Below are 56,892 nucleotides of genomic sequence, written 5' to 3' on the forward strand. Positions count from 1 at the left end.
GCAGAGCGAAGTGCACGGAATCGCAGCGCTGCGGCGACATGCGGCCGAGCATCACGATCATCGGTCGCGGACAGCGCCTTCGCCAACGCACGCATCTCCAACCGCAACGCGATACGCCCAAGCTCACCATCAAGATGCGCTGTGTCGCCTTCGGAAGCGGAAAGTCCCAACATGGCCTGCACGCAGTGCCATTGTTCATGCCAGAACAGGGTCGCGAGTCCGTCGTTGTCCGCAGGCAGTGGCAGAATCAACAGCACGTTGGAGGCCCCGTCGATATCAATGCATGGATTCGCAGGCGGCTGATCCTTCCGCAGAACGACAGACTCCACATCGCCCGTGGCGACGTTTCGACGCCAACTCGTTCCGGTAACCCGGTCATGCAGCACCACAGGGGCATCCAGCGGCACTCCCCAGAGTGCCTCTGCCGCCTGCTTCGACGCGGGCGCCTGCGCGACCGTCGCCACGCGTTGCAGCGCTTCTTCCAACCCGGGCGACTGCACCGCAGCCGAAGCCGCAAACGGAGTCAACCAGGCGACGGCAATGGCTACGCCACGGAGAACAGGGATGGACATCCTTCTCATTGCAGGCGCGTCTCCTTAAGGCGCACATCCCACCCCGTCATTGTCACGGTCAAGGTGAGGCCGATATCCAGGGTCGCCGCGGCGCACCGGCGCAGCCCCGGCTGCTCTAGCCTCCGCGCAGTTTACAAAGGCCCCGGCTCTGCCAGAGGCGGTTGAGGTCAACCCGCTACGAGGCACAAGAGCGTTGCTCGGCGCAGCAGAGTCTCCACCATGGCAGTGATAATTGCCCGTCTTGCGCGTTCCGCTAGAACTGCCCCTGCAAGTACTTTCCACCAGAATCTCTGAGCTCAGCTCTATTAAAGAGCTTCGCTTTAAAATTGAAATCCCCATCAATCCGCACGATCATCAGCTTCTCGAAGCCGCCTTCTCTCTTCACGATCACGCGGCTGCTGGCCTTCTCTGGAGAGATAGTCTTAACCTCGACAAGCGCGCCGTCGATAGTGCCGTCTGAGCCGGCATGGTGGGTGCAGTGTCGGCGCAGACCAAATCGGATCTCAGCATAGATCTCGCCGAGCTCTCCCCATATCTGCAGGTACCGGCCCGTATTTTGAAAGTGGCGTTCGGCACAGTCGACAAGGTCGCTGAAGACTTCGCCCTGCTCGATGAAGCTGTGAGGAAAGCCCTCACGACTTCTGAAAGGACTTGGAGATTTCCCCGCGTACGCATCGGCTTCATCAGCGTCATCCAGCTCACTATCGACCCAGTTGCTGTCCAGGCACAGCGATTCCGAGGGGTCATAACCACAAGCGGCAGCGTCCTCGATGTCCCGGGCGCTGCAACCGCGGCCATGCATTTCGTGTAGAAAGTCCCAATCTCCCATGACGCATCCCTGCCATGACCAAGTAGTGAACCAGCGCTGGTTATACTACTTGGTCACAAGCGACGCCATCCCCGACTTACTGTTGCGGCGCAAGCCCATGGCGCCCGGCTGACCCCATCCACGCAGGCAGGTCGGCTACCGCAGTTGTGGGCAATCCGTTCTTACCCGATCAGCGCCAGCCGCGGTTGTGGTTGCGGCGGTCATGGTCCCAGCGACGCTGGTCGTGACGACGATCGTGGCGGCTGGTGCGCTCGTAACGGTGGTCGCGGTCATAACGGCGATCACGGTCGTAGCGATAGTCGCGGTTGTCACGGCGATCCTTGGTGGTGACATTGCCGATCGCGCCGCCGGCCACTGCACCGCCTGCGGTCATCATCGGGTCGCCGTTGGACAGCACGTGCCCCGCGACGCCACCCACGACGGCACCCACCAGTGTGTTCTTGTCCTTGCGCGACAGCGCGGAGGCATCGCCTGCGGCGATGACGCCAGCGGTCAGAGCCAATGCCATGGCCAGGCCACGGAAGCTGAAAGCGGTTGAGGTGAGCATCGTTGGATCCTCCAAACGTATCGGTGTGGAATCGAATCTGGTGGCCGAAGATTGCCGGAACATTGCGCACCCGCGGATGAACCGCCCCCTGTTCAGTTTGGCGAAAGTACAGCTTGGCGGGGCCATGCCCTCGCGCCAAGCCGACGCCTGCGCCTCTACAGTGGCACGCGTGTGCCTCGCCACGGACGCACTCAACGACCGCTTCAGAGCCCGAGCCGCATGCACTCACCGATCCCCGCCCTCGCCCTCGCCGCCTCTCTTTCAGGCCTCTCCGTCACGGCGTGCGCTGCCCCGTCGCAACCGTCGCGCACCGTTTTCACCGACGTCACCGCCACCCATGTTCCCACCGACGCGGCCCTCCATGCACTGGATGCGGCGTTGCTGGATGCCGATGGCGATGGCGATCTGGATGTCGCGGTGGCGGTGGAGAATGGGGCCAACCGGCTCTACCTCAATGAGGGCACCGGCAAGCTCACACAGGCGCCCGATGCGTTCGGCACGATCACCGGCGACAACGAGCATGTACGTGTGGCCGACGTCGATGGTGACGGCCATGTCGATGTGCTGTTCATCCCTGAAGAGACCGAGCAGCACAACCTGTTCCTGGGACAAGAATCCTCAGACGCGCCTGCTGATCAATCAAGGCGAGGCCCGTTTCAGGGATGACACCGCCGCACGCCTGCCCGCGCATCGTTTCTCCAGCTGGGGCGGGACGGTGGTGGATGTCAATGAGGATGGCCATCCGGACCTGGTGGTCAGCGCGATTGCGGTACCTGGCTTCGTGCCGCTGCAGGTTCGCGCCTGGCAGAACGATGGCAAGGGCCCCTTCACCGACGTCACTGCCTCGGTGATCCCCCGCACCACGGTGGGACGCAGCTGGAGCATGGCGCGCGGTGATCTGGATGGGGATGGCAAGCCTGATCTGTTCATTGGGGGGTGGCAGTCGCAGGCCCGCCTGCTGCTGACCGGCAACAGGATCGACGAGTAAACCTGCGCAAACCGATGGCTTCACGCTGGCATTTGCTATCGTGCCCTCCGTCCGTCCCTCCTTCCCAGGAATCCCATGCCCCGTAAGCCCTCCACCGCCCCCTCCGCATCATCGATGAAGGCCAGCCTGGCAGCTGCGGTCGCGCGATCGGGAATGGATGAAAGCGCGGTGCTACGGGCCGCCACGAAGGAGGCGTTCGAGCGCGCACTCGTACTGCTCACCACCTCCTACGCCGATTTCAGCCCGGAACAACAGCGCAGGATCCAGGCAGCCGTGGACAGCGCCGGATCGTCCAGCACCGCCACGCGCGCCAAGCCGGCCAAGATTCCCCGCGACGTACTGCCACCCCGCTTCTGGCTGCCGCACAGCGGTGCCACCTGGTCCGGCCGCGGGCGCATCCCCGGTGCGTTCCTTGCGTGGGAGGGCACCGTGGCCCACACCGAATGGAAGAAGACCCACCCCGATCAACGCTTCCCGTCCTACCCGGGCTGAGGCGGCAGCATGCAGCAGACCGTCATTCCGCAGTTGCGCATGACCGATGCCACGATCAGCGTGCCGTTCTATCAGCAGCTCGGGTTTTCGATCGACTGGGAACACCGCTTCGCCCTGGACATGCCGCTGTTCGTGCAGATCAGCCGTGAGGGCCAGCAGGTGTTTCTCAGCGAACACGCCGGCGATTGTGAGCCCGGCGGCGCTGTCTATTTTCATGTGCCTGACGTGGATGCGCTGCATGCCGCGTTCGTCGCGGCCGGCGCGCCGGTCTTCCGGCCGCCGGCGGATGTGCCCTGGGGCGGGCGCGAAATGATGCTGATCGATCCGGACCACAACCGGCTGCGGTTCGCGACGCAGGGCGATTGATCGAAGCGACTATGATGGTCGCCATTGAACGAAGCAGTGGTTGCAGATGAGTCGCGGAATCAAGATGCGCAAGGCCGTGGGAACGCACGGCACCCTGCACCGGTTGGCCGACCTGCAGAAACGCCATGACGCGCAGCAGACCCTGCCCACGTTGCTCTGCGATGGCTGCAACGTGCCGGTGCGATTCGTCCCCGCGCACGACAGGAGCGGTGCCGACGGTGCCCTTCCCGCCGCGGTTCCTGCGTACATCGCGTTGAACAAGGGGGCTGAGCACCTGCCAGGGTGCCGCTACAACGCCCGCTCACATCTGCAGGCCCTGCTCGCCAGCGGAACCGATCCCGAGTTCCTGCCTGCGCTGGGCGATGGCCGGCATGAGCTGCGTCTGTTGATCCTCCAGCAGGCCCTGAAGCGGGGCAACGCCGGGCCGACCCCTCTCCCGGCAGACGCACCATTCGACGGCCACCTGCGCACCCTCAACGACCTGCTGATCCTGCAGGCGATGTGCGAGGACGACACGCTGCTGACCGCGCAGCTGACCCTGCGCCTGGGCAAGAAGCGGGTCGATTGGGCGAATTTCCTCTACGGGCAGGACCGCTACGACGAGGCATGGGAACGGCTTGGCTCGGCATCCAGCGAGCTGCCGCTGGCGCTGCTCGGGACGGTGCGGTCACATCGCACGCCACAGCCGGGTGACCCCCATCGCGTCACCTTCCTCAACTGTGCCCCGAAGTATCAGCACACCGGCGTGACCGACCGCCGGGATTTCTACGAAGTCAGCGTCGGGCACACCGATACGGCGTGGCTGAAGTCCTTCCCGGTGGGCGCGGAGATCGTGATGTTCGGGCTGTGGCGCCAGGGAAGAAGCAGCACCGCCTCACGGCCCCACCCGACCGACCCGCGCCGGACCATCACCAGCATCACCCACAAACTGGCACTGCGGCCGAGCTTTACCGGGCAGTTGCGTGTTGTGGAGTAAACCGCACGGCCCTCATGGGTTTCTCGTGATCGACCCCGCACAGCGATAGCGGCAGCCGTCGATATCGCTGTGTATCGCTACATTTCAAATGCGAATGGTTCGTGATACGATTGTTAAGATTACTTGAAACCCCCACACGGACGTCCCCAGCCATCGCCAGCGGGCTCCCATAGCCACGGAGTACTTTCGCGATGTCGCACCCCTCCCCTTCTTCCCGTCGTTCCGGCGCCACGCTGGCCGTCGCCATCGGTCTGGTACTGGCCGCCCAGGCGCATGCCGATGCCGCTGCGGATGCAGCCGCCTCACCCCGCCAGATGGATACCGTGGTGGTCACCGCCACCGGCGCCCAGCAGTGGATCAAGGACGCCCCGGCCAGCATCAGCGTGATCACCCGCGAGGAGATCGAACGCAAGCCGGTCAGCAGCATCGGCCAACTGCTGAGCACCGTGCCCGGCGTGACCGGCGGCTACGCGCTGTCCGGCGCGCAGTCCAAGATCCGCCTGCGCGGCCTGCCCGAGCAGTACACCCTGATCCTCATCGACGGCCGCCGCCAGGGCAATTCCTCCGGCGTGAACTACCGCGATGACCTGGGCCCGCAGGATCTGAACTGGCTCTCGCCGGACATGATCGAGCGCATCGAGGTGGTCCGCGGGCCGATGTCCTCGTTGTACGGCTCGGATGCGATGGGCGGGGTGATCAACATCATCACCCGCAAGATCGCCAACGAATGGGGCGGCTCGGTCACCTACAACTACAGCAAGCCCGATTCCCCGACCCGCGGCGATACCACCCAGATGGGCGCGCTGTTCAGTGGTCCGCTGACGCAGAACCTGGGCCTGCGCGTCGGTGCCAATGTCACCAACCGCGAATCGGATACCGGCCGCCGCCAGACGCCCGGCAACAAGGCCGAGAACGCCAACGCGCTGCTGAACTGGCGCGTCAATGATGACCACACCGTCGGCTTTGAAGCCTCGCGTGGCGAGCAGCGCAACAGCGGTGCCGGTGACGTCGGTGCATGGGGCCTGTCCAAGCTGGTGCAGACCGGTTACGCGATCAAGCATGACGGCCGTTATGGCGATGCCGCCACCTCCAAGACCACCCTTGTCCAGAACGATTACGAAGACAAGGGCAGCGTGGTCGGCAACCACTCCAAGGAGACGGTGTTCGATACCGCGTTCACCCGCAGCTTCCATTGGGGCTTCGAGCAGAGCCTGAACATCGGCGGCCAGTGGAAGCGCGAAGAGCTGAAGAACGGCGACACCATCGGCACCGTGCCGGTCACCTGGACCGGTACCGGGCGGATCAGCCCGGTCAGTGAGGCCGACTCCTGGGCGCTGTTCGCCGAAGATCACATCACGCTGCACGAGCGCTTCATCCTGACCGTGGGCCTGCGCTGGGACAACACCGACAATTACGACGACAACCTGAGCCCGCGCGTCTACGGCGTCTGGCACCCGTCCGATGACTGGACTGTGCGCGGCGGTGTCTCGCAGGGCTTCCGCGCGCCCACCCTGAAGCAGGGCACCGCGGGCGCTGCGACCCAGTCCGGTGGCAACGGCTGCACCGCGTTGACCGTGGAAGGCTGGACCAACCGCTCGATCAGCGCCGATGGCACCACCGGCTGCTACATGGCCGGCAATCCGAACCTGGAGCCGGAAACCAGCACCAACTACGAGCTGGGCGTCGGCTACGACAAGAACGGCTGGTCGGCCTCGGCCACCTACTTCCTGACCGACTTCGATGACAAGATCCAGCAGGTCCCGCTGCGTGACATCCCCGGCCAGACGACCAGCTTCGTCAACGGTTTCTGGTGGACGGTCGCGCAGAACATCCAGAAGGCCCGCACCCGCGGCGTCGAAGCCAGCGTCACCGTGCCCCTGCATGAGCGACTGAACTGGATCATCAACGCCACGCGCATGCTGGAATCGAAGAACCGCACCACCGGCGCCAGCCTGCTGGTGGTGCCCAAGCTGACCGCCAATACCTCGCTGGACTGGCAGGTCACCGATGACTGGTCGCTCAACCTGAGCGCGCAGCACATCGGCGAACAGCTGGTGTCCTCCACCAGCGCCACGTTCGCCAAGGCGTATACCACCTGGGATCTGGTCACCGGCTACGACGTCAACGAGCACCTGACGGTGCGCGCGGGCGTGCTCAACCTCGGCGATGTCTCCACCATCGAGGAAGGCAACAACTACGACGGCGGCGCACGCACGTTCTTCGTGGGTGCCACGGCGCGGTTCTGACCGCGCCGGGTCGAGTGCAGACCTGAAGCAACGAAGGGCGGCGCGGACTTAACCGCGCCGCCCTTCTGCGTTGTGAAGCAGCGCGTCGTTGCGCGCCACCGTCCATGCCCGCAACCCCATCACGGCCAGGCCGACGAACACCAGATACAGCACCGCGGTCACGTGCAGTGACTTGACCATGTACATGCCGACGTAGACAACGTCGACCAGGATCCACAGCCACCATGCGGCCGTGTGACGCCGCGCCTGCCACCACTGGGCGACCAGACTCAGCGCAGCCAGCATTGCATCCAGCCACGGCAACGCTGCATTGGTGAGGAAGTGCATCGCCGCGCCGAGCGCAACCCCGAAGGCGACGCCGATGCCGAGGTCACGCCACATGGCCGCCCGCGCCAGCGGCATGATCGCGACCCGGCCATCGTCCTCCACCTGCCCACGCCAGCGCACCCAGCCGTAGACCAGGAAGCCACCGAAGACGACCTGCAGCAGCGTGTCCGAGTACAGCCGGGCCTCGGCGAAGACCAGCGCGTACAGCGCCACCGAGATCAGACCGACCGGCCAGGCAAGGGGCACCCGGCGCGTCATCAGCCACACGCCGAGCATGCTGACACCGGCCGCCGACCATTCCAGGATCGCCGGGTTCATAGCGCGAACGTGACCGACAGCCTGGCCTGACGCGGTGCGCCCGGGAACAGGTAGTAGTCGCCAGAGCTGCTGCCGGTATCGCGCCAGTAGAAGCGGTTGAACAGGTTGTCCACCGAGAGATTCCAGGTCACCGGATGCTCAGCCAGCTGATGCTTGAAGCGCAGGCCGGCGTCGAACACGCTGTAGGCCGGTGCGCTCACGCGACCATCGGCAGTGGCCACGTTGGAGGCCGCGTAACGCCATCCGCCGGTCAGCCCCAGGCCGGTCACGAACGGCAGCTGGTACTCCGCGTGCACGGTCGCGCGCGTCTTGGGCACGTTGATCAGCTGGTGGCCCTCGTAATCCGGCGTGCCGGCATCGCGTGCGCGGGCGCGCAGCACACTGGCGCTGGCGGTCAGCGACAGGCGCTCGGTGAGCTGGCCCTGCGCGGTGAGTTCCAGCCCGGTATGGGTCTGCTGCCCCTCCTGGACGAAGGTGTAGCCCGCATCGCTGCCGTCCGGCTTGGCGTACTGGAACGGCTGCGAAGTGCGGAACAAAGCGGCACCCAACGTCAGCGCATCGCTGGACACATACTTGACGCCCACTTCGGTCTGGCGCGACAGCACCGCAGGCAGGAACGTGCCGTCGTTGGACGTCCAGAACGGCGCTTCCTGGCCAAGCGAAATCCCACGCACGTAGCTCACATAGGCGTTGACCTCGTCGGTCGCCTTCCAGACCAGCGCGGTCTGCGGCAGGAAGCGCGACAGGCGGCTGTGCCGCTCGGGGTTGCCACGCTTGTCGTAGGCACGCTCGTCCAGGCGCACGAAACGCCCACCGGCCAGCCACTGCCACTCGCCGAAGCTCATCCGGTCCAAAGCGAACACCGCCGTCTGCGCGCTGTCCAGACGCCGTGCGGAGGGGCCCGGCATCAGCGGCGACGGTTCGAACTGCGGCACCTGTGCATCGTGGATGTTGGCGGTGCCCACGTACTCGTTGACGTTGCGGCGCTTGTCCACGGTGCGCTCGAAACGGTCCGCACCCACGCTCAGCGCGTGCCGGACATCGCCGGTGGCGAACCTGCCGCGCAGTTCGCCACGGAATTCCAGGTTGCGGCGGGTATCGTCCGGGCTGCGGTAATCGTAGATGTCGTAGTCGCCGTTGGGCGCGAAGTAGTTGCCCGGCACGCTGCCATCGGCACAGCCGGCGGCGTAGTAGCAGCCGTAGGCGAAGGCGACGTTGTCGTCGATCACCGAGCGGCTGTAGCTGGCCGATACCCGCGACTGCCAGTCCGGGCTGAAATCGTAGGCATGCAGCGCGGTCAGGTTGGTGCTGTCGATGCCGACCGGCCGCTGCCAGGCCTGATAGCCCAGCAGGTGTTTGCGGTCCACGCCGCGCGGCAGCTCGGTGGCCCCCAGCAGCTGATAGCCCGAGGCCGAGCGCTGCGCGCTGGTCTGGTAGTTGGCATCCACTTCCAGCTTGCCGCGTTCGCCGATCAGCCAGTCGGTGGCCAGCGAGTAGAAGTTGCGGCGGCCGTCGGCATGGTCGATGTAGGAGTCGGTGTCTTCCCACGCGGCATTGAAGCGCACGCCGAAACGCGGCGACAGCCAATGGCCGAGATCCACCGCAGCGTAGCGCGAGCCTTCCGAATCGGTGCCGAGGGTGACGTCGCGTACCTCGGCCGGGCGCTTGCCCACGTAATTGATGATGCCGCCGGGCGCCATGACGCCCGCGGCAAGGCCGGCCTCGCCTTTGAGGATCTCCACCGACTGGATGTTCTCCAGCGCCAGGCGTTGCTCGCCGGAGATGGACAGCCCGTTGAAACGGTAGCCGGTACCGGTATCCAGCGGGAAGCCGCGGATCGCGATGTTCTGGTAGTAACCGACCGGTGCATAGCTGTCGCCCAGCGAGGCATCGTTGCTGGCCAGCTCGGACAGCGTACGGACCTGGCGGCTGTCCAGCAGGTCGCGATCCAGCACGTTCACCGACGCCGGGGTGCTCTTCCAGTCACCCGCGCCGAAACTGCTGGTCTGCGTGATGGTGGCCGCCGGCTGATGCGCCTGCACACGCACGGCGGCAAGCTCTGTCGGCGAGCGCTCGGGCGCATCGGCGAGATCGTTGGCATGAAGAGGCAGCGCGGCGCAGAGGGCGGCGGACAACAGCGTGGGGCGGAAGCAACGGTTCATTCGATTCGTCATCAGCTGGGGGAGACGAAGCGAAGGCGCGCACGCGCACCGACCCATCACGGCGGTATGCCTGCTGCTCAAAGCTCCCTACGCCGGTGCAAACCGGATCAGGTTCCAAGGGACTCTCTCAGCCTGGTTTCGCCAGGCACCCCCGCTTCTGTGACTATTTCACTACAAACCGTACGGATTTGCGAGTCTGTCCTCAGGCGGCGGCGTGCAGCGCCTTCAGCAGGCCCTGCCCCGCCGCGGTGCTGAACCAGTCAGCATGCCCGAGCAGGAAGGTGTGGTAGGCCACGTCGGCATTGGCCGGGGAGTGGGTCACGGCCTCGAAGTACTCCACTTCCGAGAGTGCGAAATCCAGCTGCACGATCGGCAGCAGATCGGCCAGCAGGTGTACGCGCTCGGCAGACAGCGGCACGATCCCGCGGTAGCCGGCCAGCAGCGCCAGTGCGATATCCACGCGAACCGCCGCCTCGCCGCTTTCCAGCGCCAGCCAGGCAATGGCGTTGCGTTCGATGGCGGTGGCCAGATCGAACAAGGCACTGGTCGGTGAGGCCAACCCGAGATCGAGCACGGTATCGACCACGGTGGACCTGCCGTCCTGGCGCCATAGCAGATTGGACACGTGCCAGTCGTTGTGCGCCCACAGGCGCGGTTCGGCCTGCAGCCGCTCGGCCAGGCCGTCATGCCATGGCAGCACCGCCCGCTGCAGATCGGCCTGCCAGTCCTGGCGCGCAAGATAGGCCGCCAACCCGGGGCGATCGTCGAGCCCGGCCTGGAGGGCGGCGATGGGATCGGCGGCACGGATCAGGTCATCGCGGGCGACCAGCAGATGGGTGTTGCGCTGGGGCGCGTGGTAGCTGGCCGATGCAAGATGCAGTCTGGCCAGCATCCGCCCTGCTTCGTGCGCCTGCGCGGGATCGGTCAACAGCGTCCAGGAGGGCGCATCGCGATACAGATCCTGGCCATGGCCCACGCCATGCAGTTCGTAGGTCCACCCTTCGTGCTCCACCGCAGTGGCGCCATCGCGGTCACGCAGTACCTCGACGACGGGCACGCCGTGATCGGCCAGGTGCTGGATGAAACGATGCTCTTCGCCCAGGCCAGCCGCACTGCGGACGCTGCCATGGTGGCGCTTGACGAACACCCGGCCCGCGTCGCTCTCGACAATGGCCGCGGCGGACATCGGTCGCGGGCTGTGCCACAGCAGCCGGCACGCGCCCGCCAGCGGCGCGAAGCGTTCGCTGAGCCAGGTGATCTCGCGGTCGGTGATGGCGGGCCAGTCGGCGGCCACCTCATCGTTGTTGAGGCCTTGGACGCGGTGGGTGCTGTTGCTCATGGGATGACGGGTCGATGACGGCGAAAAGGCACGCTGTCACCAGACAGTGGGCGCGGCGAGGATACCAAGCCACGCCCGGCCGGGGGGAACAGATGCGTCCCGTCAGCGCCTGCCGCTAGCCTGCTTCGTTGCGGCGGGCGTGGCCGGCAGCAGCCGCGGCTGCTCTGCATACCAGTCGCGGGCCCCGGCAAGGTGCCACTTGCGCTGCTCGCCCTGCAGCTCGATGCCGGCCCCCAGCACGCCCCAGCGCAGGTAGAGATCGCCACGCCGCTTGCCATGACTCAGATCCAGCCGCGCCTGCAGGGACAGTCGCTCGTTCTCGGCCTGCAGATCCTCCACGATCAGCTCGCCACTGCGCCAGCGCAGTTGCCCACTGGCCTGCACCTCCCCGGAATCCAGCATGCCGAGCACCCAGCGCGGGTATTCGCTGCGCTGGGCGAACACGCCGAGCAACGGCCCGGCATCGCGCAGGCGCAGGTCGGCCAGGCCATCCACCTGGAACGGCGCGGCCGCATCGATGTGGCCACTGCGGATCGCCACCTTGCCCCACCAACGCCCGTCACTCTTTTCATCGCCGACGTGGATGTTGCGCAGGTCCACCGTGGTGCCACCGAGATCAAACTGGCGGCTGTCGAAATCCGCACGCTGCAGACGCGCCTGCAGCTGCGCATCGCCGCGCATCGCGATGCCCGCCACGCTGAGCCGGGCCCCGGTGCCACGAAGATCGGCACTGCCCTTGCCTACCCGGCCGGAGGCATCCAGCGACACATCACCGCTGAGCAGACCGGTACCGCCGAGCAGGCGCACGTTGTCGTTGCCCAGATAACGGTTGTAGGCGGTGAGGTCGGGCACCCGCGCATCGGTGAAGCGCAGCTGGGCGCGCATGCCGTCGCTCAACTGCTTCAACCGCGCATCCCCGCGCAGGGTCAGCGCCAGTTGGCGGCCATCGAACAACACCGCCTTCGGCGCGTTGCTTGGCGCAGCCTGGAAGCGCGGGATCTGCACCTTCAGCTCCGCCTGCGGCGGTTCGCCTTCCACGATCCGCCCCTGTGCGTGGGCGTCGCCGCGCATCCGCACCCCTGCAACCTCGGCCACGGCGGCCACCTGCGGGATATCCACCGTGCTGCCCGGCGCCAGTTCACCGTCGGCAATGACGACGTCTGCCTTGAGCAGTCCACCGCCGTCGAGATGGAACCAGGGTTTCTTCACGAACAGATCGCTGATCCAATTGAGCGACTGGAACTGCCAGGCGCCCTGCACGTTGCCAGACAGCCGTGGAAGCAGTTCGGCCGGGGCCTGGAACGGAATCTTCCGGCCGGTCACGCGCAGATCGGCATTGAGTTCGCTGCCCGTTTCCGGGTCACGCGGGAGCCGCGCCTGGACCCGCATGTCCTGCGCCACGTCCAGCTGCAGTGCCAGCAGGCCGCGGTCATCGGCGTGGACGCCGGCATGCAGCGGCAGCCGCCAGACCAGTCGGCTGCCGGGGCGCAGCGCGCCTTCCTCCAGTGTTACATCCGCGGTCAGGCGCGCGTTGGAAACCGCGCTGCCCACCTTGACATGCGGGCCACCCGTATCGATGCGAAGGCCCTGGCTGCGCGCGTCGATCTGCAGCTGCGCCCAGGTGATGCCGAGTTTCTGCAACCCCGGCGCGTCGTCACGATAGTGCCGCGGGAAGTGGAAGCGCGCGGCGATATGGGCATCGTCCAGCACGTTGACCCCGTCGAAACTGACCTGGGCATCATCGAAGCCGGCCGTGGAATCAAACAGCTCCGACGGCCCGCCCTTGAGCTGCTTGAGGAAACCGACGTTGCCGTGCCCTTGGCCGACGATCAGCAACTTGCCGAAGCGCCCACTGCGGATCGTCTCGCTGTGGATCGCATCGAACCGCAGCGTCCAGCCGCGGTCACCCCGCGGCGGCGGTGGGATGGCCTTTTCGACCCGCTCGACCTCGGCTTCAACCCCCGTGGCATCAATGCGCGGAATGCGCACTTCCTTGCGCAACAGCGCCGGCAGATCGATCCAGGCACTCGCCCGGTCGGCACGGAACACATACTGCGTTCGATTGGCCTGGCCACGCATCCGGATATTCCAGACCACGGCCTGCCCGGGCATCAGGGTCAGCGCCGGCCCGGTCTGCATCGTGAATTTTTCAGGTTTGCGGTTGGTCACCGCATCGAACAGCGGCGTATTGAGGAACACATTGCCCGCCAGCAGGTACAGCGCATACAGCGCCAGCAGCGACAGCAGCGCCACGCGCCACGGCCGGGGCCAGCGCTGCACGCGCTCGGGAATCAGGGGCATGTGGGTCCGCAACAGGAAGCAGGATGACGGCCCACTATCGGCAAGATGCAGCCGTCATCGCGTGAAGGCCCTGCCGCAAGACCTTTCATGACCCGACCACGGCTCAGGAACGTCGTGCTGCCTGCTGCGCCTGGAAGAACGCTACCGTCGGGGCCAGGCCCAGATGCGAAAGCTGGGTCGCAGCGCCCTCGGCCGAGCCCTGCGCAGCCTCGATGACGCGCTCGAACATGTGCGCCTCGTAGGCTGCCACGGCGCGCTGCCAGTCCGGCCCCTGACCGAGTTGCGCGGCCAGCTCCGCGGCATCCAGCATCGCCGCGTTGACACCCTCACCGCCGAAGGGGGACATCAGGTGCGCCGCATCGCCGATCAGGGTCAGCCCCGCACGTGGATTCCAGCGGTGTCCGACCGGCAGCGCGTGGATCGGGCGCGCCACGAATCTGGTGTTGCTGGCCCGGAACAGGTCGCGGATCGTTTCGGCGAATCCCTCGAATTCTTCCAGCAGTGACGTGCGCATCGCCTCGGGCGAGGTGAAATCGAACCGCGTCGCCGCCCAGTCGACGGGGACGCGGAACACCGCGTAGCCGCGCACGTGCGAATGGCCGTTGCGCTGGGCGATGATCATGCGGCCGTCGCCTTCGATGCCGACCTTGCCGCGACCGACCAATGCAGCCAAGCCGGGATGGGCCCGGTCGATGTCGTCGATGCCGAACTCGATGAAGGTCAGCCCGCTGTACTGCGGCCGATAGGGCGAGAGTAACGGGCGCACCCTGGACCAGGCGCCGTCGGCGCCGATCACCAGATCGAACGGTCCTTCCACACCGGTGTCGAACACCAGCTCCCAGCGGTCGTCCGCACTGCTGCGTACGTCCACCAGTCGCCTGCCCCACTGAAGGGTGTCGGCAGGAAGCGAATCGATCAACAGAGCACGCAATGCCGTGCGATCGACCTCGGGGCGGCTGCGATCGGCGCCTTCGTTGTCCTCGAACAGCACCTGACCGGTCTTGTCGAGGAGGCGCTCGCCCTGGTCGTCGTGCCGTGCGATCGCCTCGAATGCCGCGCTGAGTCCGGCACGCTCAAGCGCCAGCAGGCCGGACTCGGCGTGCAGGTCCAGGCTGCCCCCTTGCGGGCGTTCATCGGGATCGCGCTCGGCCTCATAGACGGTACTCGGCAGACCGTGGGTGTGGAGAATCCGCGCCAGGGTCAGGCCTGCGGGGCCGCCGCCGACGATGGCAATACGAGGGGGGCTGGGCATGGCATCCATCCGGGACTAACATAGGGGCCTATATTTATAGATAGCCACCTATGGAAAGTCAATCCTCACCTCCCCCGCTGTCCACCGACAAGCCCCTCAAGCTGCTGGGCGTGGCCTACCGCGGCTTCCAGAGGATCGTGGATGCACCGTTGCGCGAACTGGGTTTCGCGATGAGCCAGCTCCCCGTCCTGGTGTCACTGAAGCATGGCAACGCCCTGCCGCAGAGCGAACTTGCCCGGATCGCCGGTGTCGAGCAGCCGAGCATGGCGCAGCTGCTCAATCGCATGGAGCGCGACGGGCTGATCCAGCGTCGCCCGGACCCGGACGACCGCCGCAGCCGGTTGATCGCGCTGACCCCGCAGGCACGCGAACGGCTGCCTGCCGCACAGGCGGTCATGGAAGCGGCCAGCGCAACAGCGACCGCCGGTTTCAGCGCCGCCGACATGGCGCAGTTGCAGTCGCTGATGGTGCGCCTCAACGCCAACCTCGAGGCGAGCGGCTGATCAGGCCAGGCTGATCGCATCCATCAGCGCGGCCGTTGCTGATCGGCCACCCGGAGGTCGGGACGCGCCTGACCCGCACGGTCCTGCGGCCAAGGCTGGATCGCAAGCCTGCTGCCACGGCAGGCATCCACGTCCTGGTAGACCTGGGTCCTGCCGTTGACGAAGGTGAAGCGCAGATCGAAGCGGCAGCCCTCGCCAGCCAGGTCCACCGTCACCGCATCGCCGCCCCCGGACAGCCTGCGCACCAACGCACGGGGCGCGAACGCGTCACTGCCGGCAGGCGCGACCTCCACCGCACTCACGCTGTCATGCGCGCGGTTGACCAGGGTCAGATAACGGGCGTTGGCAGCGCCGGCAAGCGGTACCGTCACGGTGGAGAGCAGTCCGGCAAGGGCAACGGCGCGGGTCAGGGTCATGGCAGCGGTCTCCAGCAAGGAAGGGATACCGGCAGCGGCTGCATCGCAGGGCGCGTTCCGGTCGTCCCATCTCGCCGTCGCGACGGCGGCCCGGCAACCGGTCCGGGACCAATCGTCGCCACGCGCGGACCAATCGTAATGAGGCCTCATGGCGCTTCCCGCACGCACGTCCGCCTGCCTAAGATGACGTCCGCCAGAAGCGCCTGGCCCGGAACCCACCATGCACATTCGCCTCGGCAGCACCCGGATTCGCCTGTCCCGCTACCTCGCCCTGTGGACGGCGGTGGCCGTGGTGTTCGCCCTGCAGACCTCGATCAACGCCGGCCTGCCGAACAGTCAACAACCCCTCTGGGATCTCCTGCGCTGGTCGCTGATCCAGTGGTACACGTGGGCTGCCCTGGCACCCACGGTCTTCCGCCTCGCCGAGCGCTTTCCAGTACGCGGCAGCGGGCGCCTGCACGGGCTGGGCGCACAGGTGGTGGCCAGCCTGTGCATGACGTTCATTGCGATGGTCGTGGGTGCGATGGTCTCCACCCTGTTCGAGCCCAGCGGTTTCTTTCAGCAGTTGGGCTACTTCCTGGAGCAGCACTTCGCCATCGGGCTGCTGACCTACTGGACGCTGTTCGCGATCCAGCAGGCCATCCATTTCCATGCCGAAAAAGCCCGGCGCGAACTGGAAGCCAGCCAGCTGGCCACCGAGCTGGCGCAGTCGCGGTTGCTCTCGCTCAAATCCCAGCTGCAGCCGCACTTTTTGTTCAACACGCTGCACGCGATCATTACCCTGCTCGACGAGGACAAGGTCTCGGCCGAAGACATGTTGCTGCGCCTGAGCGAACTGCTGCGCGCCTTCCTGGAAGACTACGACGGCCAGGAGATCAGCCTGCGCCAGGAACTGGACCTGATCGAGCTGTATCTGGGCATCCAACGCACCCGCTTCAAGGATCGGCTCACCACCCGCACGTATATCGCCCCGGACACGCTGGCCTGCGCGGTGCCCAGCCTGATCCTGCAGCCGCTGGTGGAGAACGCGCTACGCCATGGCATCGGCCAGCGCGTGGGCAGCGACACCATCGAGATCGAGGCTCGCCGCGATGGCGACACGCTGTGCATCGAAGTGCGCAACCGCAACAGCACCCTCTCGGCCGAACCGACCGCATCGGCGGGGCACGGCATCGGCATGTCCAACACTCGCCTGCGCCTGAAGGAACTGTACGGCGATGCCGCCGAGGTAAGGCTGGACCTGATGTGGCCGGAAGGTGTCGTGTGCCGCATCCGCGTTCCGTTCCGGGAACTGGAGATCGCCGACGATGCACCGGAATTCTTCCCGGGCACTGCGCCGGCATGAGCCTCACCGTTCTCGTGGTCGATGATGAGCCGATCGCGCGGCATGCGGTCATCCGGTTGCTGCGCGATGATGCGGATATCGAGATCGTCGGCGAATGCGGCGATGGCGTATCGGCGGTCAACGCCATCCGCAACCAGTCGCCGGACCTGGTGTTCCTGGACATCCAGATGCCGGCGATCACCGGCCTGGACGTGGTCGCCACCATCGGTGCCGAGCGGATGCCGGCCACGGTGTTCGTCACCGCCTACGAGCAGTACGCCGTGAAGGCTTTCGAAGCCAATGCCGTGGACTATCTGGTCAAACCGTTCAGCCGTGAGCGCTTTGCCGCCACATTGCAGCGTGCCAAAGCGCGGTTGTCCACATCCGCCGCGTTGGGCGCACAGGCCTCGACGCAGATCCTGCAGGCGTTGGATGCGCTGCGGCAGCGTGACGACTACCTGCAGCGCATCCCGGTGCGCGTGGATGAGCATGTGGTGCTGGTGGCGGTCGATGACATCGTCTGGATCAAGGCGGCGCGCAACACGGTGGAGATCCACCTGGTCGGGCACATGCATGAGCTGCGCGAGACCATGGCTACCCTCGCCGCCCGGCTGGACCCGCGGCACTTCGCGCGCGTGCATCGCTCGGCGATTGTCAATGTGCGCCGGGTCAAGGCGATCCATCCCTGGTTCAACGGCCACCACGTGGTGACCATGGACACCGGTCAGCAGCTGCGCATGAGCCGCTATCAGAACGAGGCGTTTCTCAAGCTGGTGTCCACGCGTAGCGAATGAGGCCGCCGAGCATGGCCCGGCGGCCCGGTTCAGTCGGGCATCCGCTCGCCCGTGCGCAGGGTCAGGACCTCAACGCCATCGGCGGTCACCAGCACCGTGTGCTCGGCCTGCGCCGACAGCTTTCCATCACGGGTGGTCACGGTCCAACCGTCGTCGCTCATGTCGATGGCGGCGCGGCCCTGGTTGATCATCGGCTCGATGGTGAAGGTCATGCCTTCCTCCAGTTCCAGCCCATCGCCACGCCGACCGTAGTGCAGCACCTGCGGCTCTTCGTGCATCTCCTGACCGATGCCATGACCGCAGAATTCGCGCACCACGCTGTAGCCATGCGCTTTTGCATGCTGCTGGATCGCAAAACCGATGTCGCCCAGCGTCGCGCCCGGGCGCACCACGCCGATCCCCTTCCACATGGCTTCGCGGGTCACACGCACCAGCCGCTTGGCCGCGTAGTCCACCTCGCCGATCAGATAGGTCTTGCTGGAATCGGCGATGTAACCGTCCTTCTCCAGGGTGATGTCCAGGTTGACGATGCTGCCGCTGCGCAGGATCACATCCGCTGAGGGCACGCCGTGGCAGACCACGTTGTCGATCGAACTATTGAGTACGTAGGCAAAGCCGTACTGGCCCTTGCTCGCCGGGCGGGCGTGCAGCTGATCGACGATGAAACGCTCGACCCAATCGTTCACCTGCAGCGTGCTCATGCCCAACAGCGGCAGCTCATCCAGCGCGTCGAACACCTGCGCCAGCAGGCGTCCCGATGCGCGCATCAGCGCCTGTTCTTCACCGGTCTTGATCATGCTTCGGCCACCCGCAACGCGCCCGGTTCGACCCCGGCGGCACGCAGTTCACGGCTGACGATCTCCTGGTAGCTCATACCCGGATTCATCTCGCACAGCATGCCGATCTTGATCCAGAACCCCGCCTGGGCATTGATCGAGCGACCCGAGACGCCGCTGGCGCGGCGCAGGTTGTCGTGCAGTTCGTCATCGATGTTGACGATGCCCATGGGCGAGCCCTCTGAAGTGATATACACATCATATATGTTTCGTATATCGCATGAGAAGGCCCGCCCCGGATCGCTCAGCCGGTGTAGGCCATTGCCTCGATCTCGAACAGCATGCCGTCCAACGCAAGCCGCGGCACCGGGATGAGCGTGCAGGTCGGCGCACGACCCAAGGGCCAGCGGCGGCCGATCTGATCCGAGAGGATGCCGAGCCGGTCCTGATCGTGATCCACCACCAGCACGGTCAGCTTGGCCACGTCGGCCAGGGTGGCACCGGCCGACGCCAGTGCGAGGCTAAGGTTGTCCAGCGCCTGGGCGACCTGCGCCTCGAAGCGCGGCGACAACGCGCCATCGGCGGTCTCCCCGCCCTGCCCGGCGATGTGGATCACGCGGGCCGGCAGCCGTATCACCGCAACGTGGGAATAGCCGTTCGCGGTCGGGTCGTACAAACCGGACGGATTGATGAAGCCGAACAGGCCGGCGGGCGCAACAGGGGCATAGGTCAACATGGGGGGAGACGTCGTCGGGGAGTGGGTGCGCAGTCTCCGGCCTCAACCGAGGTTGAGGTCAACGCAGCGCCTTGGAACGCTGCGGCGCTGTCGTTGACGTTCCGCTTGCGCGCCTCAGGTCCAGGCCGGATCGGCCGTGAAATCGATGGTCAACCAGAACTCACTGCCGCGCGCATCCAGGCGCTCGGCGATCTCATCACGCAGCCGATCCACATTGCCGATGTTGCCGATCACCGTTTCCGGGTGAGTGAGGATGTGAATTTCGACGAACCGCATGCGGCCCATCTTGGCCACGTGGCTGGTGAAATCCAGATAGCCGTGCTCGGCGACGAAGTCCTTCATCACCGCCTGCACGCGCGCATCCAGCGTATCCGGCGCCACCTGCAGCACTTCGCGCATGGCCTTCCAGGCGCTGCGCAGCGGTACCGGCAGCACCGCGACACTGATCGCGGCCAGCACCAGCGGATCCAGGTAGGGAATCCAGTGGGCATGCTCGCCACCGCGCAGCAGCAGCGCGATCGCGAACGCCAACACCACGGCCAGGCTCATCAGCCCGCTGAGCAGCCAGGCGCGCACGTCCAGCCATAGCAGCGCCGAATGCAGCTGCATCGCACGGGTACGCACGAACGCCGCCATGGCCAGATTGCTCACGCACAGTACGGCGGCCCACAGCAGCGCAGGCCCAGCCTTGACCTCATGCCCCCCGGTGGTCAGCCCGATCACCGAGTTGGCCAACGCATAGATGCAGGCCAGCGACAGGATCGCCCCGCCAAGCGCCTCCACCATCGGCTCCAGGTGCCAGTAGCCATACTGGAAGCGCGGGCTTTCTTCCCGCGCCACCAGCCGCAGCACCGACAGCGCCACCAGGGTCAGCGCCACATCCACCAGGCTGTAGACGCCGTCGAACAAGATCGCCTGCGACCCCACCAACAGGCCGCCGATGAAGCCGATGGCGCTGACCGCCATCGTCACCCCGATGGAGAATGTGAGGACCCGCTGCTCGCGTGCTGTATCCATCGCTGGCCGAAGGTCCTCCGCGCGGGCGTCAGATCTTCAGCACCTCCACCTTGTAGCTCGGCGAGTCGCCGTCGGTGTCGATGATAAGCCCGTGCACATCCGACTCGAAGCCCGGGAAACGCGCATTCTGCTCGCGGGCGATCCGCAGCGACTGGATGATCGGCTCATCGCTGGCGCCGAAGCGCTCACCCGGCATGATGGTCGGAATGCCAGGCGGATACGGCACCAGCATGGTGCCGGCGATACGACCGCTGATCTGCTCGATATCGACCCGCTCGATCTGGCCGCGCACCAGGTGGTCGTACGCCTCGGCCGGGGTCATCACCGGCTCGGGCAGGTCCACGTACATCGCACGCATCACCTGGGCCACGCCGAACTCATCATTGAAGGCATGCAGCGCATCGCACAGATCGCGCAGACCCCAGCCGGCGTAGGCGATCGGGAACTCGGCGGCGAGCTGCGGCAATGCACGGGTCAACGGTGCGTTGCAATCGTAAAGCTCCTTGAAGGCCATCAGCTCGGTGACCAGGGTGCTCCACTTGCCCTTGGTGATGCCCATCGAGAACAGGAACAGCACCGAGTAAAGGTTGGTCTTCTCCACCGTGATGCCGCGGGTCCACAGGAACTTGCTCAGTACCGCAGCCGGGATACCCCGCTTGCCCATTTCGCCGTCCATCGACAGCCCGGGCGTGAGCAGGGTCACCTTGATCGGATCGATCAGCACGTAGTCGTCGACCAGGCCATCGAAGCCGTGCCAATGCGCATCCGGCTGCAGGTACCACTCGCTGCGCTTGGCCACCATCGGAGCCGGGGCATCGCCCTTGGCCAGCGAGCGCTCCAGCTTGTCCGGCTGCCAGACGCTGAACCACCAGTCGTCGCGGCCCAGGTCCTCGCGCACGTGCAGCATCGCGCGGCGGAAGGCGATCGCTTCGTCATGCATCTCCTGCACCAGCGATTCGCCTGCCGCGCCCTCCATCATCTTGGAGGCCACATCGCAGGCCGCGATCACCCCGTAATGCGGGCTGGTCGTGGTGTGCATCATGAACGCTTCGTTGAAGCGCTCGGCATCCAACTCGCGGGACGCCGCATTGCGCACGTGGATCATCGAGGCCTGCGAGAACGCGGCCAGCAGCTTGTGCGTGGAGTGCGTGGTGAAGATGATCGCATCCTGCTCGCGCGGCTTGCCCTTGGCCATGCCGTAATGGTTCTCGTAGAACGGATGGAACGCGGCGTAGGCATACCAGGCTTCGTCGAAATGCAGGAAGTCCACCGCGCTGCCGATCTCCTCGGCGATCTTCTCTGCGTTGTAGCAGAGCCCGTCATACGTCGAGTTGGTCACCACCGCGATGCGCGGCTTGGACCCGGCCTTGTACGCCTTGCTGGCCAGCGGGTTGGCGGCGATGGCCCGTTGCAGCGCCGCGGGGGTGAACTGATCCAGGCTGATCGGGCCGATGATGCCGTGTGCGTTGCGGCTCGGGGTGAAGTACACCGGGATGCCCCCGGTCATGATCAGCGAGTGCAGCAGCGACTTGTGGCAGTTGCGGTCGACGAACACCACATCGCCGCGCCCCACGGTCCCGTGCCAGACGATCTTGTTGGCAGTGGAGGTGCCGTTGGTGACGAAGAAGGTATGGTCGGCGCCGAAGTTGCGCGCCGCCTCGTTCTCGGCCTCCTTGATCGGGCCGGTGTGGTCGAGCAGCGAGCCCAGTTCCGGCACCGAGATCGACAGATCGCTGCGCAGCGTGTTCTCGCCGTAGAACTGGTGGAACGCACGCCCGACCGGCGACTTGGTGAATGCCACGCCGCCGGCATGCCCCGGCGTGTGCCAGGAGTAGTTGGATTCGGCGGTGTGGTGGATCAGGGCCTTGAAGAACGGCGGCAGCAGATTGGCCATGTAGTCTTCGGCCGCACGCATCACCTGGCGCGAGATGAAGCTCTTGGTGTCTTCGAACAGGAAGATGTAGCCGTGCACGAACTTCAGCAGCTTGCTCGGTACCTTCTCGATCGTGCGCCGTTCGCCGTACAGGAAGACCGGCAGGTTGGCGCGGCGGGCCGTCTGTTCGCGCAGGAAGCCCAGCAGGCGCTGGAACTGCTCCGGATTCTCCTCGGTGCCATCGATGGAGATCAGCACTGCCGAGGCCGCCACATAGGTGCGCGCACCGGCCTGCGCGTCGGCCAGGGTCAAGCCGCACAGCACGCGCTGGTCGTTCTTGCGCAGCTCGTCCACCAGCGCACGGATCAGGATGCCGCCGATGCGCGGGGATTCGTAGTCGTCATCGATGACGATGATCGGGTAATCAAGGGACTTGAAGTACACAGGGATTCTCCTGGGGGAAGATCACGAAAGCGTCGTGCGGACGGCGGCGTCGAGCGCGGGCAGCTGGCCGCGCTGGCGGCGACGCTCCTCGCTGAAGAACGGGTAGAACACCGTGATGAACAACACGAACAGGAAGGCGTACTGCACGATGTTGCCGGCCGAGCCGAAGATCGCCCACAGGCAGTACACGACGGTGACACTGGTCAGCAGCCAGAACGCGCCGGTATGCACCAGCGTGTGCGAGCGCTCCACCACGAAATAGCAGGCCACGCAGGAGTAGATGTAGGGCAGCAGGGTCAGCACCACCGCGGCCGAGGTGATCACGTCGAACTGGGCCGAGGCGGTCTTGGAGGTGGAGGTGACCAGTACCGCCAGGGTCATCAGCACGGCCACGATCAGCACGCCTTTGACCGGCACATCATCCTTGTTGGTCTTGCTGAAGATACTCGGGAACAGACCGTCATCGGAGGCCGCCTTGGCACTCTGCGCGGTGAGCAGGATCCAACCGCCGAGCGAGCCGGCCGCACCCACGAAGGCACACAGGCTCACCAGCGCACCGCCCCAGCCACCCACCGCATTGGCAGCAGCCAGTGCAAACGGCGCATCGGAGACCTGCAGGTCGCCGTTGGGCACCATGCCCATGATCACCGAGGAGCTGGCAATGTAGGCGATCGCCGCCAGGAACACGCCGGCCAGCGTCGCGCGGGCCACGTTCTTCTCCGGGTTCTCCACCACCCCGGCGGTGACCGAAGCCGATTCCACGCCGATGAAGGCCCACAGCGTCAACGCCGCTGCGCTGGAGATCGCGCCGAAGTTGGATTCACCGGAGACGTTGTAGGCGCCCTTGAAAATGGTCGGATCGAAGAAGAACCAGCCGAAGATCGCGATGCCCAGGATCGGTACCAGGGCGAAGCTGGTGGTCACCGTCTGCAGCTTGCTGACGAACGACGGGCCGATGACGTTGGCGAAGCTCAGCGCCCACACCAGTGCCAGCACCGCGATGCAGCGCGGCAGCGGCTCGGAGAGGATCGGAAAGAAGTAGCTGAAGTAACCCACTGCCGCGATCGGGATGGCAACGTTGCCGATCCAGTTGGCGAACCAGTAGATGGTGTTGGTCTGGAAGCCCATGTAAGGGCCGAACCAATCGCGTGCATAGGCATACGGGCCACCGGCCTTGGGCGCGAGCCTGCCGAGCTTGGCGAACACGAACGCCAGCAGCAGCGCGCCGGCCGTGGTGATCAGCCAGCCCCAGATCGAGGCGGTGCCGATCTTGGCCAGGCTGGAGGGCAGCAGGAACACCCCCGACCCCATCATGTTGCCGGCCACCAGGAAGGTGGCACCGACGACCCCGATTTTTTTTGCTTGTGCCATGACGTTTGCTCCTTTGCCAGGCAGGGACCCGGTGGTGCCGGGCGGTGGGAGTTACTTGATGAAGTTGTATTGCAGGCTGCCCTGCAGCCGCATCGTGTCGCCGCGTTGCCCGCTTTGCTGTTCCAGTTGTCCGTAGAGCAGTTCCATGCCCATCGTCCAGGACGGTGCCGGGCTCCAGAGCAGGTTGAAGACGCCATAGCGGCTCTGGCGGAACGCATCGGCAGCCAGTGCCGCGTTGCGCCCGCTGGTGAGCTGGCCGTAGATCAGGTTCGAACGCCATAGCGGCGACCAGTAGTGCGTGTACCCGACGAAGCCGCCGTACAGCGACAGCGCCTGCAGGCGGCCATCGGCGGTCACCACCGCATCCATGCCCGAGCCGGTCAGGTCGGCTGTATAGCGGGCCAGGCCCTTGCCACCGAGCATCCCGAACAGCAGCAGGTCCTGCTCGCCCACCGCGGCCGAGCCACTGAGTTGCAGGCCACCGGCGAAACGGCGGCCATCCCCTGCATCGCCGTCGTAGCCCAGGCTGCGGGCGACCGCGCCCAGCTGCAGATGGCCCCAGTCGCGCTCCATGCGGGCGGTAACGGTGACATCCGGCAGTTGATCGACCGGCATGATCCCCTCGGCGGGGGTGCTCAACTGGGTATCGGGATCTTCGGCAGCCACGGTCAGCGTGTTGCCCTTGCCCATCGCGAAGCTGTGGTGGATGCCGGCCACCAGCAGGTAGCCCGCCCCACCCGGCCCGGCGAAATCCAGCGTATCGGGCAGGCTGTCGGCATCCATGAAGGTCGAATAGCCATAGCCGGCGTAGGTATTGCCGAGCTGCCCGTAAGCATGGCGCAGGCGGAACTGATAGCTGTCGCTGCTGCCGAAGAAGTCGTTCTCCAGATAGAAGCGCAGGTTGCCATGGGTGGTCGGCCGCCGCGCTTCAAAGCTGAAGCGGGTCTGCTTGGCGTGCAGGGTGAAGTTGGAGACATCCCGGTGCGCACTGCCGACGGGGATCGAGGAGGTAATGAACTGCTCCTGGTCGCCGGCCGCGCGTGAATCAGCGATCGCATCGAGCTTGGCGTAGCCGCCGATGCGGATCAGGGTGTCGGTGTTGGGGATCGCGAAGAAGCCTTTCAGCTCGGGATCGGTCGGGCCAGCGGCGCTGTCCGGGCGGGATGCGGCGGTGGACGGATCCGCAACGGAGTCGCGTTGCGGGAGGATGGCCTGGCCCATGCCGGGCACCTGTGCCTGGGCGGTCAAGGGCGCTGGCGAGGGTGCAGGACGTGAGCCCGTGCTCGGCGCAGGCGCCGCCGTGACCGTCGGTGACGCGGGCGGAGGTTTGCCGGATTCGATGGCCTGCAGGCGCGCTTCCATCTGTTCCAGCGCCTGCCGCAGCGTCTGGATGTCCTGCCGCAACGCGGCAGCCGAATCCTGCGCATATACCGGCGCCGCAGCCAAGGCTGCCACGCATGAGACCGTCAACACAGCCAATCGCATCACGTCCTCCTTGAGCCGTACACAGTCCCGCGGGTCCACACCGGCTGACGACCAGAACGTCGCAGGTGGTGAGCACGCAGCCCGGCAGTGCAATGCGGGCGACCTCTGCCGACGCGCGGTCCGGTGGCGGTCACGCCATCGGCCACATCGCCTGCATGGGTACGCTCGCACGGGATCCCCTCATCCCTGATGACCGCCGCGTTGACGCGCGGCAGCCAGCGCTCTGAGTACCAATCGCAAAGTGAGAACCCCGTGAACGTTCTCAGGCAGTTTTCTGACTGGGCGGCCACGCGTCCGCTTTGTGCGGGGAAATCCAGGAGATAGCGCATGCAGGGCAGCGTAGCGACGCAGGCGATTTCAGCCTTGATCCAAATCAAGCCGAATGCGACAGCGTGTGACGTCGCCCACTACCAGGCGGATATCCGGCCGCCCAAACGCAGCGCGCCGGGCAATGCCCGGCGCGCTGTGACACTACGGTCGCCAGTGCTCAGCGCGGGCCGAGCACCACGGTCATATCATCCCCCTGCGGCATGCCGGAACGGCGCTGCACCATTCCCTGGGCGTCCTTGAACAAAATGCCCGGTGTGCCCTGGAATCCGAGCTCGATCATCAGCACCTGATTGGCATCGAGCTTGTTGGCGACCTCCGCCGTCAACGACGCTGCCGGCTTGATACCGCCCTTGTCGAACAGGCGCTCGTTCTCCAGCAGCGCAGCGCTGGGGTTGGGCGCGGTGAGGATGGCAGCCGCCTTGGCAGGGCTGTCTTCGCGGATCACACCGACCATCACGTGGCGCAGCTGCACCTTGCCCGCGTCCACCCACGGCCGCGCGGCCTCCCAGAAGCGGTGGCAGTACGGGCAGTTCGCATCGCTGAAGGTATAGACGACGCGCGGCGCGTCGGCCTTGCCGTCACGCACCCACGCACTCTCGTCGAGCTTCTTCCACGAGCGCTCGGACATCGGCTTGGCCACCAGCTTCTCCAGCGGCGCGGCGCCCACATCCTCGCCGTTGGCATCGAACAGACTGCCCACCACGACGTTCTTCCCATCAGCCGTCACATACGCCGCCGCCGGTTGTTGGCCACCGACCACACCGGCGAAACCGCGCAGGCCGCCGGGTGCGTCGAACTCGCCGATCACCTCGAACCCATGCTTTTCGATGCCCTTCAGCACCGCTGGCCGTTCACCGCCGGCCTTCTCTGCCGGGGCCTTCGGCGTCTGCGCCTGGCTGCAGCCGGCCAGTGCGATCAGCAGCGCGGCGGACAGCGCGGTGATCAGCGTGCGCGAGGATTTCAACGTCATGGAGACTCCTGGATTCATGGAATAAACGACCCGCGACCCTTACAGGTCGTCGAGCTTGGATTGCAGGCCGGCGGCCGTCAGCTCGCCCAGGTGCAGGTGCCGCAGCCGGCCCTGCCCATCGAAGAACAGGGTAGTCGGATACGCATGTACCTGCAGCCGTTCGGCAACACGTGCTTCTTCGTCGAGCAGCACATTGCGCAGCGACAGGTGTTCGGCCGCCATGAAGGCATCCACTTCGTCGCGCGTTTCGCCCTGGTTGACGAACAGGAAGCGGATATCAGGATGGCGCTGCTGTGCGCGTGCCAGTACCGGCATCTCGCGGCGGCAGGGGCCGCACCAGCTCGCCCAGAGGTTGATCACCACGGGCTCGCCCCGGGCCTCGTCAAGCGCGACGGGCGCGCCCTGCAGCGATGTCAGGGTGATCGCAGGCAATGACACCCGCGATTGCTGCAGCCAGCCGGCGCCGGTGGACAGCACGGCCCAACCCAGAAGGCCTGCCAGCGCAGCGGCAGCCACGGGGCGGCGCAGTGTGGGCCAGCGACGCAGGCGCCACCCGCCCCACCCCAGCCCGACCAGCAGTGCCGGCCACAGCACAAACCCGCCATCGCCGATACGCAGCACTGCCCAGGGATCGGCCACATAGTCGGCTGCATGCCAGATCACGAAACCTGCCCGCCCGGCGAGCAGGCCCAGCAGCAGCATGTCCACCACCACCGATCGCGGACGCGGTGCGCCCTCGATTGCCGGGGCACGCACCACACTGGCCACCAGCATCGCCATGCCCAGACCCACCAACACCCACACGACCGCAAGCGGTACCGGGCCTACACTGCTGATCATTGCTTCTCTCCGCCGTCGCCCGGGACACACCAACTGCGACGGCTGTTGCATCGGGCCCGCCCGCATGGTCCCAGCAAGGCATCAATGGATCAAGCGTGCCGGTACCGCGCGATTCAGGCCACCGAACGGATGGCCTCGACCCCTCGGCCGACCGGTCGTACTGCTGCATGCTCGCGCTGCTGCGCCGCCAGCTGGCGGCGATAGCGTGCCGGCGTCAGCCCGACGATGCGCAGGAACAACCGCCGGAACGCACTCTGGTCGGAATAGCCCACCGCACACGCCACCTCGTCCACGACCCCGCCCGCCTGCAGCAGCAACTGCGCCTTGGCGATGCGCAGGCGCTGGCAGTACTCGATCGGACGCATGCCGGTGGCTTTCAGGAACCGTCGCTGCAGCGTCCGCGGCTCCAGACCGGCCTGTGCGCAGATGTCGTCCAGCCCCACGCCGCGTGCGGCGATACCGTGCAGCCAGCGCTGTGCCTTGAGGATGCAGCGGTCGCCGTGGGCGAAATTCGGGCTGAAACGTTCCAGATCATCCAGTTCGGTGCGCGGGATCACCAGTTGCAGCTGCTGGATGACGGTGTTCATCACACCCTGCCCGTACACCCGTGCCAGCAGGCGCAGGCTGAGGTACTTCCAGGCCTCCTGGCCTGCTGCGGTCAGCAGGTCACCGTCATCGACCAGCGTGCGCTCGCTGGGCAGCCAGCTGGGCACCATCGTACGCAGCGCCGGACAGCGCGCGGGATCGGGAACGCTGACCGAGCGCCCGGCCAGCACGCCGGCGGCAGCCAGCAGCAGCCCGCCCTCGTCGCAGCCGGCGAGCAGGCTGCAGCCATCATGACATTCCCGCACCCAGGCCAGCAGGCGCTCGTCCGGCGGCGCCATGGTCCAGCTCGATTCGCTGCCTGGCACGACAATGATCGCCGGCAGGGCCTCGCCGAACAGCTCCGCCCCCGCGACCCGCTGCATGCCACGGGCGGACATCGTCCAGCGCGTGACCAGCATGCGTGGGCCGGTGCGGCGCCCGGCCGCCACGGTGCGGTTGCAGCGCTGCGCCAGCTCGGACAGTACGGGCGCGGCGGCACGCAGGCTGCCGGGGAATTCCACCACGGCGACTTCCATCAGGGTCGGCGTGTCCGGCCGGCGGTCCGGCTGCAACGTGTTGCGGGGTGCGTCCATGGCCCTTCTCCTGGGACAGTGCCTGCCGGCGTGGGGCCGGGCAGAACAGGTCGATACATAAGATCGCCTGAGGCTACGGGCGTCCCGGGAGAACGACCATGCAACTAGTTGTAAATTTCACGCCAACTGAATTTCCAGTGGGGTTCCGGCTTGACTCTGGAGCAGACTCCAAGGTTCAGAATGGAGCGTCATCCACGAGGTGCTCATGAACATTGGACAGCTCGCGCGCCAGGCCGGCGTGCCCATCGACACGGTGCGCTACTACGAACGGCAGCAGCTGCTGCCCACCGCACGGCGCAGCGCCGGCGGCTACCGGGTCTTCAGCGAGAGCGACCTGACCCGCCTGCAGTTCATCCGCCGCGCCAAGGCACTGGGTTTCAGCCTGGATGAAATCGCCGATCTGCTGGCCTTCAGCGATCAGCGTGGCCAGGACATGGCGCAGATCCGCGACAGTGCGGTGAACAAGCTCACCGACATCGAACAGCGCATCAACGAACTGCAGCGGATGCACGGCGCGCTCAAGCAGCTGGTCGATGCCTGCCCCGGGCATGGCGATCAGCAACAGTGCCCGATCCTGACCGCGTTGACCGAGTCACGCCAATGAACGCCAGCCACGGCCACAGCAAGGTCTCCCGTGCGGACGACGGCCCTTCCACCGACCCGGTCTGCGGCATGACCGTCGACCCGGCCACCACGGCCCACCATGCCCGCCATGACGGCAGCGACTACCACTTCTGCAGCGATGGCTGCCGGCGAAAGTTCATCGCCGACCCCCAGCGCTATCTGGAACCGGCATCACACATCGGCGACCCGGCCCCCACCGGCACGCTGTACACCTGCCCCATGCACCCGGAGATCGTGCAGGAAGGCCCCGGCACCTGCCCGCTGTGCGGCATGGCGCTGGAGCCGAAGATGCCCAGCCTGGACGAGGGCGAGAATCCCGAGTTGATCGACTTCCGTCGCCGCTTCTGGTGGAGCCTGCCGCTGAGTGTGGCGACGATGGCCCTGGCGATGCTGGCGATGACACCCGTGCTGCACGGCCTCGCGCCCGATCTGAGGGTGTGGATCGAGCTGGCCCTGGCGACGCCGGTGGTGCTCTGGGCCGGTTGGCCGTTCCTGCAGCGCTGGGCGCAGTCGATCGGCAACCGCAGCCCGAACATGTGGACCCTGATCGGGACGGGCGTGCTGGCGGCCTACGGCTACAGCGTGGTCGCCACCGTCGCGCCCGGTCTGTTTCCGCCGTCGTTCCAGCAGCATGGACATGTCGGCGTCTACTTCGAGGCGGCGGCGATGATCATCTCGCTCACGCTGCTCGGCCAGTTGATGGAGCTGCGCGCACGGGCGAAGACCTCCGCCGCGATCAAGGCGCTGCTCGGCCTGGCACCGAAGACCGCGCGCGTGCTGCGCGGGGATGGCCGCGAGGAAGACGTCGACATTACCGCGCTGCAGCCCGGCGACCGCGTGCGCGTGCGCCCGGGTGAGAAGGTGCCCGTGGATGGCACGGTCGTCGAAGGCCGCTCCTCCATCGATGAATCGATGCTCACCGGTGAGCCGGTGCCGGTGGCCAAGGCCGTGGGCGACACGGTGATCGGCGCGACACTCAACGGCACTGGCAGCCTGGTCGTGCGCGCCGATCGCCTTGGCGATGACAGCATGCTGGCGCAGATCGTGCAGCTGGTGGCGCAGGCGCAGCGCTCACGTGCCCCCATGCAGCGCATGGCCGACACCGTCGCGTACTGGTTCGTGCTGGTGGTGTTGTCGGTGGCGGTGCTGACGTTCTTCGGCTGGGGGCTGTTCGGTCCGGCGCCCTCATGGACACATGCGGTACTGAGCGCGGTCGCGGTGCTGATCATCGCCTGCCCGTGCGCATTGGGGTTGGCCACACCGATGACGATCATGGTCGCCACCGGTCGCGCCGCGCAGCACGGCGTGCTGTTCCGCGATGCCGAGGCGATCGAGGCACTGCGCCAGATCGACACGCTGGTGGTCGACAAGACCGGTACGTTGACCGAGGGCAAGCCAGCATTCCGCGACGTGCGGGCGGTGGCGCCCTTCGCTGCCGCCCAGATCCTGCAGTGGGCGGCCAGCCTGGACCAAGGCAGCGAGCATCCGTTGGCGGCCGCGATCGTGGCCGAAGCGCACGCGCGCAGGATGCCGCTGGCCAGCGTGGACGATTTCGATTCCCTGACCGGCATGGGTGTGCACGGCGTGGTGGACGGCAGGCGGCTGCTGCTTGGCAATACCGCGTTGATGGACGAACACGGTGTCGCACTGGAGGCGCTGCGCGAAGATGCCGAGCGCTTGCGCAGCACCGCGGCCAGCGTGATGTACCTCGCCGTCGATGGCCAGCTTGGGGGCCTGCTCGCGGTGGCTGACCCGATCAAGGCCTCCACCGCCGAAGCCATCGTGCAGCTGCACCGCGATGGCCTGCGCATCGTCATGGCCACCGGCGACGGCGCGGCCACCGCGAAGGCCGTCGCGCGGGAACTCGGCCTGGATGACGTCCACGGTGAGATGCGCCCCGCCGACAAGGCCGCCTTGATCCGTTCGCTGCAGGCACAGGGCCGCAAGGTGGCGATGGCCGGCGACGGCATCAACGACGCGCCGGCGTTGGCAAGTGCGGACGTTGGTATCGCGATGGGCAACGGCACCGATGTGGCGATGTCGAGCGCACAGGTCACGCTGGTCAAAGGCGATCTGCGCGGCATCCTGCGTGCGCGCCAGCTGTCCACCGCGAGCGTGCGCAACATGCGGCAGAACCTCGGCTTTGCGTTTCTCTACAACGGCCTCGGCATTCCCGTGGCGGCCGGTGTGCTGTATCCGCTGGGCATCGTGATGTCGCCGATGTTGGCGGCGGTGGCGATGAGTCTGAGTTCGGTCTCGGTGATCAGCAATGCACTACGGCTTCGCCATCAACGACTGCCCGGCGAGTGACAACGGATTGCATGACGATATTTCTTCACTTTTTTCTTGCCAATCGAAAACGTCGTCGCTATGATTTCGCTCCTCACGACGTGGGGCCATAGCTCAGCTGGGAGAGCGCCTGCATGGCATGCAGGAGGTCGGCGGTTCGATCCCGCCTGGCTCCACCAATCCGATCATTAGGCCGATCAGATTGTAGTGACAAAATTTGAAGTTTTCGTGCGTCCCCATCGTCTAGAGGCCTAGGACATCACCCTTTCACGGTGGCGACCGGGGTTCGAATCCCCGTGGGGACGCCAGTTTCAAACAAACAGCCCTGACTTCGGTCGGGGCTGTTTGTTTCTCACGTATCGATCAACGCTCGGCATTGGCCGCCTGTTATATCGCGTGCGTGTCGATGCACTCGCCCACGCAGAGGTCGGCCTCTGCAGATGGATGCCTGCGTGCATTCTTTCTTCGGTATTTCAGAAAAAAGACTTGGCGAATGCTTCACGGCCGCGTAGAATTCCGCCTCCAGCATCGTGGGGCCATAGCTCAGCTGGGAGAGCGCCTGCATGGCATGCAGGAGGTCGGCGGTTCGATCCCGCCTGGCTCCACCACTCCGGACCTTAGGCCGTTCGGGTGTGCTGAACAATTTGATGAGTTTATGCGTCCCCATCGTCTAGAGGCCTAGGACATCACCCTTTCACGGTGGCGACCGGGGTTCGAATCCCCGTGGGGACGCCACTCATCAGAAGAACACCGAGGCCCGGCATGCCGGGTCTTTTTGTTCACCGCCTACTGCGGTTGCGATGCGGATGCCCGAAAGGCTTCCACAAACGTGAACAGGCAGATACACTAGGCGGCTCGCGGTACAACGTGGGGCCATAGCTCAGCTGGGAGAGCGCCTGCATGGCATGCAGGAGGTCGGCGGTTCGATCCCGCCTGGCTCCACCACTTCTCCGGACACAGGCCGTCCGATAGAAGCCAAAATTCGGTTTAACGCGTCCCCATCGTCTAGAGGCCTAGGACATCACCCTTTCACGGTGGCGACCGGGGTTCGAATCCCCGTGGGGACGCCAGCTTCAGACAGACAGCCCTGACCTCGGTCGGGGCTTTTTGTTTGACGAACCCCTTCCTATTCGGCAAGACCGCCGCTATGATAGGCGGCTCGCAGCACAACTGTGGGGCCATAGCTCAGCTGGGAGAGCGCCTGCATGGCATGCAGGAGGTCGGCGGTTCGATCCCGCCTGGCTCCACCACTTCTCCGGACACAGGCCGTCCGATAGAAGCCAAAATTCGGTTTAACGCGTCCCCATCGTCTAGAGGCCTAGGACATCACCCTTTCACGGTGGCGACCGGGGTTCGAATCCCCGTGGGGACGCCAGCTTCAAACAAACAGCCCTGACTTCGGTCGGGGCTGTTTGTTTATGGGCCTACGCCACCACCTTCGCCATGCCCACCGAGCGCGGCGCGGTCACGCTGAAACCGAACTGCGCATACAGCCGGTGCGCCTGGCCATCGGCGATCAGGCTCACATAGGCACCTCGGGCATTGGCGTGCAGCCAGGCATCGAGCTCGGCCATCACCGCCTTGCCCAGCCCCTGACCTTGGCGGTCCGGGACCACGGCGATATCCACCACCTGCAGGAAGCAGCCGCCGTCGCCGATGAGCCGGCCCATCGCCAGCAACCGGTCGCCCTCGCGCAGGCTCACACCGAAGACCGTGTTGGGCAGGCCACGCGCCGCCGCATCGGCCGTTTTCGGACTCAGGCCGGCCAGCACCCGCAGCGCGCGGTATTCCTCCACGCTCGGCGCCAGGGGAATGCAATGAACACCAGCAGGCAGCAACATGAGACCGGTCCGGCAATGAATGGACGCTCAGCATGCCCGAACGTATTCGCAGCATGTGCGACCCACCGGCCTATCCTGTCCCCCTACCCACCCTGTTACGCCGCCATGTGCTATTCCGCCCAGATCCGCGCCGATTACACCAAGCTAGTCCGTGAGTACGGTGCCATGCTGTCCCTGGACGAGTTCGCCCAGCTGTATGCCCATGACGCCGGCAAGCAACGCCCGAAAACCCCCAAGGCGATGGACGATGGCTTCGCCGGCGCGCGCACCGCGCAGGGCCAGGAGATCGTGGCGCGGATACAGCAATGGCATGCCGAGGAGATGCAGGCGCTGGATGAGGAGGTGCGCCTGCAGAGCGCCCGGCTGAAGGCGGCCGAAGAACACCTGGCCGCCCGTCCCACACAGAAGGCGCGCAATGAACTGCGCGTGGCTGGCAACCGGATTGAACGTGCGCAGACGCGCCTGTCCGATCTGCAGCGTGCCGGCCTGGTACCGCGCGACAGCCGCATTTTCCCCGGCGTCTACGCGCCGGTGATCGTGTCCGAGCAGGGCCAGCGCGTGATCAAGCCAATGCGCTACCAATGCCGGCTGCCGGACAAGCCCGTGCGCAACGACGTGCTGTATCCGGGCACCTACAACGCGCGCCGCGACAGCCTGGAGGCGTACTGGAAATCCGCGTTCGGCCACCAGCATGGCGTGGTGGTGGTGCAATCGTTCTACGAGCACGTGCCGCGGCATGCCCTGGAACAGCGGCGGCTGTCGCCGGGCGAGAAAGCCGAGAACGTGGTGCTGGAATTCAGCCCGCAGCCACCGCGCGATCTGTTGATCGCCTGCCTGTGGTCGGCGTGGGAAGGACCGGAAGGCCGCCTGCTGTCGTTTGCCGCGATCACCGACGCGCCACCGGCCGATGTGGCACGCGCCGGCCACGACCGTTGCATCGTGCCGATCCGGCGCGAACATCTGGATGCCTGGTTGAACCCGGACCCCCGCGACCTCGCTGCGCTGTACCGGATCCTGGACGATCGCGAGCCGGTAACACTGGCGCACGCCGAAGCGGCGTGAACGCTGCTCAGCCGGCGACCGAATCGCCTATCCGTGCCCGCCCCAGCGCGGCATTCAACTCGGCCGTCAGGTAGGGCTTGGTCAGGATGATGCCTGCCCGGAAGGCCTCGGGCAGATGCTCGGTCGCCATGCCGGTGGCCAGCACGAAGGGAATCTGGCGCGCGGCCAACGCCGCAGCAACCGCTTCACTGGTTTCATTGTTGGCCAGGCGGTAATCCAGCAGCACCACGTGTGGCTGGGTCTCGCCGAGCAGCCGCAGCGCCTCGGATACCGACGCCGCCAGCCCCACCACCACCGCGCCGGACTGCACCAACTGCATCTGCAGCAGGGCGGCACTCATTTCGTCGTTCTCCACCACCAGCACCCGAAGATCCTGCAGCGCGCTCATGACGACTCCCTGTATGGTTCAGCGCGATGAGTATAGCGTCCTGCGTAGGTGAAACCCTGACAGGAACTTAAGCATTCAGGTCTGCACAAATGCCGACATCTTGTATACACTACGCGGCCAGCCAGCCGAAGTGGCGGAATCGGTAGACGCAGCGGACTCAAAATCCGCCGCCCTTAAAAGCGTGTGGGTTCGAGTCCCACCTTCGGCACCATGGTAATGTTTCAAGGCGTCCAAGGATGTCCAGAAACCTCAATCAAACCCGCAACTTAGCGGGTTTTTTTGTGCCCATTTGTCCGGTTGCGTCCAATGGAATGCATTGCAATCCAGGGCCATTTGGGGGCAAATATGGGGGCAACAGCACCCACCTACCCCATGTTGCCCAGTGAGTTGCCCCCAATGCCGCTAACCGATCTCGCCATCCGCAACGCAAAACAGAATGGTCGAACCCAGCGACTGTATGCTGGCGACGGCCTCTATCTGGAAATCTCCCCCACCGGCGGCAAATGGTGGCGACTCAAGTACCGGCTAGCGGGAAAAGAGAAGCGGCTGTCCCTTGGCACCTATGAGGATGTAAAGCTGAAGGCTGCCCGCGCTTTGTGCGCGGAACTACGCAAATTGATCGCCGCTGGGATCGATCCAAGCGAACAGCGCAAGAAGGAGAAGCACGCGCAGGCAATTGTGAAGGCTGCCGCTGGGGAGTCGTTCGAGGCGATGGCCCGCGAATGGATGGCCCGCCAGACCGTCGCGCCGGTCACCTCCAACAAGAACCGCTGGCTGTTGGAAACTTTCCTGTTCCCCGAGATCGGCCCCCGCCCCATCGGTGAGATCACGCCCCGCGAACTGCTGGGCGCCCTGCGCAAGATCGAAGCCACTGGCAAGCTGGAAACCGCCAATCGCGCCAAGATCAAGGCAGGTCAGGTGTTCCGCTACGCCATGCTAGAAGACAAGGCGGAGATTGACCCGACCGCCAGCCTGCGTGGCGCGCTCAAATCCACCAAGGCCCGCCACCATGCCGCCGTGACCGATCCGGCCAAGATCGGCCAGCTAATGCGAGCAATCGAGGGTTTCAACGGGCAGCCGGTCACCCACGCGGCGTTGAAGCTGGCGCCGCTGGTGTTCGTGCGCCCCGGTGAGCTGCGCGCGGCAGAATGGGAGGAAATCGACCTACACGCCGCTATGTGGCGCATCCGGCCCGAGCGAATGAAGATGAAGGCAGCCCACTTGGTGCCGCTGTCCAGCCAGGCCGTGGCGATCCTGCGTGACCTACATGCCCTGACCGGTAGTGGCCCGCATGTATTCCCTGGTCTGCGACCGAATCGCCCCATGTCGGAAAACACCATCAATGCCGCCCTGCGCGCGCTGGGCTATTCCGGCGATGAAATGACCGGCCACGGCTTCCGCAGCATGGCAGCCACCCGGCTTAACGAAATGGGCTGGAACGCGGATGCTATCGAACGCCAGCTTGCCCACGCCGAAACCAACAAGGTCCGCGAGGCATACACCCACGCGGCGCAATATCTGGCCGAACGCACCCAAATGATGCAGGCATGGGCAGACTATCTCGATGCCCTGCGAGACAATACCAATGTGCTGCCGTTCAAGGCGCGTGCGGGCTGAAAAATCACCACCAAGCACTACCGGGGAAAGAACACGATGACCACGCCATTGCAGGGACTGCTGGAAACGCTGCGCCAGTCTTCCAGGACCGAGCGCGAGAAAGGAACCTACTTTGAAGAGCTGATCGTGGCGTATCTGCGCCACGAAGCCAGCTACCGCGACCTGTATAGCAACGTTTGGCCTTGGGCGCAGTGGGCTTTGGCGAATGGCTTCACCGGCAAGGATGACGGCATCGACCTGGTGGCCGAAGTAGCTGGCACCGGCGAAATCCACGCCATCCAGTGCAAGTTCTACGCGCCAGACTATAAGCTGCAGAAGAAGGACATCGACAGCTTTTTCACCGCGTCCGGGCGCAAACCATTCGCCCGCCGCATCATCGTGGCCACCACCGACCATTGGAGCGACAACGCGGAAAACGCACTGGTGGACCAGCAGCCCCCGGTCAGCAAGATTACCCTGCACGACCTGGAAGCCAGCCAGATCGACTGGAGCCGGTTCCAACCCAGCGCGCCCGTTCCACTGAAACCCAAAAAATTACTGCGCCCGCACCAGCAGAATGCCTTGAGTGCGGCCGTGGCAGGCTTGGACGAGGCCGAGCGCGGCAAGCTGATCATGGCCTGCGGCACTGGCAAGACCTTTACCAGCCTGAAGATTGCCGAGACAATGGCCGGCAAGGGCAAGCGCGTGCTGTTCCTGGTGCCCAGCCTGTCGCTGCTCTCGCAGACCCTGACCGAATGGACGCAGGAAAGCGCCATCCCGCTGCACAGCTTCGCGGTGTGCTCTGACAGTGACGTGGGTAAAAAGAAGGGCCGCAAGGAGGACGATGCCGTCCAGACCTTTGCCCACGAACTGCGCTACCCTGCCACCACCGATGCCAAGCGGTTGGCGCACGGAATGGCCGCCCGGCATGACGCCGAACACATGACGGTGGTGTTCAGCACCTACCATTCCATCGAAGTACTGCACGACGCCCAGCACGCGCACGGCCTGGCCGATTTTGACCTGATCGTCTGCGACGAGGCCCACCGCACTACCGGTGCCACCTTCGAGGGGGACGATGAAAGCGCGTTCGTGAGTGTCCACGATGCCGACTACCTGCGCGCGGCCAAGCGCCTGTATATGACCGCCACCCCGCGCATCTACGGCAACGAAGCCAAGGCCATCGCCGAGCGCGACAACGCCACCCTGTACTCGATGGACAACGAGGCTTGGTACGGCAAACAGTTGTTTGTTATCACCTTCTCCGAGGCGGTCAAACGCGGCCTGTTGGTGGACTACAAGGTCATCGTGCTTGCCGTGGAGGAAGCGCACGTAAACCGCCGCCTGCAGGCGCTGCTGAAGGACGAGAACAACACCCTGAAGGTGGACGATGCGGCCAAGATTGTCGGCTGCTGGAAAGCGCTGGCCAAGCGTGGCCTGCACGAGGACGGCAGCGATAACCCCGAGCCGATGAAGCGGGCTGTGGCGTTCTGCCAGGTCATCGAGCCGGGAAAGGGTGGCAAGGCCCACAAGGTCAGCTCCAAAGAGATCGCCGGCATGTTTCAGGCCGTGGTCGAGGCCTACCAGGATGCCGAGGACAATGAAGACGGTGCACGCTTGACCTGCCAGGCCGAGCATGTGGATGGCGGCATGAATGCCGGGCAGAAAGAAGCCAAACTAGATTGGCTCAAGGCATCTCCACCAGAAGACACCTGCCGCATCCTCTCCAACGTGCGCTGCCTGTCCGAAGGCGTGGACGTGCCGGCGCTGGACGCGGTGCTATTCCTCACTCCCCGCAACTCACAGGTGGATGTGGTGCAGTCGGTCGGCCGGGTAATGCGTAACGCACCGGGCAAGAAACGCGGCTACGTGGTGCTGCCGGTAGTGATTCCGGCCGGTGTGGAACCGCACGAAGCACTTGCCGACAATAAGACCTACGCGGTGGTCTGGCAGGTATTGCAGGCGCTGCGCTCCCACGACGACCGCTTCGATGCGATGGTCAACAAACTGGACTTGGTTGGCCCGGACCACAGCAAGATGGAAGTGGTGGCCATTGCCGACACAGTGCAGCGCAAGACCGCGCGGCTGGTGGACAACAGCGCCAGACAGGTCGGCAAGGCTAAAGGCCAGTACGCCATCGGTGAGAAGGCCGAGCGCTATGGTCCTGCCCCCGACCAGATCGGCTTCGAATTTGAGGTGGGCCAGATCGAGCGCGCGCTGTACGCCAAAGTGGTGGACAAGTGCGGCAACCGTCACCACTGGGAGGACTGGGCCAACGATATCGCCAAGATCGCCCAGACTCATATCGACCGCATCAAGGCCGTGCTGGAAGACGACAGTCAGCCCAAGGCACGCGAAGCCTTCAATGCCTTTGCCCATGAGTTGCGCGACGATCTCAACGATAAGGTCACTGATGCCGACATCATCGAGATGCTGGCCCAGCACCTGATCACAAAGCCGGTGTTCGATGCGCTGTTCGCCGATTATAGCTTTGCCAGTCACAACCCCATGTCCAAGGCCATGCAGGCGGTACTGGATGTTCTGCAAGAACAGAATCTAGGCAAAGAAGCAGCCACGCTGCAGGAGTTCTACGACAGCGTGAAGCTGCGTGCCGAAGGCATCGACAGTGCACAGGGTAAACAGAAGATCATTGTCGAGCTGTACGACAAGTTCTTCCGCAATGCCTTTCCCAAAATGACCGAGCGCCTGGGCATCGTCTACACACCGGTGGAAGTGGTGGATTTCATCCTGCACAGCGTCAACCACCTGTTGCAGAAAGAGTTCGGCCAGACATTGGGTAGCAAGGGCGTACATATCCTGGACCCATTCACCGGCACCGGCACCTTCATCACGCGGTTGTTGCAGTCTGGGTTGGTCAAGCCGGAGGAGCTGGCACACAAGTACAACCACGAAATTCATGCCAACGAGTTGGTATTGTTGGCGTACTACATTGCTGCGATCAATATCGAGGCGACGTATCACAGCCTTGCGGGCGGGGAGTACGTGCCTTTCGAGGGGATTTGCCTGACCGATACCTTCCAGATGTACGAGAAGGAGGACCTGGTGGACGCGCTACTGGTGGACAACAGCAAGCGGCGCAGGCGGCAGGAGACGCTGCAACTCCGGGTAATCGTGGGGAATCCGCCGTACTCAGAAGGCCAGGGCGAGGCCATCGACAATAACAAGAACATCAGCTACCCAAGCTTGGATGAGAAGATCAGGAGCACCTATGGTGTCCGTTCTTCGGCTCGGACTCGAACTAGCATCTACGACTCCTACATCCGCGCCATCCGCTGGGCCAGCGACCGCATCGGCGATGCTGGCGTCATCGGCTTCGTCACCAACGCGGGGTGGTTGGAGTCCAACACCGCCGATGGACTTCGCAAGTGCGTCGCCGACGAGTTCTCTAGTCTGTACGTGTTCCACCTGCGCGGCAACCAGCGCACCAGTGGCGAAACGTCACGTAAGGAAGGCGGCAAGATCTTCGGCAGTGGCAGCCGATCACCCATCGCCATCTCGCTTCTGGTCAAGAATCCGCAGGCCAAAGAACATGGACGCATCTTCTTCCACGATGTCGGCGATTACCTGAGCCGCGAAGACAAGCTGGAAAAGATCGAAGCCTATGCCAGTGTCGGCGGCATTTCCGAACATGCCTGGCAGCGAATCACGCCGGATGAACACGGCGACTGGCTCAAACAACGCGACGATAGCTTCGGTCGCTTCATAGTTATTGGAAACAAGAGGGCGTCAGGTGATCTTCTGGTTTTCGAAAACTACTCTGATGGATCGATCTCAAATAGAGATGAGTGGGTCTACAATTTCTCAAAAGATCGTCTAAGTAAAAACGCCAGAACGATGATTAATTTTCATAGCGTGGAGCTTGAAAGATTCGATCAATCGGCTCCTGGTGTTGAGCCTGTTGAGTTTGTCATGAAGGATGACTCCAGGATTCGCTGGGATGACAAGCTTCTGAATCACATCAAGCGAGGTCGCAAGCTGTCTTTCGACGGGACGGCGATTACGAAGTCTGAGTATCGACCTTTTTCACGTCAATGGACGTACTTTGACCGCTCATGCATCTGGAGCGCATACCAGCTTCCTAGCATCTTCCCAATTGGCGGCGGGGATAACTTGGCTATCACCACGGCAGGTGTAGGTGGGAAGTCTGATTTCTCCTGTTTTATGGTGGACAGAGTGTTCGACAGGGGCATGAATTCTGCCGGAAAGTCCTACCCGATGTACCTCTACAACGAAGCCGCCCAGCAATCCGATGACAGTCTGTTCGTCGGCAAGCCCAGCGACGGCCCGCGCCGCCGCGATGCCATCACCGACGCGGGCCTCGCCCATTTCCAGTCTGCCTATCCCGGCGAGACGATCAGCAAGGAAGACCTGTTCTATTACGTCTACGGCATCCTGCACTCGCCTGCCTACCGAGAACGCTACGCCGACAACCTGAGCAAGGAGCTGCCGCGCATCCCGCGCGTGCGCACGGCAAAGGATTTCTGGCATTTCAGCCAGGCAGGCCGCGACCTCGCTGCGCTGCACCTGCACTACGAGACGGTGAACATCTACCCGCTGACCATCGATGCCAAGGGCCCGCTGACCGACGCCGACTACCGCGTCGAGAAGATGAAGTTCGCCAAGACCAAGGACCCTGAGACCGGTAAGTCCGTCAACGACCGCAGCACCGTTATCTACAACACCAAGATTACCTTGCGCGACGTTCCTGCAGCGGCATGGGACTACATCGTCAACGGCAAGGCCGCATTGGACTGGGTGATGGAGCGCCAGGCCGTGCGCGTGGATAAGGCCAGCGGCATTGTCAACGACGCCAACGACTGGGCCACCGAGACCATGGGCAATGCGAAGTACCCGCTGGAACTGTTCCAGCGCGTGGTCACCGTCAGCCTGGAGACACAAAAGATCGTCGCCGCCTTGCCTGCGCTGGATACCCATCCGGAGGGATGACTGAAACACAGGCGTTTCACTGCACATTCCAACGCCTAGTGACGGAATGTGCGATGTCATGACGTGAGACGAGTTGAGTTCTTCGAAGGAATCAATATGACAGGAAAAAAGGATGACGCAGGCGTGCTCAAGATCGATTTCTACGTGACGCCCGAGAGATACGAGGAAATTGCCAAACAACAAAAGACGCGTGCCAGAGCGATTGCGGACAAGGTTGTGAGTGACAGTCCATTGGATCTTTCTCCCAGTGATCGGCGATGCATTGCTGTGATTCTTAGATCTTGGGCTGATGAGCTACCAACGAAAAGAAAGGGAAAGCAGGGGCTTCCCCCTCGCTTTTGCCATGGCAGTGCTGCACTGGAATACGCCATGGAGCGCTGGGAGGGCCATCGACATGGCGAGGCATTGGCGCGAATGGCTGAACGATACGAGGTGTCAACCGTTTCGATTGACAATGCGATAAAGCCCTATCGTGAAGCGGCCTTCGCGATGATCGGAGAAGCTGACCCCGGCAACCAATAAAAAATATTGACTTTTGCGGTGCCTGAGAAAAATGCATAGCTTTCGTGTCGGCCCAGGGCATCCAGCCCGCTACAAAGGAGGCCGATATGACGATTACCAAATCCTGCCCAGTATCCCTACCCGCCACAGGCTACCTCCGCCTTCCTGAAGTTCTAGGCCTTTACCCAGTTTCGCGCTCAACATGGTGGGCGGGTTGCCGGAGCGGCCGTTATCCGCCACCGATCAAGCTGGGTGTGCGTTGCACCGCATGGCGCGTGGAGGACATTCGCGCACTGATCGAACGCGCTGCCAACGCGGGGGCGGCGACATGATCCAAAAACGACGAGGCCCCGGCGGGAACCGGGGCCATGCACACGCTGGCGGGCTGGGTTCACGGCAAGTTTACGGCAAGATTTCACGAACTGGGGCGCGGCTTCCGGATGAATGGCGCAATAGGTTGCCCTCTCCGGAAAGCTATTACCGGAAGCGTGTTGTGAAATTGGGCAAGGCGCAACGTGATGGCTGGGCCCAGGGACAATGCCCCTTCCACGAAGATCGTAATGCCTCATTCAGTGTAAACCTGTCACATGGCGGCTGGATGTGCTTTGCCGGCTGCGACTCGGGTGACTTGGTGAGCTTCCACATGCGCTACACCGGTCTGCCGTTCAAGGCTGCAGCGCGCGAGCTGCTGGGGTTGCGAGCATGAGTGCGGTCCCAATGGAAACGCCCAAAGATGCAGCACGGCGACTGGCGGCTGAGCCTATCCGTCTGGGTATGCGCCCCGTGGGCTTGCACACATACTCTAGTGGCTGTGGTGAGCCATCGTTCTGGCGCATCCGCTGCAAACATCCGGACACGGGCGAAAAATGGATTCGACCGATGCACTGGAATGGTGCTGGGTATGTCATCGGGGAGCCACCTGCACCGCCTGCCGGAAAACCCTTGTATCGCCTGCATGAGCTAGCGGGCGCTCCCGATGGCGCGCTTGTGTACGTCGTCGAGGGCGAAGCCTGCGCCGACGCCTTGGCCGGGCTGGGCCTGTTGACCACTACCAGTGGCAGCGTATCGAGTGCCGAAGGTGCCGACTGGTCGCCGCTGATGGGGCGACGTGTCCGCCTGTGGCCAGACAACGATGATGCCGGCAGGAAGTACGCCGACGAGATAGCTGCCCGACTGCACGCACTGGGCTGCACGGTGGAACGCATCGACGTGGATGCACTGGGCCTGCCCGAGAAAGGCGACTGCGTGGACTGGCTCGCCGCCAGCCCTGTGGCCGATGCGGTCGCGGTGAACACCTTGACGCTAGTGGAGGCATATCCGAAGTCAGCGTGCGCGGGCAGCCCTGCACAGCCTATCGCCCGAGAGCCCCTACCCGATCCGCTGCCAGCAGTGCCGGCATTCAATCCTGCGCTACTGCCCGACTGCGTGCGCACCTGGTGCACGGACGCAGCCGACAGCTTGCAAGTGCCGCTGGACTTCACGGCCGTGCCAGCAATGGTTGGGTTGGCTGCTGCGCTGGGAGGACGGCACATTGCCGTGCGGCTCAAAACGCATGGACATTGGTACGAAAGGCCCATCCTGTGGGGCTGCGTGGTCGGTCGCCCGAGTAGCGGCAAGAGTCCTGCCCTGTCGCCCGCACGGCGCCTGCTGGAGAGCGTGACTGGCCCCGAGCGGGCCGGGTACGAGCGTGCCCGGCAAGTACACGAGGGTAAGGCGATATTGGCCGACGCACGTAGGGCGCACGCCAAAGATGAAGCCCGCAAAGCGATCAAGAAAGGTATGGCCATCGATCCGGAGGCCCTAGGCGAGTCGGCACGCTTTGATGATGAGGCACCGTCCGAACCCCGCCTGGTGGTCAACGACGCCACGGTGGAGAAGCTGGGCGAGCTGTTGAACGAGAACCCGCGCGGGCTGATCCAGTTCCGTGATGAGCTGGCCGGGTGGCTGGCATCCCTAGACCGTGAAGGCCGAGAGCAGGACCGGGCGTTCTGGCTGGAATGCTGGAACGGCACTGGGCCGTATACGTCCGACCGCATTGGCAGGGGAACTGTTCGCATCGAGGCGTGCGCGGTATCGATCCTAGGCGGCATGCAGCCCGGCAAGCTGGCCGAGTACGTACGCGGTGCGGTGCGCGGTGGCTTCTCCGACGATGGCTTGATGCAGCGCTTCCAGTTGGCCGTCTATCCCGACCTGCCCGCATCGTGGCGCTACACCGACCGACCGATAGATCGGGGAGCTGAAGAGTGCGCACGCACTGCATTCATGCGGCTTCGGGCGCTGAACCCGGCCGACGTTGGGGCAGAAAGCGCCGAAGCCTGCGATGTTCCATTCCTGCGTCTATCCGAGGACGCACAGGACCTATTCATCGAATGGCAAACTGAGCTGATGCAGCGGCTTCGCGGCGGAGGCGAACCGGCTTTCATGGAGTCGCACTTGGCCAAGTACCCCGCTCTGGCGGGCCGGCTGGCGCTGGTACTGCATCTGGCCGACAACGGCACTGGGCCGGTATCGGCCGACGCAATGCTCAAAGCCTTGGGCTGGTGCGAGCATCTGGAAGGCCACGCGCGCCGCGTTTACGCCCCGGCGACCGACAATGGCCTGACCGCTGCACACCTGCTGCTGCGCAAGCGTGACAGCTTGCCCGATGGCTTCACTACCCGTGACGTGTATCGGAAGTGCTGGGCAGGCCTGGATGATCCAGGCACCGTGGCCGAGGCACTGAATGTGCTGACTGACCACCGCCAAGTGATCGAGGTTTCCGAGATGACAGGGGGACGCCCGTCCGTAGCTTACCGGTGGTCGGCATGAGCGTGTGGCGTGAACGGCTGGCCGAGCTGACCGGCGAAAAATCCTGAAAGTGCCGTCCGATCAACTGACAAAACCGCCAAAAGCCCCTTTTGTCAGTTTTGGCAGTGAGCAAGAAGGGCATTGGAGAAGATTCACAGGGACAGATTACGTGCGTGCCCATCTGCTGAAGCTGGCCGAGCATGAAGGCGTGGACGGCGGACTGGTTCATGCCCTCCCGGATGAAGAAGTGGCCGCCTGTGCCGGGCACGATGACATGGCCTTGCGGGCTTACCTGCGCGCACTGGAGGCCCGCAGGTTCCTGGACTCCGGCGTTACCCCACCCGTATGGACCGAGCCGGTGACGGTCACCTGCGAGGGCTGCGGGCCGGTCCTGCTCTGGTTGGGCTGCCCGCCCGTGGTGAAGGCATGCCCGTGGTGCATTCGCCGGAAGGCCGGCAGGCCCATTGCCTGGCCCAAGGAACCCCAGATTGTCCGCTGGGCGCGGAAGGATGCCGGGAATAAGAGCGGACCACCCTATTTCCTGCCAAGAGAAAAGACACCATGACCGATGGCTACCTGAGCAAGAACAAGGCACATCTGGCTAAGCTGCAACGACAGCGGCGGTCGGGCCTTTGCCGTATCGACTACATGCCCGGCCTGCAGGCACTGCGCGTGTTCCAGGCGCGGCAGGAGCAAGAACAGCCCGGAAGCGCCGGTGCGACCAATAGCGCGGTGCTGGACGCCATCCTGACCGAGTGGGCAGAGCTGACCGGAATAAAGTACAAGGAAATGGAATTGTCCAGACCTTCGCCGGCAGGGCAGGAATTTCCTAGAGCGTTGGCGCTCGCGCTTGGCAATGCAGCATCACCACCGGAATTACGTCCCGCCCAGCGCGCATGCGCGCGCGCGTATGACTTCGGTACTGTTGACAGTCCTCTGATCACTTCGAAGCAGCGATGCGTGGAAGCCAGATGTGGGGCGACTCGCCACCGTGACGGCCAGCCATGCCAAGCTAGGCCGGAGCCAAGCAAGCGACGCTGTCGTTTTCACGGCGGGCGGTCAACAGGCCCCAGAACCGACGCTGGTAAAGCCAGAGCGGAGGCAAACTTACGCTTACCGAAGAACCTGACTTAGGGGCTAGTGCAGGGCAAGCAATGCCCTTCTGGGGGCAACTTTGGGGGCATTTTTCTTAATGGCTGCGCAAGATGCTCGAAATGGATGGGTTTTCGTTGCCCACCTTCGCACCATGGAAAACCAGAACGCCCCGGATCGACGGATCCGGGGCGTTTTTTCATTCTGCTCGGCAGCGCCGCGACCGTTACCCGGCCGGCTCGATCGGAGGCAGGGTATGTGGCGGGATCGGGGGAACCGGCGGCACGGACGGGGCCACCGTTTCTTCGCGCCACAGCAGCGCCAGCCGGCAGTCCCCTGCTTTTCGCCGGCACATCGCCTCGGCCTTGCGCTGAGCAGCGGCATCATCCTGTGCGGACAGGGCAACACCCATGGCACCCGTGCCCGTATACAGCGCCGAGTAACCGCCTTCCGACGTGCTGGCCACAGTGCTGCAGTTGGGTGAGCGCTGCGCGCAATACCCCAGCGCCTGTTGCATGGCCGTGCTGACGCTGCGGTTGTTCATCGAATAGCCGTAGGCACCGGTGTCGGCGTCGTAAAACACCGCCGACGCCGCGCCCGCAGTGCAAGGCAGGGCCATCCCCATGACCAGCAGCATGCTCAACCGTGGTGCAATCCGCATTGTGATACTCCGACCTGTCCTTGGAAGATCGAGTATCCCAAAGCCGCGCGCCGTATGCATCCCGCACGGCAGTCAGACCAGACGCAATGCGGGCTGGCCAGTAGTGGGATTGAGGTGCACCGAGCGATGCGTGCCCGCCCCCGCCACCCGGAACGCCGCCACCGTCTGCAGCAACTGGGTGGACTGCTCTTCCATGCTGCGGGCCGCCGCGGAGGCCTCTTCGACCAGCGCGGCATTCTGCTGGGTGCTCTCGTCGATGTGCTCGACCACCTGGTTGATCTGCTCGATGCCCTCGCTCTGCTGCTGGGCCGCCGCGCTGATGTCGGCCATGAGATCGCTCACGCGTTTCACGCTGACCACGATCTCGTCCATGGTGCGGCCCGCGCTTTCGACCTGGCGCGTGCCCGCCCCGACCTTCTCCACCGAGTCGCCGATCAGCTGCTTGATCTCCTTGGCGGCTTCGGCAGAACGCTGCGACAGCGAGCGGATTTCCGAGGCGACCACCGCAAAGCCGCGGCCATGCTCGCCGGCACGGGCCGCTTCCACGGCGGCATTGAGGGCCAGGATATTGGTCTGGAACGCGATACCGTCGATCACGCCGATGATGTCGACGATGCGCCGCGAGGAGTCATTGATCAGCGACATGGTGGAGACCACCTCCTGCACCACGTGGCCACCCTGCGCCGCCACCTCGACCGCGCCACCGGCCAGCTCATTGGCCTGGCGGGCGTTGTCCGCGGTGCGCCGCACGGTTGCGGTCAGCCCCTTCATCGAGACGGCGGTCTCCTCCAGCGAGGCCGCCTGCTGCTCGGTGCGCACGGACAGGTCGCTGTTGCCTTCGGCGATCTCGCTGGCACCCACGGCGATGGTGTCGGCTGCCAGCTTGATCTGGGTGATGATGCCGGCCATCGCGTCGACCAGCGCATTGATGCCCTCGCACAACTCGGCGATCGGGCCGGTCTTGTCCTGGGTGGCGATGTGGCCGGTCAGATCGCCACCCTGCGCGGCCGCCACCACTTCACGCGTCTGCGCGACGGCCTGCTGGAGCGCCAGCGAGTCACGCACCTGGGCCGTGATGTCGGTAGCGTACTTGACCACCTTGAACGGCCGTCCGTTCATATCGTAGATCGGGTTGTACGAAGCTTGGATCCAGACCTCGCGCCCGCCCTTTCCCAAGCGCTTGTACTGGCCGGCATCGTACTCGCCGCGGCCGAGCTTCGCCCAGAACGCACGGTATTGCGCGCTCTCGCGATACGCCGGTTCGGCAAACATCGCATGGTGCTGCCCGCGCACCTCCTCCAGTGCATAGCCCATGGCAGCGAGGAAGTTCTCGTTGGCGGCCAGGATGCGGCCCTCGAGGTCGAACTCGATCACGGCCTGCGATGTGTTGATCGCGGCGAGCTGGCCGGCAAAGTCGGCCGCCTGCAATTTCTGCGCGGTGATGTCGGTCGCGAACTTGACCACCTTGTACGGTCGTCCGTTGCTGTCGAACACCGGGTTGTAGGACGCCTGGATCCAGATCTCGCGTCCACCCTTGCCGATCCGGCGGTACTGGCCGGCGTCGAACTCACCGCGGCCCAGGTTGGCCCAGAAGTCCCGGTACTCCCCGCTCTTCGCATACTCGGCATCCACGAACATGGCGTGGTGCCTGCCCTGGATCTCCTCCAGCGTGTAGCCCAGTGTCTGCAGGAAATTGTCGTTGGCATGCACGATGGTGCCATCGAGGTGGAACTCGATGACGGCCTGGACTCTATGCAGCGCCTTGATCTGCTCTTCGAGGTCGGCCTGCCGTTGCAGCGCGGCCGATGCCGCGATGCCATGGGCCGCGCGACGGGAAACGAACCATGCCGTGAGCGTTCGCCACAACGACCCGGCGTCGGCGTCGGCGTCGCTGGCGCGACCTGGCACATGCGTGTGCAAGCCTGAAGTAATCATCGTTAGACCTCGGTGTCCGGTTAGCGAATAGGTCAGCGCCGGGCGGTGGCCCGGTGGCGGTATTCCGTTGGCTGGGACTCACGAAGATCGTCAGTGGGGATGACGCAACTTCGATGGGCTTCAAACACCGGGCGGGCCGGCGAACATGAACCATTTAAAAAAGGTGTACGGCCAGATATCCACGTGAGCAGACGGGCAGCAACTGCGAGTCATATAACGGCGGAGATTCTGAAACCTTTAGGGCGACCATCGGGCCGGCGCCGCGCAGGGCCGGCCGTGCTCATTCGCCACTTTCGCTCGCATCCAGGGCGTCGAGGGGATCCACGGCCCCGAGCGCGTCGGCCTCCACCTGCACGTTGTCGCGTCCCATCGCTTTGGCCCGGTAGCACTGTGCATCGGCCGCGGCGACCGCGTCATCCACGCTCATGCCCCCGAACAATGGCGCGATGCCGATGCTGGCGCCCACACTCAACCGCCGCTGGTCCCAGGGGATCGACAACCCCCGCATCGCCTCGAGCAGATCGCTGGCGATGCGGCGGGCACGCTTGAGCGAACAGCCGGCCAGGATCACCGCGAACTCGTCGCCCCCCAAGCGCGCCACGATGTCCGAATCGCGCACGCCGTGCCGCAGCACGCTGGCCACCGCCCACAGCACGGCATCGCCGGCCAGATGGCCATGGGTATCGTTGACCGGCTTGAAGTGGTCCAGGTCGATATACATCAACGAGGCCGACTGCCCGGTCCGCGCGACCCGGGTGATGGCCTGCTGCAGGTGCGCTTCGAAGCCGCGCCGGTTGCTCAGCTCGGTCAGCGGATCGATTTCGGCCAGATGCCGGGCTTCACGCTGGCGCGCACGCTGCTGGGTGACGTCACGGATCACCCAGACCGCGCCGGTGGACTGGCCGTTTTCATCGCGCAGCCAGGCGCGGGTCAGGTCGACCGGCAGCAGATGCGCCCCCACTGACAGCAGCAGGTCCGAATGCAGGTCGACCGCATTGCTGTCCGGGTCGAGCAGCACGGCCACATCCAGCGGGGAGCGCGGCGCGTATTCGGTCGTGAGCTCCATCACCTCCTGCAGCTGGCTGCCCGCCAGGGCCCCGGCGCCCTCCCCGGCCAGCGCGCGGGTGGCCGCGGCGTTGGCGTACTGGATGCCGCCGTGCAGGTCCAAGGTCAGCACCATGTCGGCCACCGCATCCAACGTGACGCGGGTGCGCTGCTCGGATTCGCGAAGTTGCTGGCCGCTGAGCCGCTGGGCGGTCACGTCCTGGATCTGCGAAACGAAATGCAGCGGCTCGCCATTTTCCGTGCGCACCAGCGACACCGACAGCCGCCCCCAGACCAGGTTGCCGGCCTTGCCCAGGTAACGCTTCTCCATGTGGTAATGCTCGCGGCGCCCGGCCAGCAGGTCGCCGAGCAGGGCCAGATCGGTATGCAGATCGTCCGGATGCGTCAGCGTCTGGAAATCGATCTGCAGCAGTTCGGCACGGGTGTAGCCGAGGATGCCGCACAGCGAATCGTTGACGTCCAGCCAGCGCCCTTCCAGCGATACCAGGGCCATGCCCAGCGCCGCCGAGGAGAACGCGCCGGCGAACTTCTCCGCCGCGACGAAGGCCTGCTCGCGCACCTGCAGCAGGGGCGTAAGGTCAACCGCCATGCCGACGTAGCCGATCCGGTTGCCGCCGGCGCAGTCCAGCGGGCTGATCGACAGGCGCACCTGGCGCCGCTCGCCGTCCTTGCGCAGGAAGGTCCACTGGTGCGACCAGGTGCCCTGCGCGGCGCGCGCGGTCAGCGCTTCGAAAATGGTCGGCATGCGCCCGTCCGCGCCCACCTGGGGCTGCAGGTAGGCGCGCATCTCATCCGGATCGTGGAACAGCCCCGGGTTGACCCGGCCGATCACTTCATCGGCGCGGTAACCGAGCAGCTTCTGCGCACCGGTGTTGAACAGATTGACCACCCCATCGACATCGGTGGCGATCACCGCCACCTCATCAGACGCATCCACCACCGCCTGCAGGCGTTGGCGCATGTTGGCCGCCTCCTGGCGGGCCTGCTGCAGTTCGGTGACGTCGGCGTGGGCACCGGCCATCCACAGCGGGCGGCCCTGCGCATCGCGCTCGTAGACGCGGCCACGGTCCTGCACCCAGATCCAGTGGCCCTGTTTGTGGCGCATCCGGCACAGGCTGTCGTAATGCGGCGAGCGACCTTCCAGATGATCCTCGAGCAGCGCATTGGACTGGGCCAGATCGTCGGGATGCACCAGCTTGAAGAATGTCTCCGGCGTGATCGGCGCAAGTTCCTCGCGCGTATAGCCGACGATCTCCGCCCAGCGCTCGTTGACCCGCATCTGGTTGCCCGGGATGTCCCAGTCCCAGGTGCCCGCCGCGGTGCCTTCGATGATCATTTCCAGCCGATGCCGCTGCTCGGCCATGTCGCGCAGCGCGGCGACCGCATCAAGGGGGGCGTCCGGTTGCCGGCTCATGCGTGCGCTCCGGTCCGACACGCCGCGCACAGCCCTGCGCCAGCGCGGTGATCGGCGCTGCGGCCCGCCCGGTTGCCCGGTCCTGCCTGGTCGTCTGTCATCTGGGCTCCCCGCCGTCCACCCACCCTACGGGCATTCAAGGGGAAGTGTGCGTAAACGCGCGTCAAACCAGAAGTGCCCCCGGCCACCGGGACCGCGGAAAACGCCAAAAGCCGCCCGAAGGCGGCCCCTGGCAGGCACCAACAGCGCTGTCAGCCGCCGCGCTTGGCCCGGGCGAAGGCGTCTGCCAGCGCGTTGTTGGCCGGCGGTGCGGCGCTGCCCGGGCGCGGCCCGGGCGGGTTGCCACGACCGCCACCGCGCGGACCATTGCCCGCCCCGCCGTCACGGCGGCCACCTCCGGCCGGGCGCGCATCGCGCTCACCGGGAGCCTTGGCCGGGGCGGGAGTGTCATCCAGGCGGCGGGTCAGCGCGATGCGCTTGCGCGCCACGTCCACCTCCAGCACCTTCACCTTGACGATGTCACCGGCCTTGACCACGTCACGCGGGTCCTTGACGTAGGTATCGGACAGCGCGGAGATGTGGATCAGTCCATCCTGGTGCACCCCGATATCCACGAAGGCACCGAACGCGGCCACGTTGCTGACCACGCCTTCCAGGATCATGCCGACCTTGAGGTCTTTCAGCTCCTCGACCCCGTCGGCGAAACGGGCCGCCTTGAACTCCGGGCGGGGATCGCGGCCGGGTTTTTCCAGCTCCTTGAGGATGTCGCGCACGGTCGGCACACCGAAGGTGGCGTCGGTGAACTGCTCCGCCTTGAGCCCGCGCAGGAAGCTGCCGTCGCCAATCAGTGCCTTGATCGGGCGTGCGGTGGCGGCCACGATGCGCTCCACCACCGGATAGGCTTCCGGGTGCACCGAGGAGGCATCCAGCGGCTGGTCGCCATCGGCGATGCGCAGGAAGCCGGCGCACTGCTCGAAGGTTTTCTCGCCCAGGCGCGGCACCTTGAGCAGGTCCTTGCGGCGCTTGAACGGGCCGTTGTCGTCGCGATGCCGCACGATGTTCTCGGCCACGGTGGACGACAGCCCCGACACGCGCGAGAGCAGCGCCGCCGAGGCGGTGTTGACGTGCACGCCGACCGCGTTGACGCAGTCCTCCACGCGCGCATCCAGCGCACGCGCCAGCCGGTACTGGTCCACGTCGTGCTGGTACTGGCCCACACCGATCGCCTTGGGCTCGATCTTGACCAGCTCGGCCAGCGGATCCTGCAGGCGGCGCGCGATCGACACCGCACCGCGGATCGACACATCCAGGTTCGGGAACTCCTTGGCCGCGAATTCCGACGCCGAGTAGACGGACGCGCCGGCTTCGCTGACAACGATCTTCTGCAGCTTGGTGTCGCCCAGCGCCTTGATCACGTCACCGGCCAGCTTGTCGGTCTCGCGGCTGGCGGTGCCATTGCCGATCGCGATCAGTTCCACGTTGTGCTGCACGCACAGCTGCTTGATCGTGTGCAGCGACTGGTCCCACTGGCGGCGCGGCTCGTGCGGGTAGATGGTGTCGGTGGCGACCAGCTTGCCGGTGGCATCGACCACCGCGATCTTGCAGCCGGTGCGGATCCCCGGGTCCAGGCCGAGCACAGCCTTGGGGCCGGCCGGGGCCGACAGCAGCAGATCCTTGAGGTTGTCGCCGAAGACCGAGATGGCTTCGGCCTCGGCCTTTTCGCGCGCCTGGTTGAACAGGTCCAGCAGCAGGTGCATGTGCAGCTTGGCGCGCCAGGTCAGGCGGCAGGCGTCCAGCAGCCAGCGATCACCGGGGCGGCCGGCATCACGGATCCCCGCGTTGTGCGCGACACGGCCTTCGGCATACAGATTGCCGGCCTCGGCATCGCTGCCCGGGTCCAGTTCCAGGAACAGGATTTCCTCGCGGCGCGCGCGGAACAGTGCCAGCAAGCGGTGGGACGGAATCTTCGCCAGCGACTCGGCGTGTTCAAAGTAATCGCGGTACTTGGCGCCCTGCTCTTCCTTGCCCTCGGCGACACGTGCGCGGATCACGCCGTTCTCGCCCAGCCAGGTGCGCAGCTCGCCGACCAGCGCGGCATCTTCGCCCCAACGCTCCATCAGGATCGCGCGCGCACCTTCCAGGGCCGCCTTGACGTCGGCCACGCCCTTGTCGCTATCGACGAAGGTCGCGCCAAACACCTGCGGGTCCAGGCCCGGATCGGCCAGCAGGCCATCGGCGAGCGGCTCCAGGCCGGCTTCGCGCGCGATCTGGGCACGGGTGCGGCGCTTGGGCTTGTACGGCAGGTACAGATCTTCCAGGCGCGACTTGGTGTCCGCGCCGAGGATCTCGTTACGCAGTTCGTCGCTGAGCTTGCCCTGTTCGTCGATGCTGGACAGCACCGCGGCGCGGCGGTCTTCCAGCTCACGTAGGTAGGTCAGGCGCGTTTCGAGGTTGCGCAGCTGGGTATCGTCCAGGCCGCCGGTGACTTCCTTGCGGTAGCGGGCGATGAACGGAACGCTGGCGCCTTCGTCCAACAGGGCGATGGCGGCGAGGGCCTGGGCGGTCTGGGCACCGATCTCATCGGCGATGGTCTGGGCGATCTGCTGCGCGAGCTTGATGTCAGGCATTGCTTCCGGCCGGAGCCGCTTTTGCGGAAAGAACCCATTCTGGCGATGCGCGGCGGCGGGGGAAAGCCGTTGACAGGTCGGGCCGAACCTGTCGCCCCGTGGCGATGACCACACGAGGGGTCCTGCGTTCACGCCGGCATCCTGCGTGGGGCTGGGATGCCGGCGCGGGCGCCCGTGACAACCGGGCACCTCTGCGGTGTGACTGGCTTACCGGTAATGCACGGCCGCGCGTTGGTGGACGATCTCGTCCTGCATCGACTCCAACGCCATCACCCGCACCTTGCCCACACCCTGCAGTTCCATGAACCGCTCGGTGTAGATCTCCGGACCCAGTTCGGTATCGGCCTGGGACTTGCTGAAACCATGGGGCACCAGGCCCTTGTCGCCATCCTTGCTACCACCGACATAAAGAACGATTGCCATGTGATGTATTCCTCCAGAAAAACGTTTGCTCATACAGCGCTGCAAGCTTACCCCGGTAAACCTGACTGGTTCGTCATCCAGGCTAATAACGTTTTTTTGCATGCAGATGACGTCGCGTTGTCGACGTTTTTCTTACATGGATTTAACGCTGAGATAACGTCACTGCGGATCACGAATGGATGGCCACCAGCCCCGCCCCTGCAGCGCATAGACATCGGCCGCGCGCTCGAACGGATTGCGCGCGCTCACCCCACCGCACAGCAGGTACACGGGCAGATAGAGCGGCCCCAACAACAGATACTGGTACACGTGCGCCCGCTCATGGTCGTGCAGGCCGATCACCGGTTCGTTGGCGTGGCCGGCCTGATGCGCATACGTCCGGCACGGCACATCCAGCACCGGCCCCGTGTGCAGGATGACGTTGCCCAGTGTGATCGCTCCGCCCGGGCCCCACGGAAACTGGCGGAACACGATCGCGCAGTCGCGCCCGTTCCATGACGGGCGCGCACCGGCCAGCATCCCGGCGGTGCCGGCGGCCAGGCCGATCAGGGTGTTGGGTGAGGTCCACAGCGCCCCGAGCACCTGCAGCGCGCGCAGCAGCACCGGTGACAGGCTCAATCGGCCTCGTTGGGGATCAACAGCCACAGGATCAGATAGATCAGAATGCCCGGGAAGGCCGCCGAGCCGATCGAGATCAGCACGAACAGCACCCGCACCAGGGTGACGTTCCAGCCGTAGCGATGCGCGATACCGCCCATCACCCCGGCGATCATGCGGTCGTTGAGCGAACGGGACAGCGGGCGCGGCGGTGTGTTCATGCACGGGGTCTCGGTCCGGAATGCGCCGACTCTAGCGCGAACCGTGTCTACGGGGTGCGTTGGCGCAGGGCCTTCAGGCGCGCGCCGAACCACACCGCTGCGGTCTGCTCGGGCTGGCCCGGGCAGGCGATCCGGTAGGGCTTGCCGCTCATGCTGCTCTGGCTGGCGGCACGTTCGATGAACTGCTCGGCCGTGTCGACCTTGTCCTTCTTGAGCAGGTAGTCGTACTTGCGCTGCAGATGGGCCCGCGCCTCGGGCGCATCGTGCCAGCTGCCATTGCGCTGGAAGCGGCAACTGGAGCCATCCAGCGCGCCGATCAGGCCGGCGATCTCGCGGCGGGCGGTGTCGGTCGGGGCGGCCAGCGCCACGCTGGGGGCGATGAGGGCCAGTGCGAGCACGGCTCGGGTGCGATGGGTCATGCGGAACGTTCCTTCAACCAATCGTTGATCGTACCGGGGACCTCGCGCTGAGCCCGCCCGGAGACATAGATACCGATGTGGCCACCGCGGAAACTGCTCTCGGTATAATCCGTGCTGCCGATCCGGCTGCGCAACGCGCGTGACGCATCCGGCGGAACCAGATGGTCCTGCTCGGCATAGATGTTCAGTACCGGCAACGTGACCTGCTGGAGGTCGACAGTGTTCTCGCCGATGCGCACGCCGTGGTGCATCAGGCCATTGCCCTGGTAGAACTGCTTGATGAAGTCACGGAACGCTTCGCCGGCGAGATCTGGCGAGTCGAAGATCCACTTTTCCATGCGCAGGAAATCTTCCAGCGCGTCCTTGTCGTCCAGGATGTCCAGCAGTCCCACGTATTTCTGCACGTTGAGGCGGAACGGCTTGAGCATCAGGTAGCTGGCATTCATCAGATCGGCCGGGATGTTGCCCAGCGTGTCCACCAGCAGGTCCACGTCCACCTGGCGCGCCCAGTGCGAGAGCATGTTGTCCGGCGTGTGGAAATCGACCGGGGTGACCATCGTGATCAGGTTGGCCAGCTTGGCCTGGCGCAGCGCGGCATAGCACAGCGCGAACACGCCGCCCTGGCAGATGCCGAGCATGTTGATCGGCTCACCACCGTTGTGCGCCTGCAGGTGATCCACCGCGCCATCCACGAAGCGCAGCAGGTAATCCTCCAGCGTCTGATAGCGCTCGGAGCGGTCCGGGTAGCCCCAGTCCAGCACATACACATCGTGGCCCAGGGTCAGCAGCTTCTGCACCAGCGAGCGGTCGGTCTGCAGATCGACCATGTACGGCCGGTTGACCAGCGCATAGACGATCAGCAGCGGCGTGGCATGCACCGGCGGCTCGCTGCCGACGAAGCGGTACAGCGTGACCTTGCCGTCGCGCCAGACCTCCTCGCGGGTGGTCGCGCCGTAATCGACATCGTCCACCGCAGGCAGCAGCTTCAGGCCATCCATCAGCTTGCGCTGCATGGCCAGGGTTTCCTGCAGAAGATCTTCGGCGTTGAAGCCCAGGGGGCCCTTCATACGCTGCGCTTCCTTGGCTTGGTCGGCTTGGTCGGCTTGGTCGGCGTGGTGGCGGGCTTGGTGACCTTGGTGACCTTGGTGACCTTGGTGACCTTGGTGACCTTGGAGGCCTTGGAGGGCTTGGCGGTGGCCTTGGCCGGCCTGGAAGCGCGGGTTGTGCGCTGGCTCGCGGCGGCGGGTTTCACTGCGGGCTTGCGCGCCTTGGCCGCACTGGCAGGTGCCGCACCCGCGCCGGCGGCCATGCGCCGCACCAGCCGCTCCAGCTCGGCGATCCGCCGATGCGCCGCGTCCATTTCGGTGCGTGTCGGCAGCCCGAAGCTCTCGGTCAACCGTTCGATTTCCTGCTGGGTGGCCGCGCGCAGCCGCATCTGGGCGTTGCCCAGCGCGGCGTAGACCGCCTGGAACGGCTCGGACAGCGCGACCTTCGCGTACGCCTCTTCGGCCGCGTCGATCCACAGATCGAACATCGCCCGCGCACTGGTCAGCTGGTTGCCGGGCTGTTCGTGTTCGGCCAGGCGCTGCTCGAACAGGGTGAACGCATCG

51 protein-coding genes, 9 tRNA genes, 1 pseudogene and 1 riboswitch (1 of these 62 only partly in view) are annotated in these 56,892 nt (G+C 65.0%); of the genes and pseudogenes, 29 read left to right on the forward strand and 32 right to left on the reverse strand.

Translation table 11 applies throughout. The features are described 5' to 3' along the window. From ACW6W5_RS08955 to ACW6W5_RS08970, 4 genes and pseudogenes are all read right to left on the reverse strand, one after another. Positions 1–572: pseudogene (locus tag ACW6W5_RS08955) on the reverse strand (hypothetical protein); the annotation flags it as partial. A gap of 24 nt (positions 573–596) precedes the next feature. Beyond that, a complete protein-coding gene (locus ACW6W5_RS08960) occupies positions 597–911 on the reverse strand; it encodes an excalibur calcium-binding domain-containing protein (protein WP_152151299.1) in 315 nt (104 codons plus the stop codon). After that, positions 826–1,401 carry a hypothetical protein gene (locus ACW6W5_RS08965; RefSeq protein WP_121037105.1) on the reverse strand — a complete coding sequence of 192 codons (576 nt, stop codon included), beginning with the start codon at positions 1,399–1,401 and terminating at the stop codon, positions 826–828. The genes ACW6W5_RS08960 and ACW6W5_RS08965 overlap by 86 nt, the downstream gene beginning before the upstream one ends. Before the next feature lie 169 nt (positions 1,402–1,570). Further along, positions 1,571–1,948 carry a hypothetical protein gene (locus ACW6W5_RS08970; RefSeq protein WP_152151297.1) on the reverse strand — a complete coding sequence of 126 codons (378 nt, stop codon included), beginning with the start codon at positions 1,946–1,948 and terminating at the stop codon, positions 1,571–1,573. 219 nt (positions 1,949–2,167) lie between these two features. On the opposite strand from ACW6W5_RS08970, the gene ACW6W5_RS08975 reads away from it, so the two are divergent. From ACW6W5_RS08975 to ACW6W5_RS09000, 6 genes are all read left to right on the forward strand, one after another. Further along, positions 2,168–2,614: an FG-GAP repeat domain-containing protein gene (locus ACW6W5_RS08975; protein ID WP_152151295.1), complete on the forward strand. Its 447-nt coding sequence runs from the start codon at positions 2,168–2,170 to the stop codon at positions 2,612–2,614. Between the two features lie 49 nt (positions 2,615–2,663). Continuing rightward, positions 2,664–2,936 carry an FG-GAP repeat domain-containing protein gene (locus ACW6W5_RS08980; protein WP_193222745.1) on the forward strand — a complete coding sequence of 91 codons (273 nt, stop codon included), beginning with the start codon at positions 2,664–2,666 and terminating at the stop codon, positions 2,934–2,936. A 75-nt stretch (positions 2,937–3,011) separates the two neighbouring features. Then, positions 3,012–3,428, forward strand: a complete 417-nt coding sequence (locus tag ACW6W5_RS08985) for an H-NS family nucleoid-associated regulatory protein (RefSeq protein ID WP_226956580.1) — start codon at positions 3,012–3,014, stop codon at positions 3,426–3,428. A gap of 9 nt (positions 3,429–3,437) precedes the next feature. Then, positions 3,438–3,794, forward strand: coding sequence for a bleomycin resistance protein (locus ACW6W5_RS08990; RefSeq protein ID WP_121037115.1), 357 nt, complete (start codon positions 3,438–3,440; stop codon positions 3,792–3,794). Between the two features lie 46 nt (positions 3,795–3,840). Next, the gene (locus ACW6W5_RS08995) at positions 3,841–4,770 is read left to right on the forward strand and encodes a hypothetical protein (RefSeq protein WP_152151291.1); all 930 of its coding nucleotides are present in this window, start codon (positions 3,841–3,843) and stop codon (positions 4,768–4,770) included. Positions 4,771–4,961: 191 nt separating this feature from the next. Continuing rightward, complete coding sequence (locus tag ACW6W5_RS09000; RefSeq protein WP_193222744.1) at positions 4,962–7,016, forward strand: TonB-dependent receptor domain-containing protein; 2,055 nt, start codon at positions 4,962–4,964, stop codon at positions 7,014–7,016. Between the two features lie 48 nt (positions 7,017–7,064). Here ACW6W5_RS09000 and pnuC read toward each other — a convergent pair whose 3' ends face one another. From pnuC to ACW6W5_RS09025, 5 genes are all read right to left on the reverse strand, one after another. Next, complete coding sequence (gene pnuC / locus ACW6W5_RS09005; protein WP_152151289.1) at positions 7,065–7,661, reverse strand: nicotinamide riboside transporter PnuC; 597 nt, start codon at positions 7,659–7,661, stop codon at positions 7,065–7,067. Further along, a complete protein-coding gene (locus tag ACW6W5_RS09010; protein ID WP_152151287.1) occupies positions 7,658–9,823 on the reverse strand; it encodes a TonB-dependent receptor in 2,166 nt (721 codons plus the stop codon). Before ACW6W5_RS09010 ends, pnuC begins: the two co-directional genes overlap by 4 nt. Before the next feature lie 67 nt (positions 9,824–9,890). Beyond that, positions 9,891–9,986, reverse strand: a riboswitch (TPP riboswitch). A 39-nt stretch (positions 9,987–10,025) separates the two neighbouring features. Next, the gene (locus ACW6W5_RS09015) at positions 10,026–11,162 is read right to left on the reverse strand and encodes a phosphotransferase enzyme family protein (RefSeq protein WP_152151285.1); all 1,137 of its coding nucleotides are present in this window, start codon (positions 11,160–11,162) and stop codon (positions 10,026–10,028) included. Between the two features lie 102 nt (positions 11,163–11,264). Further along, entirely contained in the window at positions 11,265–13,463 is a 2,199-nt protein-coding gene (locus tag ACW6W5_RS09020; RefSeq protein WP_152151283.1) for a translocation/assembly module TamB domain-containing protein, read from the reverse strand. Between the two features lie 103 nt (positions 13,464–13,566). Then, entirely contained in the window at positions 13,567–14,715 is a 1,149-nt protein-coding gene (locus tag ACW6W5_RS09025; RefSeq protein WP_152151281.1) for an FAD-dependent oxidoreductase, read from the reverse strand. 50 nt (positions 14,716–14,765) lie between these two features. On the opposite strand from ACW6W5_RS09025, the gene ACW6W5_RS09030 reads away from it, so the two are divergent. After that, positions 14,766–15,218 (forward strand): MarR family winged helix-turn-helix transcriptional regulator, encoded by a 453-nt coding sequence (locus ACW6W5_RS09030; protein WP_121037128.1) that lies wholly within the window; start codon positions 14,766–14,768, stop codon positions 15,216–15,218. 23 nt (positions 15,219–15,241) lie between these two features. Here the strand turns inward: ACW6W5_RS09030 and ACW6W5_RS09035 are convergent, their stop codons facing one another. Beyond that, entirely contained in the window at positions 15,242–15,634 is a 393-nt protein-coding gene (locus ACW6W5_RS09035) for a hypothetical protein (RefSeq protein ID WP_152151279.1), read from the reverse strand. Between the two features lie 220 nt (positions 15,635–15,854). Between ACW6W5_RS09035 and ACW6W5_RS09040 the strand changes: the two genes are divergently transcribed. Together ACW6W5_RS09040 and ACW6W5_RS09045 are read left to right on the forward strand one after the other, a co-directional pair. After that, positions 15,855–16,979, forward strand: a complete 1,125-nt coding sequence (locus ACW6W5_RS09040; RefSeq protein WP_152151277.1) for a sensor histidine kinase — start codon at positions 15,855–15,857, stop codon at positions 16,977–16,979. Further along, positions 16,976–17,752 (forward strand): LytR/AlgR family response regulator transcription factor, encoded by a 777-nt coding sequence (locus tag ACW6W5_RS09045; protein ID WP_121037134.1) that lies wholly within the window; start codon positions 16,976–16,978, stop codon positions 17,750–17,752. The genes ACW6W5_RS09040 and ACW6W5_RS09045 overlap by 4 nt, the downstream gene beginning before the upstream one ends. A gap of 29 nt (positions 17,753–17,781) precedes the next feature. Here the strand turns inward: ACW6W5_RS09045 and map are convergent, their stop codons facing one another. The 10 genes from map to ACW6W5_RS09095 form a co-directional block, all read right to left on the reverse strand. Next, positions 17,782–18,549, reverse strand: a complete 768-nt coding sequence (gene map / locus ACW6W5_RS09050; protein WP_121037136.1) for a type I methionyl aminopeptidase — start codon at positions 18,547–18,549, stop codon at positions 17,782–17,784. Continuing rightward, positions 18,546–18,758: a ParD-like family protein gene (locus ACW6W5_RS09055; RefSeq protein WP_088433419.1), complete on the reverse strand. Its 213-nt coding sequence runs from the start codon at positions 18,756–18,758 to the stop codon at positions 18,546–18,548. Before ACW6W5_RS09055 ends, map begins: the two co-directional genes overlap by 4 nt. Before the next feature lie 74 nt (positions 18,759–18,832). Beyond that, positions 18,833–19,264, reverse strand: coding sequence for a RidA family protein (locus ACW6W5_RS09060; protein WP_152151275.1), 432 nt, complete (start codon positions 19,262–19,264; stop codon positions 18,833–18,835). A 114-nt stretch (positions 19,265–19,378) separates the two neighbouring features. Further along, on the reverse strand, positions 19,379–20,281 hold the full coding sequence (locus ACW6W5_RS09065) for a cation diffusion facilitator family transporter (RefSeq protein ID WP_152151273.1): 903 nt from the start codon (positions 20,279–20,281) through the stop codon (positions 19,379–19,381). Between the two features lie 28 nt (positions 20,282–20,309). Next, on the reverse strand, positions 20,310–22,598 hold the full coding sequence (locus ACW6W5_RS09070) for an Orn/Lys/Arg family decarboxylase (protein ID WP_152151271.1): 2,289 nt from the start codon (positions 22,596–22,598) through the stop codon (positions 20,310–20,312). A 21-nt stretch (positions 22,599–22,619) separates the two neighbouring features. Further along, the gene (adiC, locus tag ACW6W5_RS09075) at positions 22,620–23,969 is read right to left on the reverse strand and encodes an arginine/agmatine antiporter (protein ID WP_121037144.1); all 1,350 of its coding nucleotides are present in this window, start codon (positions 23,967–23,969) and stop codon (positions 22,620–22,622) included. Positions 23,970–24,020: 51 nt separating this feature from the next. After that, the gene (locus ACW6W5_RS09080) at positions 24,021–25,454 is read right to left on the reverse strand and encodes a DcaP family trimeric outer membrane transporter (protein WP_121037146.1); all 1,434 of its coding nucleotides are present in this window, start codon (positions 25,452–25,454) and stop codon (positions 24,021–24,023) included. Between the two features lie 487 nt (positions 25,455–25,941). Beyond that, complete coding sequence (gene dsbG / locus ACW6W5_RS09085; protein ID WP_121037148.1) at positions 25,942–26,754, reverse strand: thiol:disulfide interchange protein DsbG; 813 nt, start codon at positions 26,752–26,754, stop codon at positions 25,942–25,944. A gap of 39 nt (positions 26,755–26,793) precedes the next feature. After that, positions 26,794–27,594, reverse strand: coding sequence for a TlpA disulfide reductase family protein (locus ACW6W5_RS09090; protein WP_121037150.1), 801 nt, complete (start codon positions 27,592–27,594; stop codon positions 26,794–26,796). 113 nt (positions 27,595–27,707) lie between these two features. Further along, on the reverse strand, positions 27,708–28,772 hold the full coding sequence (locus ACW6W5_RS09095) for a helix-turn-helix domain-containing protein (protein WP_121037152.1): 1,065 nt from the start codon (positions 28,770–28,772) through the stop codon (positions 27,708–27,710). 205 nt (positions 28,773–28,977) lie between these two features. Here ACW6W5_RS09095 and ACW6W5_RS09100 point away from each other — a divergent pair, with 205 nt between their 5' ends. The 10 genes from ACW6W5_RS09100 (at position 28,978) to ACW6W5_RS09145 (ending at position 33,060) form a co-directional block, all read left to right on the forward strand. Further along, positions 28,978–29,376, forward strand: coding sequence for a heavy metal-responsive transcriptional regulator (locus ACW6W5_RS09100; RefSeq protein WP_152151269.1), 399 nt, complete (start codon positions 28,978–28,980; stop codon positions 29,374–29,376). A gap of 68 nt (positions 29,377–29,444) precedes the next feature. Then, positions 29,445–31,706 (forward strand): heavy metal translocating P-type ATPase, encoded by a 2,262-nt coding sequence (locus ACW6W5_RS09105; protein WP_428999815.1) that lies wholly within the window; start codon positions 29,445–29,447, stop codon positions 31,704–31,706. Positions 31,707–31,788: 82 nt separating this feature from the next. Continuing rightward, positions 31,789–31,864: transfer RNA gene (locus ACW6W5_RS09110), tRNA-Ala, on the forward strand. A 53-nt stretch (positions 31,865–31,917) separates the two neighbouring features. Beyond that, positions 31,918–31,993: transfer RNA gene (locus ACW6W5_RS09115), tRNA-Glu, on the forward strand. 224 nt (positions 31,994–32,217) lie between these two features. Next, positions 32,218–32,293 (forward strand) — tRNA-Ala (locus ACW6W5_RS09120). Positions 32,294–32,344: 51 nt separating this feature from the next. Then, positions 32,345–32,420: transfer RNA gene (locus ACW6W5_RS09125), tRNA-Glu, on the forward strand. A gap of 134 nt (positions 32,421–32,554) precedes the next feature. Continuing rightward, a tRNA-Ala gene (locus tag ACW6W5_RS09130) sits at positions 32,555–32,630 on the forward strand. A gap of 49 nt (positions 32,631–32,679) precedes the next feature. Next, a tRNA-Glu gene (locus ACW6W5_RS09135) sits at positions 32,680–32,755 on the forward strand. Positions 32,756–32,859: 104 nt separating this feature from the next. Beyond that, positions 32,860–32,935: transfer RNA gene (locus tag ACW6W5_RS09140), tRNA-Ala, on the forward strand. 49 nt (positions 32,936–32,984) lie between these two features. Continuing rightward, positions 32,985–33,060 (forward strand) — tRNA-Glu (locus ACW6W5_RS09145). A 49-nt stretch (positions 33,061–33,109) separates the two neighbouring features. On the opposite strand, the gene ACW6W5_RS09150 is transcribed toward ACW6W5_RS09145, so the two are convergent. Then, positions 33,110–33,526, reverse strand: coding sequence for a GNAT family N-acetyltransferase (locus tag ACW6W5_RS09150; protein ID WP_152151265.1), 417 nt, complete (start codon positions 33,524–33,526; stop codon positions 33,110–33,112). A 105-nt stretch (positions 33,527–33,631) separates the two neighbouring features. Here ACW6W5_RS09150 and ACW6W5_RS09155 point away from each other — a divergent pair, with 105 nt between their 5' ends. After that, on the forward strand, positions 33,632–34,588 hold the full coding sequence (locus ACW6W5_RS09155; RefSeq protein ID WP_152151263.1) for an SOS response-associated peptidase family protein: 957 nt from the start codon (positions 33,632–33,634) through the stop codon (positions 34,586–34,588). 7 nt (positions 34,589–34,595) lie between these two features. Here ACW6W5_RS09155 and ACW6W5_RS09160 read toward each other — a convergent pair whose 3' ends face one another. After that, a complete protein-coding gene (locus ACW6W5_RS09160; protein WP_121037162.1) occupies positions 34,596–34,976 on the reverse strand; it encodes a response regulator in 381 nt (126 codons plus the stop codon). A 124-nt stretch (positions 34,977–35,100) separates the two neighbouring features. Between ACW6W5_RS09160 and ACW6W5_RS09165 the strand changes: the two genes are divergently transcribed. The 9 genes from ACW6W5_RS09165 to ACW6W5_RS09205 all read left to right on the forward strand — a co-directional run bounded on the left by ACW6W5_RS09165 (position 35,101) and on the right by ACW6W5_RS09205 (position 45,962). After that, positions 35,101–35,187: transfer RNA gene (locus ACW6W5_RS09165), tRNA-Leu, on the forward strand. Between the two features lie 185 nt (positions 35,188–35,372). Then, positions 35,373–36,593 carry a tyrosine-type recombinase/integrase gene (locus ACW6W5_RS09170; protein ID WP_152151261.1) on the forward strand — a complete coding sequence of 407 codons (1,221 nt, stop codon included), beginning with the start codon at positions 35,373–35,375 and terminating at the stop codon, positions 36,591–36,593. Between the two features lie 36 nt (positions 36,594–36,629). Beyond that, complete coding sequence (locus ACW6W5_RS09175) at positions 36,630–41,540, forward strand: DEAD/DEAH box helicase (protein WP_152151260.1); 4,911 nt, start codon at positions 36,630–36,632, stop codon at positions 41,538–41,540. 123 nt (positions 41,541–41,663) lie between these two features. Then, positions 41,664–42,062, forward strand: a complete 399-nt coding sequence (locus ACW6W5_RS09180; protein ID WP_152151259.1) for a hypothetical protein — start codon at positions 41,664–41,666, stop codon at positions 42,060–42,062. Between the two features lie 86 nt (positions 42,063–42,148). Continuing rightward, on the forward strand, positions 42,149–42,373 hold the full coding sequence (locus ACW6W5_RS09185) for a helix-turn-helix transcriptional regulator (RefSeq protein WP_152151258.1): 225 nt from the start codon (positions 42,149–42,151) through the stop codon (positions 42,371–42,373). A 161-nt stretch (positions 42,374–42,534) separates the two neighbouring features. After that, positions 42,535–42,747, forward strand: coding sequence for a CHC2 zinc finger domain-containing protein (locus ACW6W5_RS09190; RefSeq protein ID WP_193222743.1), 213 nt, complete (start codon positions 42,535–42,537; stop codon positions 42,745–42,747). 236 nt (positions 42,748–42,983) lie between these two features. Next, positions 42,984–44,849: a YfjI family protein gene (locus tag ACW6W5_RS09195; protein ID WP_193222742.1), complete on the forward strand. Its 1,866-nt coding sequence runs from the start codon at positions 42,984–42,986 to the stop codon at positions 44,847–44,849. Positions 44,850–44,997: 148 nt separating this feature from the next. After that, positions 44,998–45,393, forward strand: coding sequence for a hypothetical protein (locus ACW6W5_RS09200; RefSeq protein ID WP_152151253.1), 396 nt, complete (start codon positions 44,998–45,000; stop codon positions 45,391–45,393). After that, complete coding sequence (locus tag ACW6W5_RS09205) at positions 45,390–45,962, forward strand: HGGxSTG domain-containing protein (protein WP_152151251.1); 573 nt, start codon at positions 45,390–45,392, stop codon at positions 45,960–45,962. The genes ACW6W5_RS09200 and ACW6W5_RS09205 overlap by 4 nt, the downstream gene beginning before the upstream one ends. Before the next feature lie 184 nt (positions 45,963–46,146). Here the strand turns inward: ACW6W5_RS09205 and ACW6W5_RS09210 are convergent, their stop codons facing one another. The 10 genes from ACW6W5_RS09210 to phaE form a co-directional block, all read right to left on the reverse strand. Then, a complete protein-coding gene (locus ACW6W5_RS09210) occupies positions 46,147–46,557 on the reverse strand; it encodes a DUF4189 domain-containing protein (RefSeq protein ID WP_226956585.1) in 411 nt (136 codons plus the stop codon). Between the two features lie 96 nt (positions 46,558–46,653). Then, positions 46,654–48,516, reverse strand: a complete 1,863-nt coding sequence (locus tag ACW6W5_RS09215) for a methyl-accepting chemotaxis protein (protein WP_319020620.1) — start codon at positions 48,514–48,516, stop codon at positions 46,654–46,656. A 280-nt stretch (positions 48,517–48,796) separates the two neighbouring features. Continuing rightward, positions 48,797–50,995 carry a PAS domain-containing protein gene (locus ACW6W5_RS09220; RefSeq protein WP_152151249.1) on the reverse strand — a complete coding sequence of 733 codons (2,199 nt, stop codon included), beginning with the start codon at positions 50,993–50,995 and terminating at the stop codon, positions 48,797–48,799. 251 nt (positions 50,996–51,246) lie between these two features. Next, on the reverse strand, positions 51,247–53,622 hold the full coding sequence (locus ACW6W5_RS09225) for a Tex family protein (RefSeq protein ID WP_152151247.1): 2,376 nt from the start codon (positions 53,620–53,622) through the stop codon (positions 51,247–51,249). A 207-nt stretch (positions 53,623–53,829) separates the two neighbouring features. Continuing rightward, a complete protein-coding gene (locus ACW6W5_RS09230; protein WP_121037322.1) occupies positions 53,830–54,045 on the reverse strand; it encodes a hypothetical protein in 216 nt (71 codons plus the stop codon). A 159-nt stretch (positions 54,046–54,204) separates the two neighbouring features. Next, positions 54,205–54,663: a hypothetical protein gene (locus ACW6W5_RS09235; protein ID WP_193222741.1), complete on the reverse strand. Its 459-nt coding sequence runs from the start codon at positions 54,661–54,663 to the stop codon at positions 54,205–54,207. Continuing rightward, entirely contained in the window at positions 54,660–54,863 is a 204-nt protein-coding gene (locus ACW6W5_RS09240; RefSeq protein WP_121037325.1) for a PspC domain-containing protein, read from the reverse strand. The genes ACW6W5_RS09235 and ACW6W5_RS09240 overlap by 4 nt, the downstream gene beginning before the upstream one ends. Before the next feature lie 47 nt (positions 54,864–54,910). Then, on the reverse strand, positions 54,911–55,282 hold the full coding sequence (locus ACW6W5_RS09245) for a YfeK family protein (protein WP_152151245.1): 372 nt from the start codon (positions 55,280–55,282) through the stop codon (positions 54,911–54,913). Continuing rightward, entirely contained in the window at positions 55,279–56,349 is a 1,071-nt protein-coding gene (phaC, locus tag ACW6W5_RS09250) for a class III poly(R)-hydroxyalkanoic acid synthase subunit PhaC (protein WP_152151243.1), read from the reverse strand. Before phaC ends, ACW6W5_RS09245 begins: the two co-directional genes overlap by 4 nt. Further along, positions 56,346–56,892 carry the 3' portion of a class III poly(R)-hydroxyalkanoic acid synthase subunit PhaE gene (gene phaE / locus ACW6W5_RS09255; protein WP_226956578.1) on the reverse strand. The gene runs 572 nt beyond the window's last position, so 547 of the gene's 1,119 nt are visible here — the last part of the coding sequence; its start codon lies off the right edge, out of view; it ends in the stop codon at positions 56,346–56,348. Before phaE ends, phaC begins: the two co-directional genes overlap by 4 nt.

This window comes from Stenotrophomonas sp. IS26, from assembly GCF_054188265.1.

Bases quoted from the DNA above. Each gene is read 5' to 3' on its own strand.
- ACW6W5_RS09230 (WP_121037322.1), bottom strand. From the start codon at position 54,045: ATGGCAATCGTTCTTTATGTCGGTGGTAGCAAGGATGGCGACAAGGGC.
- ACW6W5_RS09170 (WP_152151261.1), top strand. From the start codon at position 35,373: ATGCCGCTAACCGATCTCGCCATCCGCAACGCAAAACAGAATGGTCGA.
- ACW6W5_RS08995 (WP_152151291.1), top strand. From the start codon at position 3,841: ATGAGTCGCGGAATCAAGATGCGCAAGGCCGTGGGAACGCACGGCACC.
- ACW6W5_RS08975 (WP_152151295.1), top strand. From the start codon at position 2,168: ATGCACTCACCGATCCCCGCCCTCGCCCTCGCCGCCTCTCTTTCAGGC.
- ACW6W5_RS09220 (WP_152151249.1), bottom strand. From the start codon at position 50,995: ATGAGCCGGCAACCGGACGCCCCCCTTGATGCGGTCGCCGCGCTGCGC.
- ACW6W5_RS09205 (WP_152151251.1), top strand. From the start codon at position 45,390: ATGACCGATGGCTACCTGAGCAAGAACAAGGCACATCTGGCTAAGCTG.
- ACW6W5_RS09095 (WP_121037152.1), bottom strand. From the start codon at position 28,772: ATGGACGCACCCCGCAACACGTTGCAGCCGGACCGCCGGCCGGACACG.
- ACW6W5_RS09210 (WP_226956585.1), bottom strand. From the start codon at position 46,557: ATGCTGCTGGTCATGGGGATGGCCCTGCCTTGCACTGCGGGCGCGGCG.
- ACW6W5_RS09040 (WP_152151277.1), top strand. From the start codon at position 15,855: ATGCACATTCGCCTCGGCAGCACCCGGATTCGCCTGTCCCGCTACCTC.
- ACW6W5_RS09065 (WP_152151273.1), bottom strand. From the start codon at position 20,281: ATGGATACAGCACGCGAGCAGCGGGTCCTCACATTCTCCATCGGGGTG.
- map (WP_121037136.1), bottom strand. From the start codon at position 18,549: ATGATCAAGACCGGTGAAGAACAGGCGCTGATGCGCGCATCGGGACGC.
- ACW6W5_RS09185 (WP_152151258.1), top strand. From the start codon at position 42,149: ATGACGATTACCAAATCCTGCCCAGTATCCCTACCCGCCACAGGCTAC.
- ACW6W5_RS08985 (WP_226956580.1), top strand. From the start codon at position 3,012: ATGCCCCGTAAGCCCTCCACCGCCCCCTCCGCATCATCGATGAAGGCC.
- ACW6W5_RS09245 (WP_152151245.1), bottom strand. From the start codon at position 55,282: ATGACCCATCGCACCCGAGCCGTGCTCGCACTGGCCCTCATCGCCCCC.
- ACW6W5_RS09175 (WP_152151260.1), top strand. From the start codon at position 36,630: ATGACCACGCCATTGCAGGGACTGCTGGAAACGCTGCGCCAGTCTTCC.
- ACW6W5_RS08965 (WP_121037105.1), bottom strand. From the start codon at position 1,401: ATGGGAGATTGGGACTTTCTACACGAAATGCATGGCCGCGGTTGCAGC.
- ACW6W5_RS09105 (WP_428999815.1), top strand. From the start codon at position 29,445: ATGACCGTCGACCCGGCCACCACGGCCCACCATGCCCGCCATGACGGC.
- ACW6W5_RS09020 (WP_152151283.1), bottom strand. From the start codon at position 13,463: ATGCCCCTGATTCCCGAGCGCGTGCAGCGCTGGCCCCGGCCGTGGCGC.
- ACW6W5_RS09240 (WP_121037325.1), bottom strand. From the start codon at position 54,863: ATGAACACACCGCCGCGCCCGCTGTCCCGTTCGCTCAACGACCGCATG.
- ACW6W5_RS09100 (WP_152151269.1), top strand. From the start codon at position 28,978: ATGAACATTGGACAGCTCGCGCGCCAGGCCGGCGTGCCCATCGACACG.
- pnuC (WP_152151289.1), bottom strand. From the start codon at position 7,661: ATGAACCCGGCGATCCTGGAATGGTCGGCGGCCGGTGTCAGCATGCTC.
- dsbG (WP_121037148.1), bottom strand. From the start codon at position 26,754: ATGACGTTGAAATCCTCGCGCACGCTGATCACCGCGCTGTCCGCCGCG.
- ACW6W5_RS09155 (WP_152151263.1), top strand. From the start codon at position 33,632: ATGTGCTATTCCGCCCAGATCCGCGCCGATTACACCAAGCTAGTCCGT.
- ACW6W5_RS09160 (WP_121037162.1), bottom strand. From the start codon at position 34,976: ATGAGCGCGCTGCAGGATCTTCGGGTGCTGGTGGTGGAGAACGACGAA.
- ACW6W5_RS08970 (WP_152151297.1), bottom strand. From the start codon at position 1,948: ATGCTCACCTCAACCGCTTTCAGCTTCCGTGGCCTGGCCATGGCATTG.
- ACW6W5_RS09090 (WP_121037150.1), bottom strand. From the start codon at position 27,594: ATGATCAGCAGTGTAGGCCCGGTACCGCTTGCGGTCGTGTGGGTGTTG.
- phaC (WP_152151243.1), bottom strand. From the start codon at position 56,349: ATGAAGGGCCCCCTGGGCTTCAACGCCGAAGATCTTCTGCAGGAAACC.
- ACW6W5_RS09035 (WP_152151279.1), bottom strand. From the start codon at position 15,634: ATGACCCTGACCCGCGCCGTTGCCCTTGCCGGACTGCTCTCCACCGTG.
- ACW6W5_RS09080 (WP_121037146.1), bottom strand. From the start codon at position 25,454: ATGCGATTGGCTGTGTTGACGGTCTCATGCGTGGCAGCCTTGGCTGCG.
- ACW6W5_RS09225 (WP_152151247.1), bottom strand. From the start codon at position 53,622: ATGCCTGACATCAAGCTCGCGCAGCAGATCGCCCAGACCATCGCCGAT.
- ACW6W5_RS09030 (WP_121037128.1), top strand. From the start codon at position 14,766: ATGGAAAGTCAATCCTCACCTCCCCCGCTGTCCACCGACAAGCCCCTC.
- ACW6W5_RS09025 (WP_152151281.1), bottom strand. From the start codon at position 14,715: ATGCCCAGCCCCCCTCGTATTGCCATCGTCGGCGGCGGCCCCGCAGGC.
- ACW6W5_RS09150 (WP_152151265.1), bottom strand. From the start codon at position 33,526: ATGTTGCTGCCTGCTGGTGTTCATTGCATTCCCCTGGCGCCGAGCGTG.
- ACW6W5_RS09000 (WP_193222744.1), top strand. From the start codon at position 4,962: ATGTCGCACCCCTCCCCTTCTTCCCGTCGTTCCGGCGCCACGCTGGCC.
- ACW6W5_RS09010 (WP_152151287.1), bottom strand. From the start codon at position 9,823: ATGAACCGTTGCTTCCGCCCCACGCTGTTGTCCGCCGCCCTCTGCGCC.
- ACW6W5_RS09060 (WP_152151275.1), bottom strand. From the start codon at position 19,264: ATGTTGACCTATGCCCCTGTTGCGCCCGCCGGCCTGTTCGGCTTCATC.
- adiC (WP_121037144.1), bottom strand. From the start codon at position 23,969: ATGGCACAAGCAAAAAAAATCGGGGTCGTCGGTGCCACCTTCCTGGTG.
- ACW6W5_RS09015 (WP_152151285.1), bottom strand. From the start codon at position 11,162: ATGAGCAACAGCACCCACCGCGTCCAAGGCCTCAACAACGATGAGGTG.
- ACW6W5_RS09215 (WP_319020620.1), bottom strand. From the start codon at position 48,516: ATGATTACTTCAGGCTTGCACACGCATGTGCCAGGTCGCGCCAGCGAC.
- ACW6W5_RS09055 (WP_088433419.1), bottom strand. From the start codon at position 18,758: ATGGGCATCGTCAACATCGATGACGAACTGCACGACAACCTGCGCCGC.
- ACW6W5_RS09045 (WP_121037134.1), top strand. From the start codon at position 16,976: ATGAGCCTCACCGTTCTCGTGGTCGATGATGAGCCGATCGCGCGGCAT.
- ACW6W5_RS08960 (WP_152151299.1), bottom strand. From the start codon at position 911: ATGGGGATTTCAATTTTAAAGCGAAGCTCTTTAATAGAGCTGAGCTCA.
- ACW6W5_RS08990 (WP_121037115.1), top strand. From the start codon at position 3,438: ATGCAGCAGACCGTCATTCCGCAGTTGCGCATGACCGATGCCACGATC.